At 44.4% G+C, this 57,671-nt stretch carries 55 protein-coding genes, 1 tRNA gene, 1 pseudogene and 1 riboswitch (1 of these 58 running past the window's edge); of the genes and pseudogenes, 45 read left to right on the forward strand and 12 right to left on the reverse strand.

From position 1 onward, the window contains the following. Positions 1-100 precede the first annotated feature (100 nt). On the reverse strand, positions 101-697 hold the full coding sequence (locus LIZ66_RS09450) for a cytidylate kinase-like family protein (RefSeq protein ID WP_148462290.1): 597 nt from the start codon (positions 695-697) through the stop codon (positions 101-103). Positions 698-1,015: 318 nt separating this feature from the next. Here LIZ66_RS09450 and LIZ66_RS09455 point away from each other — a divergent pair, with 318 nt between their 5' ends. The 9 genes and pseudogenes from LIZ66_RS09455 (at position 1,016) to metA (ending at position 12,922) form a co-directional block, all read left to right on the forward strand. Further along, positions 1,016-1,834: an FAD binding domain-containing protein gene (locus LIZ66_RS09455; RefSeq protein WP_148462289.1), complete on the forward strand. Its 819-nt coding sequence runs from the start codon at positions 1,016-1,018 to the stop codon at positions 1,832-1,834. Next, positions 1,824-2,309 carry a (2Fe-2S)-binding protein gene (locus LIZ66_RS09460; protein WP_173735168.1) on the forward strand — a complete coding sequence of 162 codons (486 nt, stop codon included), beginning with the start codon at positions 1,824-1,826 and terminating at the stop codon, positions 2,307-2,309. Before LIZ66_RS09455 ends, LIZ66_RS09460 begins: the two co-directional genes overlap by 11 nt. Further along, positions 2,306-4,594 carry a xanthine dehydrogenase family protein molybdopterin-binding subunit gene (locus LIZ66_RS09465; RefSeq protein ID WP_227200773.1) on the forward strand — a complete coding sequence of 763 codons (2,289 nt, stop codon included), beginning with the start codon at positions 2,306-2,308 and terminating at the stop codon, positions 4,592-4,594. The genes LIZ66_RS09460 and LIZ66_RS09465 overlap by 4 nt, the downstream gene beginning before the upstream one ends. Positions 4,595-4,597: 3 nt before the next feature. After that, positions 4,598-5,653, forward strand: a complete 1,056-nt coding sequence (locus tag LIZ66_RS09470; protein ID WP_118584040.1) for a DUF6077 domain-containing protein — start codon at positions 4,598-4,600, stop codon at positions 5,651-5,653. 11 nt (positions 5,654-5,664) lie between these two features. Next, complete coding sequence (locus LIZ66_RS09475; protein ID WP_226838134.1) at positions 5,665-6,441, forward strand: hypothetical protein; 777 nt, start codon at positions 5,665-5,667, stop codon at positions 6,439-6,441. A gap of 61 nt (positions 6,442-6,502) precedes the next feature. Then, a riboswitch (Lysine riboswitch) is annotated at positions 6,503-6,722 on the forward strand. Between the two features lie 158 nt (positions 6,723-6,880). Further along, a complete protein-coding gene (locus LIZ66_RS09480) occupies positions 6,881-8,503 on the forward strand; it encodes a Na+/H+ antiporter NhaC family protein (RefSeq protein ID WP_226838133.1) in 1,623 nt (540 codons plus the stop codon). Positions 8,504-8,819: 316 nt separating this feature from the next. Continuing rightward, positions 8,820-9,473: pseudogene (locus tag LIZ66_RS09485) on the forward strand (pseudouridine synthase); the annotation flags it as partial. A 259-nt stretch (positions 9,474-9,732) separates the two neighbouring features. Next, positions 9,733-11,688, forward strand: coding sequence for an NAD-dependent DNA ligase LigA (ligA, locus tag LIZ66_RS09490; RefSeq protein WP_227200772.1), 1,956 nt, complete (start codon positions 9,733-9,735; stop codon positions 11,686-11,688). 292 nt (positions 11,689-11,980) lie between these two features. Further along, positions 11,981-12,922, forward strand: coding sequence for a homoserine O-acetyltransferase MetA (gene metA / locus LIZ66_RS09495; protein ID WP_227200771.1), 942 nt, complete (start codon positions 11,981-11,983; stop codon positions 12,920-12,922). 39 nt (positions 12,923-12,961) lie between these two features. On the opposite strand, the gene LIZ66_RS19300 is transcribed toward metA, so the two are convergent. After that, entirely contained in the window at positions 12,962-13,063 is a 102-nt protein-coding gene (locus tag LIZ66_RS19300) for a DUF6783 domain-containing protein (RefSeq protein WP_308768411.1), read from the reverse strand. Between LIZ66_RS19300 and LIZ66_RS19965 the strand changes: the two genes are divergently transcribed. The 3 genes from LIZ66_RS19965 to LIZ66_RS09505 all read left to right on the forward strand — a co-directional run bounded on the left by LIZ66_RS19965 (position 13,028) and on the right by LIZ66_RS09505 (position 14,297). Next, complete coding sequence (locus LIZ66_RS19965) at positions 13,028-13,114, forward strand: DUF6783 domain-containing protein (protein ID WP_408611523.1); 87 nt, start codon at positions 13,028-13,030, stop codon at positions 13,112-13,114. The two genes, LIZ66_RS19300 and LIZ66_RS19965, sit on opposite strands and share 36 nt — an antisense overlap. Positions 13,115-13,246: 132 nt before the next feature. Continuing rightward, positions 13,247-13,318 (forward strand) — tRNA-Arg (locus LIZ66_RS09500). A 52-nt stretch (positions 13,319-13,370) separates the two neighbouring features. Continuing rightward, positions 13,371-14,297, forward strand: a complete 927-nt coding sequence (locus LIZ66_RS09505; protein ID WP_227200770.1) for an SH3 domain-containing protein — start codon at positions 13,371-13,373, stop codon at positions 14,295-14,297. 203 nt (positions 14,298-14,500) lie between these two features. Here LIZ66_RS09505 and LIZ66_RS09510 read toward each other — a convergent pair whose 3' ends face one another. Then, positions 14,501-15,934 carry a polysaccharide deacetylase family protein gene (locus tag LIZ66_RS09510; protein WP_173773667.1) on the reverse strand — a complete coding sequence of 478 codons (1,434 nt, stop codon included), beginning with the start codon at positions 15,932-15,934 and terminating at the stop codon, positions 14,501-14,503. Between the two features lie 411 nt (positions 15,935-16,345). Here LIZ66_RS09510 and LIZ66_RS09515 point away from each other — a divergent pair, with 411 nt between their 5' ends. Both LIZ66_RS09515 and LIZ66_RS09520 read left to right on the forward strand, forming a co-directional pair. Continuing rightward, on the forward strand, positions 16,346-16,942 hold the full coding sequence (locus LIZ66_RS09515; protein ID WP_173769528.1) for a zinc dependent phospholipase C family protein: 597 nt from the start codon (positions 16,346-16,348) through the stop codon (positions 16,940-16,942). A gap of 345 nt (positions 16,943-17,287) precedes the next feature. Beyond that, entirely contained in the window at positions 17,288-19,474 is a 2,187-nt protein-coding gene (locus LIZ66_RS09520) for a C40 family peptidase (RefSeq protein ID WP_227200769.1), read from the forward strand. Positions 19,475-19,692: 218 nt separating this feature from the next. Here the strand turns inward: LIZ66_RS09520 and LIZ66_RS09525 are convergent, their stop codons facing one another. Continuing rightward, on the reverse strand, positions 19,693-20,331 hold the full coding sequence (locus LIZ66_RS09525; protein ID WP_148462271.1) for a PduL/EutD family phosphate acyltransferase: 639 nt from the start codon (positions 20,329-20,331) through the stop codon (positions 19,693-19,695). A 129-nt stretch (positions 20,332-20,460) separates the two neighbouring features. On the opposite strand from LIZ66_RS09525, the gene LIZ66_RS09530 reads away from it, so the two are divergent. Both LIZ66_RS09530 and LIZ66_RS09535 read left to right on the forward strand, forming a co-directional pair. Further along, a complete protein-coding gene (locus LIZ66_RS09530) occupies positions 20,461-21,348 on the forward strand; it encodes a leucine-rich repeat protein (protein WP_227200768.1) in 888 nt (295 codons plus the stop codon). Beyond that, positions 21,345-22,805, forward strand: coding sequence for a vWA domain-containing protein (locus tag LIZ66_RS09535; protein WP_173718602.1), 1,461 nt, complete (start codon positions 21,345-21,347; stop codon positions 22,803-22,805). The genes LIZ66_RS09530 and LIZ66_RS09535 overlap by 4 nt, the downstream gene beginning before the upstream one ends. On the opposite strand, the gene LIZ66_RS19305 is transcribed toward LIZ66_RS09535, so the two are convergent. Next, the gene (locus tag LIZ66_RS19305) at positions 22,765-22,971 is read right to left on the reverse strand and encodes a DUF6783 domain-containing protein (protein WP_308768410.1); all 207 of its coding nucleotides are present in this window, start codon (positions 22,969-22,971) and stop codon (positions 22,765-22,767) included. The two genes, LIZ66_RS09535 and LIZ66_RS19305, sit on opposite strands and share 41 nt — an antisense overlap. On the opposite strand from LIZ66_RS19305, the gene LIZ66_RS19310 reads away from it, so the two are divergent. Genes LIZ66_RS19310 through LIZ66_RS09550 form a run of 4 tightly spaced genes read left to right on the forward strand, consistent with a single transcriptional unit; the run spans position 22,903 to position 26,822 of the window. Continuing rightward, on the forward strand, positions 22,903-23,061 hold the full coding sequence (locus LIZ66_RS19310) for a DUF6783 domain-containing protein (RefSeq protein ID WP_308768409.1): 159 nt from the start codon (positions 22,903-22,905) through the stop codon (positions 23,059-23,061). The two genes, LIZ66_RS19305 and LIZ66_RS19310, sit on opposite strands and share 69 nt — an antisense overlap. Next, complete coding sequence (locus LIZ66_RS09540; RefSeq protein ID WP_173769531.1) at positions 23,058-24,569, forward strand: AAA family ATPase; 1,512 nt, start codon at positions 23,058-23,060, stop codon at positions 24,567-24,569. The genes LIZ66_RS19310 and LIZ66_RS09540 overlap by 4 nt, the downstream gene beginning before the upstream one ends. Before the next feature lie 9 nt (positions 24,570-24,578). Continuing rightward, entirely contained in the window at positions 24,579-25,823 is a 1,245-nt protein-coding gene (locus tag LIZ66_RS09545) for a transglutaminase domain-containing protein (RefSeq protein WP_173769532.1), read from the forward strand. Positions 25,824-25,844: 21 nt separating this feature from the next. Then, positions 25,845-26,822 carry a TMEM198/TM7SF3 family protein gene (locus LIZ66_RS09550; protein ID WP_227200767.1) on the forward strand — a complete coding sequence of 326 codons (978 nt, stop codon included), beginning with the start codon at positions 25,845-25,847 and terminating at the stop codon, positions 26,820-26,822. A 147-nt stretch (positions 26,823-26,969) separates the two neighbouring features. Here LIZ66_RS09550 and rfbD read toward each other — a convergent pair whose 3' ends face one another. The 4 genes from rfbD to LIZ66_RS09570 all read right to left on the reverse strand — a co-directional run bounded on the left by rfbD (position 26,970) and on the right by LIZ66_RS09570 (position 31,261). Next, positions 26,970-27,911, reverse strand: a complete 942-nt coding sequence (rfbD, locus tag LIZ66_RS09555; protein ID WP_227200766.1) for a dTDP-4-dehydrorhamnose reductase — start codon at positions 27,909-27,911, stop codon at positions 26,970-26,972. Between the two features lie 14 nt (positions 27,912-27,925). Beyond that, positions 27,926-28,945, reverse strand: coding sequence for a dTDP-glucose 4,6-dehydratase (rfbB, locus tag LIZ66_RS09560; protein WP_021926781.1), 1,020 nt, complete (start codon positions 28,943-28,945; stop codon positions 27,926-27,928). A gap of 27 nt (positions 28,946-28,972) precedes the next feature. Next, positions 28,973-29,869 (reverse strand): glucose-1-phosphate thymidylyltransferase RfbA, encoded by an 897-nt coding sequence (rfbA, locus tag LIZ66_RS09565; RefSeq protein WP_118581363.1) that lies wholly within the window; start codon positions 29,867-29,869, stop codon positions 28,973-28,975. 195 nt (positions 29,870-30,064) lie between these two features. Beyond that, positions 30,065-31,261 carry a MerR family transcriptional regulator gene (locus tag LIZ66_RS09570; protein ID WP_173773661.1) on the reverse strand — a complete coding sequence of 399 codons (1,197 nt, stop codon included), beginning with the start codon at positions 31,259-31,261 and terminating at the stop codon, positions 30,065-30,067. A 300-nt stretch (positions 31,262-31,561) separates the two neighbouring features. Between LIZ66_RS09570 and LIZ66_RS09575 the strand changes: the two genes are divergently transcribed. The 16 genes from LIZ66_RS09575 (at position 31,562) to LIZ66_RS09640 (ending at position 48,887) form a co-directional block, all read left to right on the forward strand. Then, positions 31,562-32,302: a DUF3825 domain-containing protein gene (locus LIZ66_RS09575; RefSeq protein ID WP_148462258.1), complete on the forward strand. Its 741-nt coding sequence runs from the start codon at positions 31,562-31,564 to the stop codon at positions 32,300-32,302. Between the two features lie 295 nt (positions 32,303-32,597). Continuing rightward, on the forward strand, positions 32,598-33,323 hold the full coding sequence (locus LIZ66_RS09580) for a hypothetical protein (protein ID WP_226837897.1): 726 nt from the start codon (positions 32,598-32,600) through the stop codon (positions 33,321-33,323). Positions 33,324-33,653: 330 nt separating this feature from the next. After that, positions 33,654-35,768, forward strand: coding sequence for an NAD-dependent epimerase/dehydratase family protein (locus LIZ66_RS09585; RefSeq protein ID WP_226837898.1), 2,115 nt, complete (start codon positions 33,654-33,656; stop codon positions 35,766-35,768). Then, positions 35,765-36,670 (forward strand): hypothetical protein, encoded by a 906-nt coding sequence (locus LIZ66_RS09590; RefSeq protein ID WP_226837899.1) that lies wholly within the window; start codon positions 35,765-35,767, stop codon positions 36,668-36,670. Before LIZ66_RS09585 ends, LIZ66_RS09590 begins: the two co-directional genes overlap by 4 nt. Further along, positions 36,646-38,487, forward strand: a complete 1,842-nt coding sequence (locus tag LIZ66_RS09595; protein ID WP_226837900.1) for a DUF2194 domain-containing protein — start codon at positions 36,646-36,648, stop codon at positions 38,485-38,487. Before LIZ66_RS09590 ends, LIZ66_RS09595 begins: the two co-directional genes overlap by 25 nt. A gap of 84 nt (positions 38,488-38,571) precedes the next feature. Further along, positions 38,572-39,996, forward strand: coding sequence for a GT4 family glycosyltransferase PelF (gene pelF / locus LIZ66_RS09600; RefSeq protein ID WP_330634163.1), 1,425 nt, complete (start codon positions 38,572-38,574; stop codon positions 39,994-39,996). Next, positions 39,977-41,446 carry an exopolysaccharide Pel transporter PelG gene (gene pelG, locus LIZ66_RS09605; RefSeq protein WP_226837901.1) on the forward strand — a complete coding sequence of 490 codons (1,470 nt, stop codon included), beginning with the start codon at positions 39,977-39,979 and terminating at the stop codon, positions 41,444-41,446. Before pelF ends, pelG begins: the two co-directional genes overlap by 20 nt. Then, on the forward strand, positions 41,433-43,238 hold the full coding sequence (locus LIZ66_RS09610; protein WP_226837902.1) for a CotH kinase family protein: 1,806 nt from the start codon (positions 41,433-41,435) through the stop codon (positions 43,236-43,238). The genes pelG and LIZ66_RS09610 overlap by 14 nt, the downstream gene beginning before the upstream one ends. Then, positions 43,228-43,956 (forward strand): polyphosphate polymerase domain-containing protein, encoded by a 729-nt coding sequence (locus tag LIZ66_RS09615; RefSeq protein ID WP_226837903.1) that lies wholly within the window; start codon positions 43,228-43,230, stop codon positions 43,954-43,956. The genes LIZ66_RS09610 and LIZ66_RS09615 overlap by 11 nt, the downstream gene beginning before the upstream one ends. 107 nt (positions 43,957-44,063) lie before the next feature. After that, positions 44,064-44,735: a DUF4956 domain-containing protein gene (locus LIZ66_RS09620; RefSeq protein WP_226837904.1), complete on the forward strand. Its 672-nt coding sequence runs from the start codon at positions 44,064-44,066 to the stop codon at positions 44,733-44,735. Then, positions 44,732-46,102, forward strand: a complete 1,371-nt coding sequence (locus LIZ66_RS09625) for a DUF4832 domain-containing protein (RefSeq protein ID WP_226837905.1) — start codon at positions 44,732-44,734, stop codon at positions 46,100-46,102. The genes LIZ66_RS09620 and LIZ66_RS09625 overlap by 4 nt, the downstream gene beginning before the upstream one ends. A gap of 63 nt (positions 46,103-46,165) precedes the next feature. Then, positions 46,166-46,402, forward strand: a complete 237-nt coding sequence (locus LIZ66_RS09630; RefSeq protein ID WP_173735146.1) for a hypothetical protein — start codon at positions 46,166-46,168, stop codon at positions 46,400-46,402. Between the two features lie 168 nt (positions 46,403-46,570). Beyond that, entirely contained in the window at positions 46,571-46,693 is a 123-nt protein-coding gene (locus tag LIZ66_RS18565; RefSeq protein WP_255610631.1) for a hypothetical protein, read from the forward strand. Continuing rightward, positions 46,690-48,258 carry a recombinase family protein gene (locus tag LIZ66_RS09635; protein WP_177969028.1) on the forward strand — a complete coding sequence of 523 codons (1,569 nt, stop codon included), beginning with the start codon at positions 46,690-46,692 and terminating at the stop codon, positions 48,256-48,258. The genes LIZ66_RS18565 and LIZ66_RS09635 overlap by 4 nt, the downstream gene beginning before the upstream one ends. A gap of 54 nt (positions 48,259-48,312) precedes the next feature. Then, positions 48,313-48,375 (forward strand): DUF6783 domain-containing protein, encoded by a 63-nt coding sequence (locus LIZ66_RS19970; protein WP_368072623.1) that lies wholly within the window; start codon positions 48,313-48,315, stop codon positions 48,373-48,375. Between the two features lie 14 nt (positions 48,376-48,389). Then, positions 48,390-48,887 (forward strand): GNAT family N-acetyltransferase, encoded by a 498-nt coding sequence (locus LIZ66_RS09640; protein ID WP_227200765.1) that lies wholly within the window; start codon positions 48,390-48,392, stop codon positions 48,885-48,887. Positions 48,888-48,994: 107 nt separating this feature from the next. Here LIZ66_RS09640 and LIZ66_RS09645 read toward each other — a convergent pair whose 3' ends face one another. Then, a complete protein-coding gene (locus LIZ66_RS09645) occupies positions 48,995-49,693 on the reverse strand; it encodes an ABC transporter permease (RefSeq protein ID WP_195478125.1) in 699 nt (232 codons plus the stop codon). Next, positions 49,686-50,453 (reverse strand): ABC transporter ATP-binding protein, encoded by a 768-nt coding sequence (locus tag LIZ66_RS09650; protein ID WP_118581408.1) that lies wholly within the window; start codon positions 50,451-50,453, stop codon positions 49,686-49,688. The genes LIZ66_RS09645 and LIZ66_RS09650 overlap by 8 nt, the downstream gene beginning before the upstream one ends. Positions 50,454-50,597: 144 nt before the next feature. On the opposite strand from LIZ66_RS09650, the gene LIZ66_RS09655 reads away from it, so the two are divergent. The 7 genes from LIZ66_RS09655 (at position 50,598) to LIZ66_RS19975 (ending at position 57,182) form a co-directional block, all read left to right on the forward strand. After that, positions 50,598-51,632 carry a lysylphosphatidylglycerol synthase transmembrane domain-containing protein gene (locus LIZ66_RS09655; protein WP_179988298.1) on the forward strand — a complete coding sequence of 345 codons (1,035 nt, stop codon included), beginning with the start codon at positions 50,598-50,600 and terminating at the stop codon, positions 51,630-51,632. A gap of 45 nt (positions 51,633-51,677) precedes the next feature. Next, on the forward strand, positions 51,678-52,295 hold the full coding sequence (locus tag LIZ66_RS09660) for a CDP-alcohol phosphatidyltransferase family protein (RefSeq protein WP_118581519.1): 618 nt from the start codon (positions 51,678-51,680) through the stop codon (positions 52,293-52,295). A 177-nt stretch (positions 52,296-52,472) separates the two neighbouring features. Next, the gene (locus tag LIZ66_RS09665) at positions 52,473-53,354 is read left to right on the forward strand and encodes a phosphatidylserine decarboxylase (protein WP_177969025.1); all 882 of its coding nucleotides are present in this window, start codon (positions 52,473-52,475) and stop codon (positions 53,352-53,354) included. Then, positions 53,323-53,982: an epoxyqueuosine reductase QueH gene (locus tag LIZ66_RS09670; protein WP_226837908.1), complete on the forward strand. Its 660-nt coding sequence runs from the start codon at positions 53,323-53,325 to the stop codon at positions 53,980-53,982. Before LIZ66_RS09665 ends, LIZ66_RS09670 begins: the two co-directional genes overlap by 32 nt. Positions 53,983-54,271: 289 nt before the next feature. Next, entirely contained in the window at positions 54,272-55,651 is a 1,380-nt protein-coding gene (gene argH / locus LIZ66_RS09675) for an argininosuccinate lyase (protein WP_226837909.1), read from the forward strand. A gap of 223 nt (positions 55,652-55,874) precedes the next feature. Continuing rightward, positions 55,875-56,960 carry an aspartate-semialdehyde dehydrogenase gene (asd, locus tag LIZ66_RS09680; protein WP_148462244.1) on the forward strand — a complete coding sequence of 362 codons (1,086 nt, stop codon included), beginning with the start codon at positions 55,875-55,877 and terminating at the stop codon, positions 56,958-56,960. Between the two features lie 27 nt (positions 56,961-56,987). After that, entirely contained in the window at positions 56,988-57,182 is a 195-nt protein-coding gene (locus LIZ66_RS19975; RefSeq protein WP_368072622.1) for a DUF6783 domain-containing protein, read from the forward strand. A gap of 28 nt (positions 57,183-57,210) precedes the next feature. On the opposite strand, the gene LIZ66_RS19320 is transcribed toward LIZ66_RS19975, so the two are convergent. Next, positions 57,211-57,354, reverse strand: a complete 144-nt coding sequence (locus tag LIZ66_RS19320) for a DUF6783 domain-containing protein (RefSeq protein WP_308768408.1) — start codon at positions 57,352-57,354, stop codon at positions 57,211-57,213. On the opposite strand from LIZ66_RS19320, the gene LIZ66_RS19325 reads away from it, so the two are divergent. Both LIZ66_RS19325 and selD read left to right on the forward strand, forming a co-directional pair. Beyond that, positions 57,304-57,414, forward strand: coding sequence for a DUF6783 domain-containing protein (locus tag LIZ66_RS19325; protein WP_308768407.1), 111 nt, complete (start codon positions 57,304-57,306; stop codon positions 57,412-57,414). The two genes, LIZ66_RS19320 and LIZ66_RS19325, sit on opposite strands and share 51 nt — an antisense overlap. A gap of 4 nt (positions 57,415-57,418) precedes the next feature. Beyond that, positions 57,419-57,671, forward strand: partial view of a selenide, water dikinase SelD gene (gene selD, locus LIZ66_RS09685; protein WP_226837910.1) — the start only. The gene runs 896 nt beyond the window's last position; only the first 253 of its 1,149 coding nucleotides appear in the window; its start codon is at positions 57,419-57,421; its stop codon lies beyond the right edge, outside the window.

The following is a 57,671-nucleotide window of genomic DNA, read 5'->3' on the forward strand; positions in this document are numbered from 1 at the left end:
TGAATATACATTGTGAAATCGCGTCCGGGATAACGACCAACCAATTAAATAGCAAAAAATCACAGCCCCGCCAAAAACGGGGCTGTCTTTAATATACACTTTAGATCAACTTCTTCACCATCTCCACAATCTCTTCCTTCGTCACCCTGCTACTGTTAATACACAGATCATACTGCAGCATATCCAGCCAGTTAGTATCCGTAAAATACTCATAATAAGCCCGGCGTTCCTTATCCGTACGTTTCACCAGCTTCCTTACACTTTTTTCCTCCCGGCCGGTACGTGCAATCACCGTCTTCACACGGTCTTCAAACGGAGCATAGATAAACAGACTCAGATGCTTATCCTTATTATCCTGTAAGATATAATTGCCGCAGCGTCCAACAATCACGCAATTCTCTTTTTCGGCTGCCTCCAAAATGATCTTCTTCTGCAGATCGTAAAGCACATCATTCATGGGAACGAAATGGTACTCCGGATTCATCTGCAGCTCGTAATCCACCGGATACAGCCACTGGCTGGCTTTTCTCTCATCTACTCTGGCAAACTCATCGAAAGGAATATTCTTCTCCTTGCTGGCCATTTCGATCAGCTCCTTATCATAGAACTTAAATCCCAGTTCCTCCGCAAGAGCCTTTCCAATAATACGTCCGTTACTTCCAAACATACGATTGATTGTTATAACACGGTTACTCATAAACGGCGCCTCCTTTTGTGGTGGATTTGTAAAAAATTTTGTTATAAAATAGTTTATGAGAACTATTTTCTGTTCTTTTTCGCATTATAACACAATTGTACGAAAATATCTATATAATTTGCATAAAATCAAAATAAAAAAATATTCTGAATACGTCATTTCGCTGGAAATTTGAACCCTTTCTTGTTATACTAAAAATAGCAATACGATTGCTGTTCACTGAAGGTACAGATTGCAGAAAGCCTTTTTCAAACACGCTCTGGAAAAGCGTATTTGGAAAACGATGAACAGTGATACAATATGAGAAAGGAATTTAACATGCTCAAAATAAAAAATTATGTGAAAGCAGAATCTCTGGAACAGGCTTATGAGCTGAACCAGAAGCGGACTGCCTGTGTGCTTGGCGGCATGGTGTGGCTGAAAATGGGTAACCGTGTTGTAACCACAGCCATTGATCTTTCCGGGCTTGGTCTGGATACCATCACAGAAACAGAAAGTGAATTTGTGATCGGCTGTATGACCCCATTGCGGGACCTGGAACTCCATCAGGGACTTCATACATATACGAAAGGTGCCATAAGAGAAAGCCTGCGCCATATTGTAGGCGTACAGTTCCGCAACTGCGCTACTGTAGGCGGAAGTATCTGGGGACGCTTCGGCTTTTCCGATGTACTCACCATGCTTCTGGCACTTGATACAGAGGTAGAACTTTTTAAAGGCGGCAGAGTCTGTCTTTCTGATTTTGTGAAAATGCCAAAAGACAGAGATATTCTGGTACGCATTATCATAAAGAAAACTCCGTTGAAGGTTGCCTATTTAAGCCAGCGTAATACCAAGACCGATTTCCCGGTACTGGCATGCTGTATCAGGCTGTCTGAGAATGGTGTGAGAGCAGTTTACGGCGCCCGTCCGGCGAAGGCATTTCTTCTGGAAGACGAAGAAGGTCTCCTTGCAGGCATGGAAACCATGTCTTCGGAAGAGAAGAAGATAGCGGTTCAGAAATTTGCAGACTATGCAGCCCGGAAGGTTCCTACCTTTGGAAACATGCGAGGCAGCGCAGAGTACAGAACTCTTCTTGTGAAGGTTCTCACAAGAAGAGCATTAGAAGCAGTGGGAGGTATGACAGATGAAAATTAATTTCTGGCTGAACGGAGCAAAAAAGGAAGCGGAAATCAGTCCTGACACCATGCTTCTGGAGTTTCTTCGAAGCCTTGGCTGCTACAGTGTAAAAAGAGGCTGTGAAACTGCCAACTGCGGTCTTTGCACTGTTTTGGTAAATGACAAACCAATGCTGTCCTGCAGTGTCCTTGCAGCACGTATTGACGGCAAAAAGGTCATCACTATGGAGGGACTTCAGGCAGAAGCAGAAGAATTTGGAACTTTTCTTGCCAATGAAGGTGCAGAGCAGTGCGGATTCTGTAATCCGGGATTTATCATGAATGTACTTGCGATGACAAAAGAACTGGAAGATCCGACTGAAGAAGAGATTAAGGAATATCTGGCCGGCAATCTTTGCCGCTGTTCCGGTTTTGTTGGACAGACCAGAAGTATCCTGAAATATCTGAAATATAAGAAGAACGAAAACAGCCAGGAGAAGGAGGTGCAGGCATGAGCTATGTAAATAAATCTTTGCAGAAAAAGGATGCCATGGCTCTGGTGACCGGAAAGCCAGTTTACACAGACGATTTGGCACCAAAGGACTGCCTGATCATCAAGATCTTAAGGAGTCCCTATGCCAATGCCTGGGTGGAAGAGATCAAGACGGACACAGCCATGAAAGTAGAAGGAATGGCACTGATCCTTACCTGGAAAGACGTTCCAAAGAGACGTTTCGCCTCTGCCGGACAGACCTATCCGGAGTTCAGTCCTTATGACAGAATGATCCTGGATCAGCATCTTCGTTTCGTAGGTGATGCAGTGGCAATTGTGGCAGGAGAAACAGAAGCTGCCGTAGATCTTGCCATGAAGCGCATTAAAGTGAAATACCGCGTGGAAACACCGGTTCTGGATATGCATACAGCCAAGGATAATCCGGTTCTGGTCCACCCGGAAGAAGACTGGGAATCCAAGTTCCCGGTTGGTGCAGATAACAAGCGGAATCTTGCAGCAAAAGGCCATGAGGAAATGGGAGATATCGACAAGGTTTTATCAGAATGCAAATACACAGTAGATGAAGTTTATCACACAAAGGCTGATCAGCAGTGTATGATGGAGACCTTCCGCACATATTGTACCAAGGACTATTTCGGCAGACTGAATGTGATTTCCTCCACACAGGTACCATTCCACCTTCGCCGAATCCTTGGAAATGCCCTTGGAATCCCATCCTCCAGGATCCGCGTGATCAAGCCTCGTATTGGCGGCGGCTTTGGAGCCAAGCAGACAGAGGTCTGTGAAATTTATCCGGCAATTGTTACCTGGATGACAGGACGTCCATCCAAAATCGTTTACAGCCGTTATGAATCTTTAATCTGCGCTTCTCCCCGTCATGAGATGGAAGTACACGTAAAAGTTGGTGCAGATGAGAACGGAATCGTAAAAGGAATTAAAGTAGAGGCGCTTTCCAATGCTGGTGCATACGGAGATCACAGTCCTACAACCATCGGACTTACAGGTCATAAGGCAATTGCCCTGTACCGGAATTTGGAAGCCTATGCTTTTGACTATGAGGTTGTTTACACCAACGTGCAGGCATCCGGTGCATATCGTGGATATGGTGCCACACAGGGAATTTATGCAGTGGAATCCGCTGTCAATGAGCTGGCCCATAAGATGAATATGGATCCTGCAAGGATCCGTGAGTTGAATATGCCAATTGAAGGCGAGCCAATGTATGACTATGATGGAAACCTGACTCATACAGCAAGCTGTACGATGGATCGCTGCCTTGCCCGGGCCAAGGAGATGATCGGCTGGGATGAGAAATATCCATGCCGTGATATGGGAAATGGAAAAGTCCGCGGCGTAGGTCTTGCCATGGCGATGCAGGGCTCCTCTATTGCCAATGTAGACGTGGGAGGCGCAACCCTGAAGCTGAATGAGGACGCATCCTATACACTTTCCCTTGGATGTGCAGATATGGGTACGGGCTGTGATACCATTCTTTCCCAGATGGCAGCCGACTGTCTGGAAACAGAATTTGAGAATATTGTTGCATTTGGTGTGGATACGGATGTTTCTCCATATGACTCCGGTTCTTATGCATCTGCCACTACTTACGCTACAGGCAATGCAGTTATTAACGCCTGCAATGAGCTGAAAAAGAGGATTATTCGGCTGGGTGCTGAAATGCTGGGTGTAAGTCCTGAGGAAGCAGACTTTGATGGAAAGAAAGTCTACGCAAGGGAAAAAGAGGTCAGTCTTCAGGAGATTGCTTATAAGGGAACCTGCGGAAATACCCTGGAAATGCAGGTGACTGCCTCCTATTCTTCCCAGATTTCTCCGCCGCCTTATATGGTTGGGGCAGCAGAGGTGGAAGTAGACAAAGAGACAGGAAATATTGACCTGATCGATTATGTGGCAGTTGTAGACTGCGGAACTCCTATTAATCCCAATCTTGCCCGTGTGCAGACTGAGGGAGGAGTTGCCCAGGGAATCGGTATGGCACTTATGGAGAATGTGCAGTATTCCAAAGAAGGTAAGATTCGTGAGAATTCTTTCATGCAGTACAAGATCCCAAGCCGTGAGGATATTGGAAATATCCGGGTTGAGTTTGAGAGCAGCTATGAAAAGAGCGGTCCTTTTGGTGCCAAGTCCATCGGTGAGCTGGTAATCGATACCCCTTGTCCTGCAATTGCAGATGCGGTTTACAATGCTTCCGGTGTCCGGGTAAGAGAGCTGCCGATCACATCGGAGAAGATTGCCATGGGAATTCTGAAAAAAGAACTGGAGAAATAATATATGGGATTTATTTTTAAGGGGATACTGGCAGTGATCTGGCTGCTGGTAGTTCCCTGCCTGGCAGGGGGATTCTATTTCCGCAGAGAAAAAAGAACCTGCGGTGAATATCTTCTGGCCGGTTATACACTGCTGTTTGCCATTACAGAGCTGCTTTCTCTTACCATGATTTTTACCAAACAGCCGCTTCATGTGCTGACCATTACATATGGCGTGGTGGCTGGTGTACTGGCATTTCTGGGTGCCCGGAGTCTTTATAAGAAGAGGCAGAAGGAAACCGGTGAAGGCGCTGGCACATATTGCGGCAGAAGGACAGAAGCGACTGGAATTTCCCCGGAGCTTGTGGTGGCAGGAATTCTGATTCTGTTCCAGCTTGTCGTTGTGGTGCTTTATGCCCATATGGATGAAGATGATGCTTTTTATGTAGGAACAGCCACTACCGCGGTGGAAACCGATTCTCTTTATGCATATAACCCCTACACCGGAGCCGCTTACAATGTATTGCCAAGCCGTTACATTCTTTCTCCGTTTCCTGCATTTCTTGCCGTGACCAGCCGGTTATGCGGAGGACTTCATCCAGCCATTGTGGCACATACTGTTTTTCCGGCGGTATTTGTTTTTCTGGCATATGTGGTGCTTTTTCAGTACAGCCGCATATTCTTCAAGGGAAAGGCTGGAGAACAGGGGATTTTTATGATCCTTTGTGCCGTGATCCTGTGGTTTTGCGGATATTCGGTATACAATTCAGAAATTTTTACAATGGGCAGGATCTGGCAGGGAAAAGCTGTGCTGGCAGGGGTATTTTTACCATTTTTATTTCTGCTCTGTATGGAGATTTTTATGCAGGAAAAACCGGAATATCCATGGAGCCTGGCTTTTCTGGCAAATGGAGCCTGCTGTCTGTTTTCCTCAATGGGAATCATGCTTGCCCCTCTTCTGATGGGAGTATTTGCTCTGCTTAGTCTGGTGAAATTCAGAGACGGAAGAAGATTCTTAAAGAGTGTAGTCTGCTGTCTGCCATCCTTGATACTTGGCGTGGTATACATTCTGGTATTTTAGGAGGTGGAGAGATGAAACGAGCACTTTTGGCTTCACTGGATGCCTGGCAGAAATACTGGGGGAACGGATTTTATGTCTATTTACTGCTGGCTGCATGTTTGTATTTCCTGGTATTCGGAAGAAAAAAAGAACGATCCAGAATTTTATCCGGCTATATTGTAGTTTTTCTTGCTGTGTTTTTCTGTCCGGTGACTGCTTATATTATACAGAAATGTATAGGACGGTCGGTTTACTGGAGAGTATTATGGATTCTTCCGGCAATGCCGCTTATAGCTTATGCAGGAACCTGCCTGATAAAAAAGGCGGGAGCTTCCAGACCACGGCAGTACATACTTCTGATTTTTATTGCGGCAGTGCTGGCTTTTTGCGGAACTGGCCTGAATAGAGATGGTTTTTACAAAAAGGTTCAGAATGTACAGAAGATTCCTGATGAGGTAGTAAGCATCTGCAATCTGATCAATGAGCAGAAGGAAGAAAATGAAGAAATCTACCTGGCAACAGATGACAAAATAGCTTCCTACGTGAGAGTTTATGATCCATCTATCAAAATGCCTTACGGAAGAGGCGGTAAAGGAGCCTCTGGAAAAAAAGCTGCAAGATGGCTCCATAAACAGCTTGTGGCAGAAGTACCGGTGATCAAAAAGGTAGTAAAAAATGCAAAAAGACTGAAATGCAATTACCTGGTTTTCCCTGTTCCAAGCAAAAAGAAGCAGCTGTATATGGAAACAAAAGGGTTCTTACTGATCGGTCAGGTAAATGAGTACGGTATTTTCAAATATTGTGAATAAAAGGGTTGCATTTACAGGAAAAAGCTGATACATTTAGTTTGTGAATAAACTGAATACGGGAAGTTATGATAGAGGCGCAGGCTTCATCAGTAATTTCAGCTGCAGAGACTGGTTGTGTGCAGAGTATGGGCATACGCAGATACAGGCTCTGGGTCGTATGGCAGACTGGCTGGAATGAAAGGGGAGACTGCCGAAGGATTTTTTTCTCAGCCAGGAGAGAAGTTCTGGGCTGACGCAGAATATGCGGCAGACTGTCACTGTTGTGGAGCGCTATCTAAGGTATAGATCCTGTGAAGAATAAATGCCATGAATGTGTCCCCATAATGGGAGTGCATTCATGGCTTTTTGCGTTAAAGAAGAGGAGGCTTTTAAGAAAACGCTCTGACCGGTTTGTGACTGGTCATCTGGTATTCAGGAAAAAAGAGGGAGGAAATCGATAATGAAGTACAATTGTAAAAAGTTGTCTGTTCTTTTTGCAACTGTTATGATGTTTGTCCTGGCATGTCCGGTGACTGTTCTGGCAGCGGCAGAAGAGGAGGCTGGCACACCTGCTGTGTACGCTACTTTCTGGTCATTGATACCGCCAGTTGTGGCAATCGTTCTGGCATTGATCACAAAAGAGGTTTACAGTTCCTTGTTTCTTGGAATTTTAGTTGGAGCACTTCTGTACTCTGGCGGTAATTTTGAGGGAACGGTTAACCATATTTTTTCAGGCGGAATGATCAGTGTGTTATCATCCGGCAGTAACGTAGGTATTCTGGTGTTCCTGGTAATTCTTGGAACTATGGTCTGCCTGATGAACCGGGCTGGAGGCTCAGCCGCTTTTGGACGCTGGGCGGGCAAACACATCAAGACAAGAGTTGGGGCAGAGCTGGCAACCATTTTGCTTGGAGTGTTGATTTTTATTGATGATTATTTCAACTGTCTGACAGTAGGCAGTGTTATGAGACCAATCACAGATCAGCACAATGTATCACGCGCGAAGCTGGCATACCTGATCGATGCCACAGCTGCGCCGGTATGTATCATTGCACCAATCTCATCCTGGGCAGCTGCTGTCAGCGGTTTTGTTCCGGGTGAGGATGGAATGTCCGTGTTTGTAAGAGCTATTCCCTATAACTATTATGCACTTCTTACGATTGTAATGATGGTATCCATGGTTCTGATGAAAGAAGAGTTTGGTGCTATGGGTGTGCATGAGTCCAATGCGTTAAAAGGAGATCTGTTTACCACAGCAGCCCGTCCTTATGCTTCAGGCGAAGGTGATGGACCGGTGAACCCAAGAGGAAAGGTTATGGATCTTCTGATCCCTATCATCTCTCTGGTTATCTGCTGTGTAATCGGTATGATCTATACTGGTGGATTTTTCAGCGGTACAGATTTTGTAACTGCTTTTTCCCAGAGTGATGCTTCTGTCGGACTGGTGCTTGGAAGCTTCTTCGGTCTGGTGATCACCATTCTTCTTTATATGGTGCGCAGAGTGCTGTCCTTCCGCGATTGTATGGCATGTATTCCAGAAGGATTTAAGTCCATGGTACCGGCAATCCTGATCCTTACTTTTGCATGGACCTTAAAGAGTATGACGGACAGTCTGGGTGCTGCTGAGTTTGTTGCGGAAATGGTGAAGTCTTCAGCAGAGGGGCTGGTAAATATGCTTCCGGCTATTATATTCCTGGTAGCCTGCTTCCTGGCATTTGCTACTGGTACTTCATGGGGAACCTTCGGTATTCTGATCCCGATTGTGGTTCATGTATTTGAAAACACACCGGGAGACCTGATGATCATTTCCATCTCTGCCTGTATGGCTGGTGCTGTTTGCGGTGACCATTGTTCTCCGATTTCGGATACGACGATTATGGCCTCCGCGGGAGCTCAGTGTGATCATGTAAATCATGTGTCAACCCAGCTGCCTTATGCCATTGTGGCAGCAGTGGTATCCTTTGTAACTTACATTTTCGCCGGCTTTATCCAGAGCCCGCTGTGCTTGATCATCGGTGTAGCACTGATGATGGGAGCTATGTGTGTTGTGAAAATGAAGTTCTCAGATCTGAAAACGGAATAAAGAGGTTTTTCTTATTGGAAAAATAAGAAAAGAATGTGGAAGCCGGGATGGATTTTCCTGTGTAATGCCTGCGGCAGTGTGGAAGAATTTACAGTGTCTGCAGAGTGTTGACGGGGAAATTGTCCTGGCTTTTTTGCATGCTTCTATCTTCTTTATTGGCTGCTTAATATTCGCTTTGGAGCGTGTGTGGAGAAGGTTTTTTGCAAGATGTGCATTACACTTTGCGGGAAAGCTTTTTTAAATGTGTTCTGGAGCTTCCGGAGCTTGGGGCAAGGTTTGCCTTGCATATGCCCGGGAAAAACTATATAATGGAAAAATGGACGAAAAAATCAGAATCAACAAATACTTAAGCGAAGCGGGATTCTGTTCAAGACGTGAGGCTGACAGCCTGATCCAGAACGGACGGGTGACTGTGGAAGGTCATAAGGCAGAACCGGGAGAAAGGATTACAGCAGATACAGTTGTATTTGTGGATGGTAAGCCTGTGAAAAAAGTAGAAGAAAAAGTTCTACTTTTATTTCACAAGCCCCGAGGTGTGGTGTGCAGCACAAAAAAACAGCGCCAGGAGACTACAGTTACGGAGTATCTGAATTATCCGGTTCGAATTTATCCCATAGGACGTCTTGATAAGGAATCCGAAGGGCTTTTGCTTTTAACAAACCAGGGAGACCTGGTAAATAAGATCATGCGTGCGGGAAACTACCATGAGAAAGAATATCTGGTGACTGTGAATAAGCCAGTTGATGGTGATTTTGTGAAAAAAATGTCATCTGGAATTCCTATTCTGGATACCATTACCCGTCCGTGTTTTGTGGAAAAAACAGGGAGAAATTCTTTTCGGATCATTCTCACCCAGGGCTTGAACCGGCAGATCCGCCGAATGTGTGAATATCTGGGATATCAGGTGCTTAGTTTGAAGCGCGTACGAATCATGGAACTGACAATAGATGACCTGAAAGAGGGCGGGTACAGAGAAGCCACCCAGGAGGAGTGGAAGAAGCTGGAACGTGGAATTACAGATTCCTCCCAGCTTCCCGCAACCAGAAGGCAGGACAGTGCGCCTGTATTTTCCCAAAAACAGGGAAGAGACAGCATTCCCTTTTCTTCAATTCCAGAAGTAAAAAGGCAAAATAAGCCAGCTGCTTCCCGCACTATTTCAGAAAAACGGCAGTCTGTCTCACAGAGGAAGTCTGCTTGCAGTAATTATAACAGTAAAACAGGAGGACATCATGGAAAATTCTCTACAGCGAATGAAAGAACTGGTAGAAAAGCTGGATCAGGCCGCGAAGACATATTACCAGGAAGACAGGGAAATCATGAGCAATCAGGAGTACGACAGCCTGTACGACCAGCTGGAGCAGCTGGAAAAAGAAACCGGCACTGTACTCACAAATAGTCCTACTGTCCGTGTAGGATACGAGGCAGTCAATGAACTTCCGAAGGAAGAACATCCAAGCCCCATGCTATCCCTTGATAAGACAAAAGACAGGGAAGTGCTCCGTGGATTTATAGGAAATCACAAATGCCTTTTATCCTGGAAGCTGGACGGTCTGACCATTGTTCTTACTTATGAGAACGGTGAGCTTGTGAAAGCAGTAACAAGGGGGAATGGAATTGTAGGTGAGGTTATTACCAACAATGCCAGGGTGTTTAAGAATATCCCTCTTCGCATCCCTTATAAAGGTCAGCTGGTGCTTCGGGGTGAGGCGATTATCACTTATTCTGAGTTCGAGCGGATCAACGAGACTATAGGCGATGCAGATGCCAAATATAAGAACCCGCGGAATCTTTGCAGTGGTTCCGTGCGTCAGCTGAATAACGAGATTACGGCGAAACGAAATGTGCGTTTTTATGCCTTTGCCCTGGTAAGTGCCCAGGATGTGGATTTTTCTAATTCCAGGGAGCAGCAGTTTATCTGGCTGAAGAAACAGGGCTTTGAGGTGGTGGAGTATAAGGTGGTTACCTCTGAAAGTCTGGATGAAGCCATGGATTATTTTTCCAAGGCAATTGTAAACAACGATTTTCCATCAGACGGACTGGTTGTGACCTACGATGACATCGCCTATGGGGAGTCTCTGGGAAGTACTGCGAAATTTCCGCGAAACTCCTTTGCTTTTAAATGGGCGGATGAAATGCGGGAAACCAGGCTGGTGGATATGGAATGGAGTCCGTCAAGAACCGGACTGATTAATCCGGTTGCAATTTTTGAACCAGTGGAGCTGGAAGGTACTACAGTAAGCCGTGCCAGCGTGCACAATATCAGTATTGTGAAGGAATTGCAGCTTGGAATTGGAGATACCATTAAGGTGTATAAAGCCAATATGATCATTCCCCAGATTGCGGAGAATCTTACAAGAAGCGGCAATCTGGTAATTCCGGATAAATGTCCGGTGTGCGGCCGGGAGGCGCGTATCCGCAAGGAAAACGATGTGGAGACATTATACTGCATGAATCCGGACTGTGTTGCCAAGAAGATTAAGTCCTTCAGCCTTTTTACCAGCCGTGATGCCATGAATATTGACGGACTTTCAGAGGCAACTCTGGAGAAGTTTATTGCAATGGGATTTATTCATAATTTTGGTGATATTTTTGAAATTGGAAGATATAAAGATCAGATCGTAGAAATGGAAGGATTTGGTCAGAAGTCCTTTGATAATCTGATGGTGAGTCTGGAGAAGGCGAAAGAGACCACTCTTGCCAAGGTGATCTACAGTCTTGGGATTACAGGTATCGGTCTTGCAAATGCCAAGGTGATCTGTAAATATTTTGACGACGATATAGAGAAAATCCGCCATGCAGATGAAGAAGAGATCAGCTCGATTGAAGGAATCGGTCCGGTAATCGCCGGAAGTCTGGCTGATTATTTTAAGAGCGCAGAGAACAATCGGAAGCTGGATCATCTGCTCAGTCATCTTCATCTGGTTCATGAGGAGACTTCAGCAGAACAGGTTTTTGCAGGGAAAACCTTTGTTATTACAGGCAGTGTGGAGCATTTTTCCAACCGTTCTGAGGCAAAGGAATTTATCGAAGCCCGCGGCGGTAAGGTGACCGGCTCTGTAACAAAGAAAACAGACTATCTGATTAATAACGATAAAACATCTGCTTCTTCCAAGAACAAGAAGGCTCAGGAACTGGGAATCCCGATTTTGTCGGAGGAGGATTTCCTGGAGCTGGCGGGGATTTAAAAGAAAATTTGGGTAATCTGTACGTTGTACTTTGCGGTATATTTTGCAGAATGCCTTTTGGTAATCTGTGTTTTTTGCTTACTTCGTTTACAGCAATCCCCTTTGCGATGCATAAAAATCATGCAATCCCATGATCTCGCGACGAGGTTTTCGGGTTTTCTGTGAACTTTGTTTATAAAAAACACCTCGCGGAACGTTACCAGTGAACAGTAACTTTTTCATAACTTGCTTGTGCCTTGAGCGAAGCGAAAGGAATGACAAAAAGTATGTATAATAGTAGGAGGAAATTGCAATGCCAATTAAAATACAAAGTGATCTCCCGGTAAAGGAGATTCTGGAAAAAGAAAACCTGTTTGTTATGGACGAGAACCGTGCTATGCACCAGGATATCCGTCCGATTTATATTCTGATCTTAAATTTAATGCCACTGAAAGAGGAAACCGAGCTTCAGCTTCTTCGCTCTCTTTCCAATACTCCTCTGCAGGTTGACGTAAGCTTTATGGCAGTGGAGTCCCATCAGGCGAAAAATACTTCCAGGAGTCATCTGAACAAATTTTATCAGACTTTTTCTGAACTGAAAGATAAGAAGTTTGATGGAATGATCATTACAGGCGCACCGGTGGAACAGATGGAGTTTGAAGAGGTTGATTACTGGGAGGAAGTTACCCAGATCATGGACTGGTCAGAGACCCATGTGACATCTACCATTTTCCTGTGCTGGGCTGCTCAGGCTGCGCTTTACCATTTCTATGGACTGAAGAAACGTAAGTTGGATAAGAAAATGTTTGGCCTTTTCTGGCACAAGGTAATGAACCGCAAAATTCCGCTGGTCAGAGGGTTCGATGATGTATTTCTGGCACCTCATTCCCGACATACAGAAGTTCCTATTGAAGATGTACATGCCTGCAAAGACCTTACTGTCCTTGCAGAATCCGACGAAGCAGGCCTTTTCCTTGCCATGGCAGAAGACGGCCGCAAGATTTTTGTAATGGGTCACCCGGAATACGACCGTGTCACCCTGGACGGCGAGTACAAACGCGATCTTGGCAAAGGTCTCCCCATCGAAATGCCTGAAAACTACTACCGCGACAACAACCCCGAAAACGGTCCGCTTCTGCTGTGGAGAGCCCATGCCAACAACCTGTATACCAATTGGCTAAATTATTACGTATATCAGAGCACCCCATACGACCTCTACGGAACACCTGATTTTTCCAGTATTTCCAAGGGTTGAGAGAGTGGTGTATTTCACGTAAATTATTATAATTTCAAGCTATTTATTACGAAAATGGAGTAAAAATGGAGTACTAGAGCGTGTTTGAAAAAGGCTTTCTGCAAGATGTGCGTCACAATTTGTGGGAGATTTTGCCCGGATGAGGGCGGGGCTGTCTATTTCCCGACAGCCCCTTTTTCAAAACTGACATAACTATTCCGTCAAAAGAAAAAACTTTACATCCAGTCGATATTGTGCTATAATTTTTTAGTCGAAGTGGTTGTATATGAGGTTGCTGTTTAAATGTTAGACAGTAACTAATGATAATGCAGCTTTCGAATTTATGCACCTGTAGCTCAGTGGATAGAGCAGTGGTTTCCGGTACCATGTGCGGGGGTTCGATTCCCTTCAGGTGTGTTGCCTGGAACGATCGGGCGTTCCGGTGCGTTGTATTAAGGAGGACAAGAACTTGGATAATTTCAGAGAATGGTTATCAGATAACCTTCGCTATTTTATGCTTGGCGGAGCGATTCTGTTAATCGTGGTTGTCCTGTTTTTCGGTATCCGTGCATTTATGGGAAGCGGGAAGGGCGATTCCAGCAAGGATACAGCCGATGAGCAGGTAACAGCAGACAACGACCAGGGAAATGTTCCTTCTTCTCCGGCAAATGATGGGGAGACTGACGGGAAGAAAGACGCCAATCCCATGGAAAAAGCTAATGAAGAGATTACTTCATTGATCAAGAGCTATTACACAGCTCTGGGGGATAAAGATATTACCACATTGCGTACTTTGGTAGATAATCTTGCACCGGCAGACGAGTCTAAGATTACCAATGCCAAGTACATTGAAGGGTATGAAGCTGGTGATATCTACACGAAAAAGGGGCTTGATGACGATTCCTATGTAGTATATTCCTGTTTTTACTACATCTGTCAGGGGATTGATACAAAGGTACCTGCGCTTGCTGAGTTCTATGTGGTAAAGGACACAGACGAGAACTGGAAGATTGACGGCGCTGCTCACGATGACAGCGACGAGATAACGAAATATGAAGTTTCTTTGCGTCAGGATGACGACGTGAAGGAGCTGAAGGCCAAGGTACAGAAGCAGTATGAGGATGCACAGACTGCAGATCCTGCACTTGCTGCTTTCCTTGATGGTCTTGGTGAGGATGTCACAGGATCTGCAGAGACAGCCGATGGAACTACGCTGGTAGTGACAGAGGATTGTAATGTCCGTGCAGCAGCCAGCAGTGATGCAGAAGTGATTGGTGGATTGTCCGCTGGGACAGAAGTAGTCAAGAAAGGTGAGAGCGGAGACTGGATCCAGATTGACTATGAAGGCTCTGAGGCGTATGTTCACAGCAGCCTTCTGGAAGAGAAAACTGAATAAGTATAAAAGAGGAATTGTCATGATGGCAGTTCCTTTTTTTGCGTGTTTGAAAAAATATATAGAATAAACCAGAGTATAGTTGCTGATTTCCTGAAAACGATACTCTGGTTTTTATGTAGTGCTATATTATGATACCAGTGTCAAAAGGTCAAAAAGCCGTTCGTGCTTGCACGATAAGGCGTTTGAACTTGGGACACGCCAAATCAAAACGATCCATAAGCGGTTCCGTTTTCCAATGTAATTCCCTTTGCAGCAGCCAGCTCGCTTACTGTTACCAGCTGATAGCCCTCCTGCAGCAGCTGCGGAATAAAAATTTCAGCAGCATCCACAGATTCTTTGAAAATATCATGCATTAAAATAATCTGTCCATCACTGGCGTTGTCCATTACATTCTGTACTGTGGAATCTGCATTCTGTGTTTCCCAGTCCAGAGTATCCACAGACCACAAAATCAGAGGCCTTGCTGCAGTCTCTGCTACGGTGTCATTGTAAGAACCATAAGGGGGGCGCACAACAGTGGCAATGTGCCCTGTGAGATCCTGGATCAGCTGATCTGTGCGGGAAAGCTGATTTGCAGCATCATCGGCGGAAAGCGTGGTGAGATCCGGGTGATCATAAGAGTGGTTTCCAATCTCGCATCCAAGCTCCTCCATACGCTTTACAGGTTCCTGAAAATATTCCACTTCCTGACCTGCCAGGAAAAAAGTAGCTTTTACATTGTTTGCTTCCAGACAATCCAAAAGACGGTCTGTAAAATCACTGGGTCCATCATCAAAGGTGAGGGCAATCATCCCCTTTGGCTCCGGAGAGACAGTCGGTTCCGAAGTAACGGAGGCTTCCGGTACAGGGGAGACTTCTGATGCTGCAGAAGAGGCTTCAGAAGGATCATCGACTTCGGAAGAAGCTTTTCTGGAATCTTCATTTCGATCAGAAGAAATATCAGCTTCTGCAGCCGGTGTGGAAGCACCTGTCGCAGAAGCTGTGAGATTGTCAGCATTCGAAGAATCTGATGTAGTATTCATGTAGAATACAAGATCCTGATTGGAACTATCATCTGCCGTCGTCGGTTCACCTTGTTGTGCACCGTCAGCGCCAAAGTGATAAATTTCGCCGTCTATTGTCACGTCACCAGTCTGAAGAACTCCATCTGCATTGAGGTAGTAGCGCTTGCCATCAAGCTCAAGCCATCCGGTCTGCATAACGCCTTTGTCATTGAAGTAATAGCGGTGTCCGTCTGTATCTGTGAGCCAGCCTTTATAACCTTCTCCGTTTACCAGAAAATACCAGTTGCTGTCAACTGGTGTCCACGCCCCTTGGGAAGCTTCCGGAGAGACCTCAAAAGAAGTGTCTGAACCTGAAAGGGTATCAGGTGCCGGGGTATCTGCAGCAGGCGCTTCGGTGGGAATGACATCCTCCGGTGTGTTCTCCTCTCCTGCATCGGTATTTTCAGCTGCCGCACCATCAGATTGAATCTGGGAATCATCTGTATTTCCAGCTACGAACATGTCTGGGGTCTGGGTATCTGTAATGGGTGAGTGCGAAGCGGAAGACTGGGTAAAAGAAACTCCGCATGCAAGACACATAAGAACAGCAGCTATAGCCAGCCCTTTATTCGTCCGTGGTTTATGGCCAGGCATATAATTCCTCCTTTATGTAACGATTTCATGATGCCAGTGTATTTCATTACTGTTCGCTGGCAGCATTTCATTTTTTGGATCATGTTACGGTTCACTTTGTGACCAGCAACACACTTTGCAATGTACAGAAATCATGGGTCTGCATGATTTTCAGCTGTACAGTAACCTAATAATACAATATATGACGAAAAAAAACAAGACCGGCTTACACGCAGGATATAATTGTGCAATTTAACGATATATTGGAAAATATTTTACAGAAAATCAGAAAATGTTTATTTGAAATTTGACAGAGATTCTGCTATATTAAGTTGTGATAACGATGATTTGAAAAGCAGATACAAAAGCTTTTTACAGTTTATTGTTTTTTATCTGTTACAATGGATAAGAACAGGAAAGAAGAGGAAGCGGTTGCGTAAAAAATCCCATATACTGGTAGCCAGATATCTGGCAGACCAGATGCCTGCCACTAAGAGTCTGCAGTCCCACAGAAAGGCGTTCTGCCTTGGAAGCATTCTTCCGGATATTAAGCCATCTTTTCTTACAAAGAAGCATGAATATTTCGGCACCTTCGAAGAAATCCAGGGTAAGATGAAAGCTCTTATTGACAATGATCCCAAAGAAAGCAAGGAGCGCGTTTACTGGCGCAGGTTTGGCGAAGTGATGCATTATATGGCAGATTATTTTACTTTTCCCCATAATACGAACTTTACCGGGAATCTGTACGAGCATAATAAATACGAGAAGCATCTTAAGAACCATCTGAAGCGCTACATAGAGAGTGGGGCAGCAGATCGTATGGTCATTCTTCCAGTGAATTTCGGAAGCTTCAGGGAACTGGTGGAGTATATTGGAAATGCCCATGAAAGATATCTTCTTAAGGAGCGTAATATTGCAGAGGATGTTCAGTATATTCTCAGAATCTGTTCACAGGTTATTCATGGAATCCTGCAGCTGGCTGCGAAGCAGTTTGGCAGAGAGGATATTCTGATTCCGGCTGCATGCTGATAATGGGAAGAGCCAGTGCCGGGAGATCACAGCAGCTTGTCTGTGAGTACCGGGACTGGTATTTTTTTGTACAGCAGGAAAAATGAATTCTTCGCTGCTGCGAAAAAAAGCGGTATTTAGCAAGTGGGAAACGCTTTCACTTAAATCTGTACAGAAATTGTGAAGAAAAAATAAAAAATCACGAAAATACGTCTGTATATTTTGAGGATAGTTGATTTAGAAGGGTTAGTATGCTACAATAATGCATGTTAATACTTAATGCGAACTGTCTTTAAGGTAAGAATGCATACCTTTATATAGGGGAGTAAAGGGATGTTCATGAATAGAAGGGAGCATCTTTTGAATATGAAAAATAAATATCTGACAAAATGTTTATGTATTACTATGGCAGCTGCGATATCCTTTACAGGAACGGCCAGTGTTTTTGCCTCAGAAGAGACAGCCTTGTCAGAAACAGAAACAGCTGCCCGGGAAGCGGCAGCAGAGCCGATTTCATCAGAGCAGGCATCGGCAGAGACGCCTTCCGCACCTCCGGAGACAACGTCAGAGCCGGCACAGGTACCAGCAGAGTCTGTACAGACGCCATCAGAGCCCACAGAAACACCAGCTGAGCCTACACAGATCCCATCAGAGCCTACTACACCAGATCATATACCTACAGAGACACCGGCTCCAAGTGAAACACCAGATCATACACCTACAGTGACACCGGCTCCAAGTGTGACGCCAGATCATACACCTGAGTTGACACCAGAACCAAGCGTGACACCAGAACCTAGTGCAACGCCGGACGATACCCCCACAGTGACACCAGAGCCTAGTGCTGCACTTGAGGTGACACCCACTGTGACCCCTGGACTTTCAGCAGAGAGCCAGCAGAAGGTAAGTGCCCTGATCAAAGACATTGATAAAACCTTCAAGCAGGAATTAGATAAGAAAAAGAAGAAAAAAGTCAAAGCCCTGAGAAAGACCTATAACAGCTTTTCAGACCAGGAGAAGGCTGCTGTTACTAATTACAAGCTTCTTATCGATATGGAGAAGACGATCAGCCAGCTGTCCGGGGCAGCAGACGATAAAGATGCAGATAAGATTGACAGCACCACAACGCAGGCACTTAATGGAACCCCAGTCTACTATGCATCTAATCTTCATGCAGGCAAGGAATTTTATCTGAACAGCCTGCAGGAGAACTATCAGCTGTCATTTTCTGATGATTTTGCAGATGTTATGGAGCAGATTGAGACAGAGTATAAAGCTGCCAATCAACTGACAGATGTATCTGATTCCGAAGGTGGTGTTACCACATCCGCAGATACCCTTCTTGTACGCAACTGGCAGGATATACTTGCCATATATGTCTATGAGAAGAGCCTTGATGGTGCCACTTCTTTTACGCTGGATTCTTCCTGTAAGGATGATCTGGCAGCTATTTTTGCCAGGATGAATCCTGTTGTGAAGGACGAAAGTAATTCTAACAGAGTTACATATGGAAATTACCATATTAACCATTACATTAAAGAGAATAAGATCCCCAAGGATGAGAGGGGGATTTTGAAGAAATATCTTGAAACAGACTGCAAGCTTCTTTGTGCAACCGTTACAGCAGCCAAGGGCTTTGTAAGACAGAGTGTTGGCGATGACGTTTCAGAAGAGCGTGTAAACGTAATTGCAGCTGCTTATTCACTGGTTGGTAAGGTAGGCTATTTCTGGGGCGGCAAGTCTACTGTGATCGGAATGGACCCAAGCTGGGGCGCGGTACAGCAGGTAAGCGCAGAGGGCAGTCAGAGTACCGGTACTTTACGTGCTTATGGCCTTGACTGCAGTGGTTTTGTTACCTGGGCAGTGATCAATGGATATGAGAATCAGGCTATGATCGCAGCTGTAGGAAGCGGTACCTCAGACCAGTGGGGCAGAGCAAACGTGGTAAGTGAGGCGGATGCCCAGCCAGGTGACCTGGTTTTCCAGAGAGGACCAGAAGCAGGAAGTGCCAACCATGTTGGTATTATCTGTGGAAAAACTGATGCAGGAGACTGGATCGTCGTACATTGTTCTTCCAGCAAGAATGGTGTTACAGTAGGAGAGGCTTATAGTGCAAGCTTTCGTTACATCCGTCAGCCATCTTTCTATCCGAACGCACAGCAGGTAGAAGAAATGAGACAGAGTGGTAAAACTATAGCCAATACCCAGTATATCACAGGAATTGATGTATCCAATAACCTTCAGGATCTGATCAAGGCGAACCTTGTTACAACAGGAGATATGGATACGGTTACCATAGATGCTTCCGGAGACGGAACTGTTTCACCGGGAAGTCTCTATGTCGCAAACAGCCTTCAGGAGTTGTTTGATGCAGGACAGCATGTAAGTGTATTTAGTCAGGTGACATACGGAGATGCCGCAGAGATGGAAGCTGGCAGTAATGAGGCAGCAGGTACTGCGGGAGTTAATAAAGACCAGACAGTAGATTTTTCCAGAATTATGGTTACCAATTCTCTTCAGGAGCTGTTGGCGGCGACAATTGGAATTCAGTGACGCAAAAGTGCTTCCACACCCGGATTCGGGCAGGAAGCACTTTTCATTTTCATAGACTGAGCGGACAGATTGCAGGATTGATTTTCAGAAAGGCTCCGGGAGGCTGTGACTGGCATATGCTGCTACAAGAAAATGGAGTTACTGTTTCACAAAAAACACCTTGTGGAATGTCACCAGTGAACAGTAACAAAATGGAGTCACAGAGTATGCCCTGACGTTTAGCGGTTAATACCGGATAATACGTCTTCAATCCATTTATCTGTATTATAGTTATCATCAAAGAATTTTACGATTACTCCATAAGGCTCTTTTTCATTGGAAAAAGCATTGGCTTCGTCGGTATCTACGTGCATGGCAAGGCGGTAACTCCAGTCTACACGTACTACCACATCTGCATAAATAAGAGCGCGGCCGAAACTTTTGGTCAGGACAAAAACTTCGTCATTATCTTTGACCTTCAAAGTAACGGCATCTGCCGGAGTCATGTGAATGTGACGTTTGGCAACAATGACACCGTGATCAAGGATAAGTTCGCCCTTGGGTCCGATGAGCGTGCAGCCAGGGGAACCGACAGTATCACCAGACTGGCGGATAAGACCGGGAAGACCGATCTTGCGGGTATCTGTAAGAGAAAGCTCAATCTGGGTTTCTTTACGAAAAGGACCTAGAATGGCCATATTCTGATACTCACCTTTAGGGCCCTTTACTGTAAGGCGTTCCTGGCAGAGATACTGTCCAGGCTGGCTTAATTCCTTTATGTAATGAAGCTGGGCATCCTCTCCGAACAGGATGTGGAAATCCTTCTGGGAAACATGAATATGCCGCGCCGAGGTTTCAATCGGTATTTTAATGCTCATGGAAATTCCTCCGATATTATATAGAGTGTGAACATCAGTACTGTTTTAACACTGCAATAGATTAAGTTTAATATTAATGAGAAAAAATAGCAAGCCTTTTTTACAGGCACATATACAGGAGTGTATGAAATGAAAATGCATACAGACAACGGTTTTACTTTTGATATTAAGGAAGACCATGCTACAGTAATGGAAATTGATGGGGATCCCCAGATTGTGGAAATTCCGGAACAGATCGACGGAGTGCCAGTCACAGAACTAGCTGAATATCTTTTTTCCGGGAAAAGCTGTCAGGTCATACGGATTCCCTTGGGAGTTCAGAAAATAGGCCGTTACGGTTTTTATAACTGTCGGAATCTGGAAGAGCTATGGTTTTCCAGTGATTTTACTGATCTTGGAAGTGGAGCTTTTACAGGGTGCCACAGGATCCGAAGAATGGAAGTTTTGATGAATGATGAACAATCCGGGCTGAAAGAGATCCTTTCAGAAGTTGGGGAGGAGCTGCGGGTACATTTATATGGAAAAGTGGAAGCCATGCTTTGGTTTCCGGAATATTATGAGGAAGGTGTGGAAAATACTCCTGCCAGGATATTGATGACTGAGGTGCATGGAAGCGGTCTGTATTACAGAAACTGCTTTCAGGGAAAAGTATTTCATTTTCTGGAGTATGACAAGCGTTTTGAGATGGCGAGAGCCCAGGAATCATCAGATTTCCTGAGAGAAATGGTATATGGCAGACTGAACTGGCCGACAGGGCTGACAGAACAGGCGAAAATACAGTACGAGCAGTACCTGAAGGAGCATATAGAACAGATTGCTTCTGATTTTATCCGTCAGAAAAGAGGAGAAGAGCTGGAATGGCTTCTTCACACGTATCCCCTGGAACCTGGGCAGAAAGAACTGTTTACAGGTCTGGTAAATCTGGCAGACACAGTGAAATCTCCGGAGATTTTAAGTATGCTTATGGAGTACCAGAGGCTGCATTTTCCATCGAAAAGGAGAAGTTTTGAACTATGAGTGGTTCAGAAGAGAAAAAATTGAATTCATTACATGAGGAAGATTCGTTATATAAAGCGCAGGGGGGAAAAGCTGCTTACCAGATAAGTCCGACATATGGGCAAAATACTTTGTACAAGGTAAATCCGGTACATGACGCCTGGGATCGTGCGTTGGCGGCAGAAAGCATCTGCCAGGATATTTTGTCCAGTGCCAGAAACCAGTTGTACCTGAATATGCGCTTTATGGACTGCGCATTGTCAGCACTTTTCTTTCAGGGAGATATGGGCGTTCATCCTGTTGGAACGGATGGAACTGTCCTGTACTATCAGCCGGAAGAACTGATGGAACAGTTCAGGAGAAGCCAGGAAAAGGTGAATCGAATCTATCTTCACAGCCTTTTACACTGCATTTTTCTCCACTGTTTTCCAGAGAAGGATGAAGAAGGAAATCCTGCTGTGGATGTCCAGTACTGGAATCTTGCATGTGACATTACAGTGGAAAATATCATTGACGGGCTTTATCTGAAATGTGTGCATCAGCCGGCATCTATGGTGAAGAGGCAGGCGTTGAAGCTGATACTGGAAGAGGGAAAGGTAATGACGGCTCAGAGAATTTACCGAAGGCTTCAGACTCTTCATTTGCCGGAAAATAAAATGCAGGAGCTGCGCCGTGAGTTTACTCAGGATGACCATGGTAAGTGGTATGAAAACCATCCAAACAGTCCTCAGATGTCCCAGCGGAAAAAGAACTGGGACGACATCCGCAACCGCATGCAGACAGAGATGGAAACTTTTTCAAAAGAAGCGGGAGAAGGCGGAGAAACTCTGGTAGACCAGCTGCGTGCCCAGAATCAAAATCGCTATGATTATAAAGAATTTCTGCGGAAATTTTCTGTTTTGAAAGAAGAAATGAAAGTTGATATGGACACTTTCGATTATATATTTTACAATTATGGAATGAATCTGTATGGCAATATGCCGCTGATCGAGCCCTTAGAAACGAAAGAAGAGCGGAAGGTGGAAGATTTTGTGATCGTTATTGACACTTCCATGTCCTGTAAAGGAGAGCTTGTCCGGAAGTTTCTGGAGGAAACCTACAGTGTGCTCAGTGAATCTGAGAGCTTTTTCAGGCGGATTCACGTACACATTCTTCAGTGTGACGAGAAAATCCAGTCTGATGTGGTGATTGAAAATGCCATGCAGTTGAAGGAATATATGTCCCATTTCACAGTGAAAGGAGGGGGCGGCACAGATTTTCGCCCTGCTTTTGCCTATGTGGAACAGCTTATGAGAGCGAAGAAGTTTACAAAACTTCGGGGACTGATTTATTTTACAGATGGTTATGGAATTTATCCGGCAAAAATGCCTCCGTATGAGACAGCTTTTGTATTTATGAAGGAGGATTATCAGGACATTGATGTGCCGCCATGGGCGATCAGGCTGATCCTTGATGAAGAGGATCTGGAGTCTGTTTAAAAAGTCTTTCTGTGTCAGATCTTTTGTAAAGCAGGATATGTAGATTAGAGCCTGTTTGAAAAATCATTCCCGCAATCTGCACGCCCCACTTTGCGGTATATTTTGCCCGAATTCGGTTGCCGTAGCCCGCTACGGCGCCCTCATCCGGACAAAATCTCCCACAAATTGTGACGCACATCTTGCAGAAAGCCTTTTTCAAACATGCTCTAGAATAGTACAGCCAATCTGTAAAGACGAGGAGAATATAATATTATGAACATCAAGCGAGCGAAGGAAGAAATACGCAATACAATAGAAGCTTACCTTTTGAAAAATGAATACGGGGAGTATGAGATCCCGGTTATGGCCCAGCGCCCTGTTTTTCTTATTGGCGCCCCTGGAATCGGCAAGACACAGATCATGGAGCAGATTTCCCGGGAATGTAAGGTGGGACTGGTTTCTTACACCATTACCCACCATACCAGACAGAGTGCAATTGGACTTCCTTTTATTTCCAGAAAGAATTTTGACGGAAAAGAGATGGCAGTTACAGAATATACCATGAGCGAGATCGTGGCATCCATCTATGAGAAAATCCAGGATTCCGGCCTTCGGGAGGGGATTTTGTTTATTGATGAGATCAACTGTGTTTCCGAGACACTGGCACCTGCCATGCTGCAGTTTCTTCAGTGTAAAACCTTTGGAAGCCACAAGATTCCGGAAGGCTGGCTGATCGTAGCTGCCGGTAATCCACCGGAGTACAATAAATCGGTCCGTGAATTTGATGTGGTGACCATGGACCGTGTGAAGAAAATCCAGGTGGAGCCGGATTTTGACGCATGGAGAGAGTATGCTTACGCAAAAGGCGTTCACCCTGCAGTGATTTCCTATCTGAATACAAGACCGGCTAATTTTTATAAGATGGAGAGCACAGTAGATGGCAAAAATTTTGCTACTCCAAGAGGATGGGAGGATCTGTCCAGACTGATACAGGTATATGAAAAACTGGAGAAAACCGTGGATAAGGACGTGGTAGTCCAGTATATCCAGCATCCGCAGATTGCAAGAGATTTCGCCAGCTATCTGGAGCTTTTCTACAAGTACCGTACGGATTATCAGATCGATGAGGTTTTAAGCGGCCATATTGATGATATTCTGGTAAAAAAAGCCGCACATGCTTCCTTTGATGAAAAGCTGAGTGTCACCGGACTTCTTCTTTCCAGACTGAACAAAGTCTTTGGAAATGTACAGGAAGAGGAAGAGAAGCTTGCCAGCATTTTTGATGTTCTAAAAGAGGCGAAAGAACCTCTTATGGGAGCGCAGAAGGAGCAGCCGTTGGTTTATCTGGAGGATGTAAAGAACCGCTTCCAGTCAGACTCATTGGCAAAGAAGAAAGCAGGGCTTTTGTCCAGGGAGGACATCCATCATGACCAGCAGGTTCTGGATACCCTGGAAAAATATGTGATGGATCTGAAGAAAGAGAATGTACAGGATGGCGAGTCTGCTTTTTCCCTTCTCAGAGTCTGGTTTAATGCGGAAAAAGAAGCATATGACAATGGTTTTGACAAGGCGGCAAGGCAGCTTGAATATGCTTTTGATTTTATGGAGAGTGCTTTTGCGGGTGGACAGGAACTGGTGGTGTTTATTACAGAACTGAATACCAGCAGTCCTGCGGTGGCTTTTCTTCAGGAATATTCCTGTGAAAGATATTACCGCTACAATAAGGAACTTTTATTCCGGGAAAACACCAGAGATATTCTGGAACGGATCCGGCAGCTTGGATAAGGAGGCTGAATGAGAAAAAGAAAACCATGGAAATTTATTTTTATTCTTCTGTTTGCAGTGGCAATTTCCCTGGGAGTCTATGTTTATCAGCAGCAGTATGAGCCGGACGATTTGTTTGTGAAGGTAGGAGAGGGAATTCTGGATAACGCTCCGGAGATTTTTTCAGGAGAGCCGAAAGAAGTCCGGGAACTGCGGAAGCAGGAGGTGGCAGATACCGACACACAGGGACTGCGCCAGGAATACTATTTTGGTCAGTTGAATGAAGAAGAACAGCGGGGCTATCGGGAAATAATAGAAGGAATCCGGGCAAAAGAGAAAGAATTTTACCTTACGATCTATGAGGATGACACCGTAAATAAGGTTTACCATGCGGTGCTTATGGATCATCCGGAGCTGTTCTGGGTGCATAACCGGAAGCAGGTATATAAAACAACCTTCTCAAACGCCAATTATTGTATGTTTTCTCCCGGCTACAGTTATACGGATGAGGAAATCCAGGAGATACAGGCAGCAGCTGACAATGCCTGTCAGGAGGTAAGTGCATTGGTTTCAGAGGGGGCGGATGATTATGAAAAGGCGAAAGCAGTTTATACTTATCTGATCGATACTGCCGAATATCAGGAGTCTGAGGACGATCAGAGCATGGCAGGAATCTTTTGGAGGAAGCAGGCAGTGTGTGCCGGATATGCAGGGGCTGCCCAGTATCTTCTGGAATATCTTGGAGTGCCCTGTATTTACGTGGAAGGCAGTACTGCCGGAAGTACAGAGGGACATGCCTGGAACATTATCACTTTGAACGGAAATGATTACTATTTTGATGCGACCAACGGTGACCAGCCGGAATTTCTGGAGGGCGATGCAGTCCAGCTTGCAGAACATAAGACAATCCTGTATGATTATCTGTGTCCGTTCCCGGAGGAGTATGAGACGACATATACACCCTCTGCTGAATTTACGGTTCCGGCGTGTTCTGCAACAGATATGAATTTTTATGTGCTGAACCAGGGATGCTTTGACAGTTATGACTATCAGGAGATCCTGGCATACTGTCAGATGAGGCTGAATAATGGGGCTGCAGTAGTAAGGTTTAAATTCTCATCGCAGGAAGCTTTTGAACAGGCCAGAGCAGACTGGATCAACGGAGATGCCATTCAGGAGGCTGCAAGATATTATATGACTATATATGGAATGAGTCAGGTGGAGTATCATTATGGAATTCTGGAAAATATGAAAACGATCTATTATATGTTTTAAAAGGAAGAGGTATAAACAGATATGGTTGATATTTTAAAAAATATTATGAATATTGCATACAGAGTTCGGGATATGCAGATCGCAGGTACTTTGTCCATGGTTTTATTTGGAGCAGTGCTTGTGTTTGGAATTATGAACTGTGTACTCGGATACCGTCTTTTAAGATTCTGGATGATGATCTTTGGATTTCTCATTGGAGCAGGAATCGGATTATTTGCCATTCATCAGATCGGATTCGGGGAAAAGGTGTATTATGCAGTGGGAATGATCGGGGTAGGACTGGTACTTGCCATTCTTTCCTTTGCAGTGTTTAAGGCCGGTATTTTTATTATGGGAGCAGGAATCGGGCTGACGCTTACTGTGTATATAATCCATCCGACTACTTCTTTCAGCTTTTTCATCTGTCTTCTGGTGGGAGTAGGTCTTGGAATGCTGGCGCTTCGCTATGAGAGAGAAGTGATCATCGTGGGAACCAGTATACTGGGTGGTATTTTAAGTGGCTTTTCTGCTGCCAAGCTGGCAAAAATGGAGGAAATTCCTTTTGGAATCATTTTTTCCATTGGGTTCGCCCTTGTGGGAATGCTGATTCAGTTTGCCATTAATAAGCCGAAATATGACGATGATTACGATGACGAGGAAGATGAGAATCAGGGGAAAGTATCAGAAAGACGACAGAAACGGGAAGAAGCTGATCAGGAGGAAGATGAAAACGAGACAAAGCGCAGAGGGAAAAAAGAGCGTGATGATAAAAAGAATCCTTCCAGGGAGCAGTACAGAAAGTATCCGGAAGAGTATGAAGAGGATTTAGATGATGACCTGTCTGATGCGGATGATGAGGAGATTGATGAGATTCTGGATGAGTATGGTGTGGACGAGGACGATGTGATTGAGGAATATCTGGAAGATTATTATGGCGAGAACAAGAGAAAGCCGCAGAAAAGACAGAAAAGTAAAAACAAGCGGAAAAACAGTGCCAGCCCTTATCAGAAGAACAGATAGATGAAATCTATTTTGGGGACATCAGAGAGGAAAGAAGAAAGTAAATAAAAACTATGAAATCCTGGAGTCAATAATGCTTCAGGATTTTGACTTATAAAGAAAACGCAGTCAATTGATTTTGAAATTGACTGCGCTTTGTTTTGTGAATTAGAATTCAATTTCCTTTAAATATCTTGCCAGAGCATCCTGCCAGGTTGGAAGAGGGGTGAATCCGTTTTCTACCAGCTTCTTTTTGTCCAGGCGGCTGTTAAATGGGCGTGCAGCCTTGGAAACTCCGTATTCAGCGGTGGTAACAGGAAGAACAGTTACTTTATCCTCAGCATACTCGGTATGTCCAAGCTCAACAGCCTGACGGAAGATTTCCTTAGTGAAATCATACCAGCTGATATAACCACCCTCATTGGTTGCGTGATAGTAACCGTATTTGTCAGTGAGAATCATGTCGATCATCAGGCGGGCAAGGTCATAGGTGTAGGTTGGAGTACCGATCTGGTCGTTGACAACCTTTAAGGTATCATGTGTTTTGGCAACATTTAACATGGTCTTGATAAAGTTCTTGCCATTTTTACCAAATACCCATGCAATACGGATGATAAAAAATTTGTCAACATTGTTATAAACTGCAAGCTCTCCGTCAAGCTTTGTCTGACCGTAAACATTCAGAGGTTTGTAGGCTTTACAGTCTGGCTCCCATGGAGTGGTGCCCTGACCGTCGAATACATAGTCTGTGGAAAGATACATCATTTTGATGCCCAGCTTTTTGCAGACTTTTGCAATATTTTCAGTACCAAGAACATTTACTTTGCGGACGATTTCCTGTTTGTCCTCATCTTCAGCTGCATCTACAGCTGTCCAGGCTGCACAGTGTACCACGCCGTCTACGCCTGCTTCTGTAATGGCTTTTTCCACAGCGGAAGCATCTGTAATGTCTACAGAAACATAAGGCATTGTGGTGACAGCAGTACCATCCTGAATTCCGCTGTACTCCGGGGCAAGGTCAGAGCCTACCCCTTCGTATCCGCGTTTGTTAAGTTCGTTCATTACATCATGACCAAGCTGACCGGCCACACCTGTTACAAACAGCTTCATAAAAACAGCCCTCCTTAGCGGTTGCCGTACATTTTTTCGTAGTAATTCTGATACTCTCCGGAAATAATGGTCTCCCACCATTCCTTGTTGTCAAGATACCACTGGATGGTCTTCTTGATACCGTCTGCAAATTTGGTTTCTGGCAGCCAGCCCAGTTCGTTGTGGATCTTGGTTGGGTCGATCGCATAACGCATGTCATGACCCTTACGGTCTGTTACGTATGTGATCAGGCTCTCTGGTTTTCCAAGTTCTTTACAGATGATCTTAACGATGTCGATGTTTTTCATTTCGTTGTGTCCGCCTACATTATAAACCTCACCAACACGTCCTTTGTGAATGATCAGGTCGATGGCACGGCAGTGATCCTCAACATACAGCCAGTCACGAACATTCTCACCTTTTCCATAAACAGGAAGTGGTTTGTCATTTAATGCGTTGGCGATCATAAGCGGAATCAGTTTTTCCGGGAAATGATATGGGCCGTAGTTGTTAGAGCAGCGGCTGATGGATACAGGAAGTCCATAGGTTCTGTGGTAAGCAAGTACCAGAAGGTCAGCAGAAGCCTTGGAAGAGCTGTATGGGCTGCTTGTGTGGATCGGAGTTTCCTCTGTGAAGAACAGGTCCGGTCTGTCAAGTGGCAGATCCCCGTAAACCTCGTCAGTGGAAACCTGATGGTAACGTTTGATTCCGTATTTGCGGCAGGCATCCATAAGAACAGCAGTACCGATAATGTTTGTGTTCAGGAAAACCTCAGGGTTCTCGATGGAACGGTCAACGTGGCTCTCAGCCGCGAAGTTTACAACCATGTCCGGATGTTCTTCCTCAAAAAGCTTGTAAACTGCTTCACGGTCTGTGATGCTCTCTTTTACAAAACGGAAATTCGGGTTATCCATAACCGGTGCCAGAGTAGAAAGATTACCTGCATAGGTAAGGCAGTCCAGACAGATGATGCGGTAGTCCGGGTATTTTTTTAACATGTGGAAAATAAAGTTGCTTCCGATAAATCCGGCACCGCCGGTAACGATAATATTCATGATATAATTCTCCTTTGATTTTTATTATTAGTGAAGTACGTCCATATATTTACCATCCAGTACGTCCTTCAGATACTGACCATACTGATTCTTCTTCAGCACGTTGTAAACTTCCATAACTTCTTCCCTGGAAATCCAGCCGTTTAAGTAAGCAATTTCCTCAAGGCATGCAATCTTACGGTGCTGATGGGTTTCTACTGTTTTTACAAAATTAGTTGCGTCTACAAGACTCTCATGTGTACCTGTGTCAAGCCATGTGAAGCCCTGGCCAAGAAGCTCTACATTTAACTGACCCTTTTCCAGGTAAATACGGTTCAGGTCTGTGATCTCCAGCTCACCGCGGGCGCTTGGTTTCAGGTTCTTTGCATATTCAACAACTTTGTTATCATAGAAGTAAAGACCTGTTACACAATAGTTGCTCTTCGGATGCTCTGGCTTTTCTTCGATGGAAATGGCTTTGCCTTCCTGATCGAATTCAACGATACCGAATCGTTCCGGGTCGTCTACATAGTAGCCGAATACAGTAGCACCTTTTCCTGAGCTTGCATTCTCAACAGCGGCTTTCAGACGCTTCTTAAGACCGTGTCCTGCGAAAATGTTGTCTCCAAGAACCATGGCAACCGTGTCATTTCCAATGAACTCTTCGCCAATGATAAATGCCTGTGCAAGTCCATCCGGGCTTGGCTGTACAGCGTAAGTAAGAGATACGCCGAACTGATGACCGTCACCAAGAAGCTCCTTGAAACGTGGGGTATCCTGTGGAGTGGAAATGATCAGGATATCACGGATCCCTGCGTTCATAAGAACGGACATTGGATAGTAGATCATTGGTTTATCATAAATTGGAAGCAGCTGCTTGGATGTGACCATAGTCAATGGGTAAAGTCTGGTACCGGATCCACCGGCTAAAATAATTCCCTTCATAATTTCGTTCTCCTTTGTTGGATTTGCTATATTGTTCCTATTGCGAACAATATCTGATTTATGCTGTCAGGTGCATAATTTCGTAGTCGTTCATGAATGCTGCCGGATTTTGGGCAGCATTTGTTTGCCCTGACCTGAGTCTGTAACTACATTATAAAAGGTGACCTTACGTTACCTTCAAGACCTTTTTTACAATTATTTCAAGTTTGTTACTTTTTCACAAAGAAATACCCCTGCATCCTTGGTGATATGGAATCCATTTTCTGTTTTTTTCTTAACAAGGGCGCGAAAATCCTTGTAACGGTCTGGCAGATACTGGTTCTGATTGCCGTGGCAGGAGAGAATATAGGAGATTAAAGGCTCCGCATCGGTAACGATCAGTTCGTCTTCATAGGATTTCCAGGTGATCTTCTGAAAATAAGGGGAAAGGATATCCGTCCCGTTTTCCCGGCCAAAGCGTTCGTACAGTTTATCCGCGGAGAGGGCAATCCTTTCATCGAAGGACTGGACCAGAAGGCTGACCTCCCGCATATGTCTGGAACCGTAGGTACTGCAAAGAAAACGCCCGCCCGGCTTTAGGATTTTTGTTACATTTTTGCACACCTTTCCAATGTCGTCACAGTAAAAAAGTACATGATTGGCAATGACCAGATCAAAGGTGCCAATCCTTGGAGGAATGCTGTGACAGTCAAAAGCTTTGAAAGAAAAACGGGGATCTTCTCCGCCAATGGCACGCCTGGCGTCACGGAGCATACCCTCGGAAATATCAGAAAGGGTAATGTGTATGTTCCCTGGCAGTTTTGATAAGTTCTGGGTCCAGAGAGCTCCGTCACCGCATCCAAGCTCCAGAATATTCATTCCCTCATGAATCTGGCACTGCTGGCAGATCCAGGGAAACCAGCCTTCCTGGTTTACAGAATAAAGACTGTGCAGGTTGATCCTGGAAGAAATGTTGGAAGCATTCTGGTACTGGTTTTTCAGACTTTTTTCCATAACAGTCAGATGGATCAGGTCCAGCATACGGCTCCAGTCCACGGTATGCTCCTCAGAAATGGCCTGGGCAGTATCTTTCAGTGTTTTTTCCACAAGCTGCATCTGTTCAATCCGGTCCTGTACAAGCTTCAGCTGTACATTCAGGGCATTGAGCATAAAATGGCTGTCCGGGTCTTCGATAGTCATCTCCCGGATATCCTCCAGGGAAAATCCAAGATATTTTAGCAGCAGGATCTGCTGCAGCCTTGCAAAGTCCGTGTCAGTATAAAATCTTGCACCGGATTCGGATACAAGAGAAGGTTTCAGAATATCGTGCTGGTCGTAATAACGGATGGTCCGCAGTGTTACTCCAGCCATCCGGGCAAACTGACCGGAAGAATAGTAGCCATCTTTTTTCAAAAAAACACCTCCTGGACTGCCAAATATTATATTTTATTATAGGAAAAATTTATCCGGGGTGCAATGGGAAATTTGAGGCAGGTTACGGTTTGTTATACTTACAAAAGAACAGCTCGCGGAATATTACTGGCAGATCCTGTCGCAAAGAGACGAACGCTTTTCCTTGTGCTTTTTTTATCTGTGTGCTACCCTTTAATCAAGGTCAGCGGGGCCGAAGATGAATCTTAAAACTGGCAGTTCTGTCAGTCTTTTTCCACAATAAAATGTAAGGAAGAGAAGAAAAAAGGACAGGAGGTTAACATGAACCTATTCGATTTTACCTACTGCGGTAATTATAACCGGCAGATCCAGAACCTGGCCAGAATATCCCCTGAGAAGTGGAGCTTTGGGCAGTCCGGGGATAACGGGATCCTGAAAGGCTATCTGGAAAATACATTCCGCAGACTGTATGAGGAAGGAAAAGTACGGGAAGAGAAAGAATATGCCCTTTTTCATACAGGACTCTTTAATCAGTATTATCAGCCGATTTATGCTTATTTTGTTCCAAATGTAGTACCGGACAGACAGAAATGGTATCTGGAAGGATTTTATACAGACTACTCACTTTTAAAAATAAAAATTACGGATCTTCCACCCAGGGCTTCCTATGTGGAAAATCCTTCCGATCTGGTGTTTGATACCAAGCTGCCGGTGGTGCCTCAGTATGAGCATATTTTTGATGATGAGGAAAATGTGCAGCGGCTTCCTTCCGCAGTGAGGGAGAGCGGCATGCGGGTACAGCTTTTTGATGGAGCCTTACAGCAGACCAGACGAATACTGGAGTCAGACTACAAGGCTGCCATTCCTCAGTATTATAACCATTCCATTCAGCTTTTAATCCCAATCTGCCTTCAGAACCCGGGAATTCCCGATCTGGCACTGGCCTGTATGAAAACTCCGGATGGGGCCAAATATCTGGGACGAACCTGTCTGACTCTCCGGATGGCCTATCACAATGCCAGACTGCTTGCAAGACTGGACGGGAGCTGGCTGAGGGCGTGAAGAAGTTAGAGAAAATGAAATACCTTCAAAGATGATATTGGAACAGCAATCGGAAAGCTGCAATTTCCTGGCAACGTCTTGCTGCTGTGGGGCAGATCGTGAGCAGGAATAAAGAGTGTGAAAGAACTGTGACTTTCTTTCGGAAAACCTGTTCAAAATATATAAAACGTGTTACAATATAAAACTATCACAGAGAGAAAATCAGAGGTAAGGACTACATAAGACAGCAAGTCCTGGATCGATCAGAGAGGTAGGAATCAGACCTTGGATTTTCTTACAGAACACAGGAGAATGTATGAGAATCGAATTAAAAGACGAAAATCAGGAAGAACCGCAGAAAATTGACGAGAACGACATCCGTTACAAACACGAGACCGATCTGACGAAGAAAGAGAAGCGTGAACTTGAGAAAATGAAGCTTGCCAGTATGGGCTGGAAGGGAAAGCTTCAGTATATCTGGGCCTATTATAAGCCTCAGATGGCAGCCATTGTGGCGGTGATCGCCATAGCCTTTTTTGTAAAAGATCTTTACGAAAATTCCAGGATCCATACAGCACTTACGGTTATGGTAATTGACTCCTACGGAACGAAGCAGGAGGAAGCCGAAGAAAAGGTGCAGGAAGCGCTGGGAATCCAGGATGATCCATATGAAATCGTCACAGTAGACGAAAGCCTGCGCACCGGTGAAGACGGAGTTGCATTGGAATCCTACAGCCAGATGGCCTTTACCACTAAAGTATCTGCCAGGGCGGTGGATGTGCTTATTGGTTCTGAAGATTATATGGACGGTTTTGAGTTCAAAGATGAGTATTTTATGGATCTGACAAAGCTTTTGCCAGAGGAGGTTTACCAGGCCTTTGGGGAGCAGGATGACAAATACAGCATTACCATTGATTCTGATGAACTGGAAGAGGAACTTGAGGTGACCTATGAGCCTGTTAAGATCGGAGTTCTCGCTAATTCAGAGAATGTGGAGAATGCAGTGAAATGGCTGACGAAACTGGCAGAAGATTTATCGTAAATAATGAAGGGAGACGTGTGAAAGGTGCCGCGTCCCCCTTCCTTTTTCTGTAAAAATATGCCGGATTTTCTGGGTGCATTTCACATCAAAGCTTTTTCAGATAGTGTTTTTCAATAAAAGAGAGAACTCCATATAGCCCCATGGCAATCAGACACAAAACCACAATGGACATCAGCACCCAGGTAAGCTTGAAGAAGTGTGTCTGCAATCTGAAAGAAAACTATATAAAATTCAGAAAAAATTTTGTAAAAATGTCAATAGGATATTTGACCGAAATAAGGTATCCTAAACAGACAGAAGAGATTCTAAAGGATAACAGGAGAGAAGAATATGAAGGTTTTGCTGGCCGGGAATACCGGCTATGTGACAGAAGAATTTGTAGAAGAAGCATTTCCAGAATGTCAGGTAATGGTACTTGGAAATAAAATGATAAAGACAGTCCGGAGAAGGGAACTTATTTCCAGACCATTTCCCAGGACGGAACTGGAACTTGGAGATATTTTCAGAACATACGAATTTGAAGCTGTGGTATATTTTTCCAATTATCTGACCTTACATGGAGAACTGGAAGGGGAAGCAGAGAATTTGCGCAAGATCCTGCAATACTGCAGGAAAGGGGTTCAAAGCCATTTCCTTTACGTGACAGGACCGGAGGGAATGTTTGATGTACCAACAGGCAAGACTCTGCTGGTACAAAATGCAGAGGATGTGTGCAGACGCTATGCGGGACTGTACGGTCTGAGGGTGAAAATACTGCGAGTACCCTATTTATATTCCGGAACCTATAAAAAAGATTTCTTTTACAAAATTTTCCAGGCTTCGAAAGAGAGCCAGAAGCTGTTTTTTCGGGAAGCTCCGGAGCAGAAAGCCTGTTTTTTATATTCTATGGATCTGGCAGAACTGATGTACAAGCTTTTTGATAACTGGAATGATGAGGAAGAGGTGTTGAATGTGCCAGATGTATTTGACATCTGTTTTCAGGATGTGACCGAAGAACTGAAAAAGGTTTTATCCCCGGTTTCCATTATCTATAAAAGCAGTGCCGTTGTAGAAAAAATAAAAGAAGACGACAGACAGATCCGAATAAACTATAACTGGTTTCCAAAGATTTCAGTATTAGATCATATTTCGGAAATGTATGAAGAATATAAAGAATACACACAAAACAATGGGGGAAAAGCAAGCTGGCTTACCAGGCTTTTCAATCAGGACAAAAGATGGCTGCGGGTATGTGAGTTTGTGGTCTGCTTTCTGGCGTTTGAATTTTTGCAGCGTCTTCTGGGAAATCAGGCTCAGTTTAAGATGATTGATCTGCGTCTTGTGTTTATTGTCTTGTTTGGAAGTCTTTACGGTCTGGGATATGGGATTGCCGGAGCAGCAGCCCAGGCAGTATCCTTGCTTCTGGCATATGAAAGCCAGGGAACAAAGTGGTATACTCTTTTTTACGAACCGGCTAACTGGATACCATTTATCTTTTATTTTGCTGCAGGTGCCGTGTGTGGCTATGTGCGAATGAAAAACAGGGAAAATCTGGAATTTATATCAGAGAAGAATCAGCTGATCCGGGAAAAATTTCTCTTTATGCGTGATCTGTACCAGGAGACCCTTCAGGACAAAAAAAGATACAAAAAACAAATCCTGGGCAGTAAGGACAGCTTCGGAAAGATTTTTGACATTACCAGAAAGCTGGATATTGTACAGCCAGAGGAACTGTTTATTGAAACTATGCACATTATGGAAGAGGTTCTGGAGAATGAAACCTTTGCGTTTTATTCTCTCAGTCAGAAAAACGGATATGGCAGGCTGGAAGCTGCATCTCCCAAGTCTCAGGGAATGTACTCTGCTTCTGTTAGATTAAGCGAGTATACGCTTGCCATGGATACCCTGGAAAAAGGGCAGGTATGGGCAAATCGGGATTTCGTAAAAGGTTATCCCATGTATATGGCTGGTATCAGGAAAGAAGGCAGTCTGGTGATGCTGATCTGTATTCAGGAGGTAAGAAACGGGCAGCTGACTTTATATTATATGAATCTGTTTCAGATTTTATGTGGTCTTGTAGAAACATCTCTTTTACGTGCTCTTGAATATCAGGAAGCCACGGAATACAAGAAATATGTAGAGAATACGAGGATCCTGAAGCCGGAATACTTTGAAAAAAGTCTGGAGCTTCAGCATTCTATGCGTGAGCAGAAGATGGCATCCTATATCCTTCTGAAACTGAAGTATGGGAATATGACCATTGAGGATGCGGATGAGGCATTGGACAGCTGTATCAGAGAAAACGATATCCGTGGTATTTCTCCGGAAGGGGAGTTATATCTGATCCTGACCCAGGCAGATGACAAGGCATTGCCAGTCATCCTTGAACGTCTGAAAAGAAATGGCTTTGAGGGAAAGGTACTTGATGTTCCGGCAGGAAAAGAGACAGCAGGAGTGGAATCATGACAAAAACAGCAATTGGAATCACGGCACTGGCGATTCATCTGATCATTTGTATACTGATCTGGTCAGGAATACGCACAGGTTTTCTGAAAGTAAAGATGTACATGCTGTCTCTTGCCGTATTTGTACCAGTCTGGGGACCGGTGTGTGTCCTGCTCATACATTTTCAGCTTTTTTTCGGTACGGATCAGGTGAAAACAGTGGGAGTTGAAAAGCTCAGGGTTAACGAGGAAATTTATAAGAACATGTTTCCGGCCATGGAGGAAAATGACAGGGATGTGGTTCCTCTGGAGGAGGCCCTTCTTCTGAATGATCCTTCCAGGCGCCGGGAACTGATCATGAACGTTCTGAATGATAACCCGGGGGAATATGTGGAATTATTAAAGCAGGCACGAATGAATGAGGATGTGGAGGTAGTCCATTATGCGATTACAGCCATGGTGGAACTGTCCAAAGAATATGATTACAGATTACAAAAAATTGAGAAAAAATATACGAATGATCCAGATGATCCTGTTATTCTGGAGGAGTACTGTGATTTCCTGAAAGAATATCTGAGTCAGGGCTTTATGGAGAAGCAGATGGAACAGATTTACAGAAACCAGTATACCCAGCTTTTGTTAAAACAGCTGGAACAAAAGGTGAATCTCCATACCTGTGTCTGCCTGATGGAAAATCTTATGGTGCAAAGGGATTTTTTTCTGGCAGAAAAAATATTGAAAATCATGGATCAGAACTGGCACAGAGGTGAAGAATACTGGATCTGGAAAATTCGGTATCTGGCAGAACGGAAAATGGGGAAAGAACTGAAACAGAGCTTACAGGCATTGAAGGAAGAGCATATCTATCTTTCTTCCAGAGGAAAGGAGGCACTGGGATTTTGGCTGGATGGATCAAAAAAGTGAAAGCTTTTCAATTTAAGGGAATTCTGGTGATCCTGGGCTGTTTTCTGCTTATAGGAGCCATTCTGTTTGCAGAACGATCCGGTCTGTCCTACCGGGAAAAGGCAAAGAAACTGACTTATCTGGATGCAGATAAAGTGGTTATGGAAGAAACTGCGATAAAGACACTAAAGCCAACCTGCCTTGTTCTTACAGACAGCAGTCAGGCGAACAGCACCATGGCGTGGATCCAGTTCGAGCAGATCTTTAAGGACATGAAGGTGGGTACTGATCTGGTTGATGTAAATCATGAAAGTATACCGGATGATCTGTCTGATTATGAGACTGTGGTCGTTCTTTTAAGCGATTTAAGTCCGCTGAAAGAAAATGTGCTGAAGATCAGCGACTGGGTAAAAGAAGGCGGAAGTGCCATGTTCGCCCTTACTCTTCAAAAAGATACTTATGTATCCCTTATTGAGCAGAAGCTTGGAATTGTATCCTCAGGTTACACAGATGCCATGGTAAACAGCATTTATTTCGACAGTGAGTTTCTCGTCGGAGGCGGAAAAGCATACAAAGTCACAGACGGCTACGAATCGGCCTGGGCAGTGGAGCTGAGTCAGCGTGCAAGGGTATACGCCTGGGCAGATGATACGTCAGGCGTTCCTTTGATTTGGGAAGCTGATTATGGAAACGGAAAGTTTGTAGTAGATAATTTTGGGTTTTATGAAAAAGCTTTCAGAGGCTTTTTTGCTGCATCCTATAGTCTTCTTACAGATGTGGGGGTATATCCGGTGATTAACGGATCCGTCTTTTATCTGGATGATTTTCCCTCCCCAGTTCCAAATGGAGATGGAACTTATATAAAAAGGGATTATGGCACCAGTATTGCGGATTTCTATACCAATATCTGGTGGCCGGATATGATCGCCCTTGCTACGACTCACAATGTGCAATATACAGGAGTTATAATAGAAAATTATGAGGATGAAACAGACGGAGAGACGGAACGCCAGGATGATGTACAGCGGTTCCAGTATTTTGGAAATATGATCCTTCATCAGGGCGGGGAACTGGGTTATCACGGTTATAATCATCAGCCGCTCAGCCTGTCAGACACGGATTATGGAGATGCACTTCCCTATAAGACCTGGACAAGCTTTTCTGCCATGGAAAAAGCAATGAAAGAGCTGATGGATTTTGGAAAGGAAATGTTTCCGGAGACTACCATGTCTGTTTATGTTCCTCCTTCTAATGTTTTGTCAGAAGCGGGAAGGAAACTGCTGGGTTCCCTGTATCCCAAGATTCGTACTATTGCCAGCAATTATTTTTCCGGCGACTATGCTTATGTGCAGGAGTTTGAAGTGGCTGAAGATGGAATCGTAGAACAGCCGCGTATTATTTCCGGTGCGATCATTGACGATTATATGCAGATGGCTGCTTTGTCTGAGTTGAATATGCATTTTGTAAATACACATTTTATGCATCCGGATGACCTTCTGGATGAGGACAGAGGCGCTGCCCTTGGCTGGGAAAAGCTGAAAAACCGTCTGGATGAGTACATGACCTGGCTGAATGAAGCAGCACCGGCACTTCGAAATCTTACAGGCTCCCAGCTATCCGGTGCCATTGAAAGATATGGTGCCCTGACCGTGGAGAAATACATTACAGACAAGAAAGTGCATCTTCATCTGGGAAATTTTTACGATCAGGCGTATCTGATGGTGAGAATGAATAAAGGAACTCCGGTGCGTGTGACTGGTGGAGACTTGACTCAGGCTGCTGGGAATCTGTATCTGCTGAGCGCAGAACAGGAAGATGTGTACATTGAGTTCGAATAAATATAATGACAGCAGTGTCAAAAGGTCTTTTACTATTGATAACATAAACATATGTATTGAAAATGCAGATAAAAGGAGAAAACAGTGAGAATCTGTCTGGTTTTGGAAGGGTGTTATCCTTATGTGTTCGGCGGTGTTTCCACATGGATGCACCAGTATATCAATCAGATGCAGGAGCATGAATTTGTGCTCTGGGTTATTGGGGCAAATGCAGAAAAAAGAGGAAAATTTGTCTATGAACTTCCAGAGAATGTTGTGGAGGTTCATGAGGTTTTTCTGGATGATGCGCTCCAGGTGAAAGAAAAGGGGAAAATGTCCCATATTTTTTCCGAAAAAGAACTAGAAAGTCTGAGCGAGCTGATGCAGATGAGGAGACCGGACTGGGAGACGTTGTTTTCCCTGTATCATGATAAACATTTAAACCCTATGGCTTTTTTGAAAAGTGAGACTTTCCTGGAGCTTCTTATAAAAATCTGTAAGGAACAGTATCCGTATATTGCTTTTGCAGATGCCTTTCACACCATGCGTTCCATGCTCCTTCCTGTTCTGTATCTTATGGGAAGTGAAGTGCCAGAGGCGGATGTGTATCATGCCATATGTACCGGGTACGGCGGACTTCTGGCCTGTCTGGGCGGCTATGTGTACAAAAAGGATGTTCTTCTTACAGAACATGGAATTTATACAAGGGAAAGAGAGGAGGAGATCATCCGTGCCAAGTGGGTGGTTCCATCCTTTAAGAAACAGTGGATCGCTTTCTTTTATATGCTGTCAGATATGATCTATCAGAGGGCATTTCGTGTGACCTGTCTTTTTACAAATGCAATGCGCACTCAGATTCAGATGGGTTGTGCACCTGGGAAGTGCCGGGTTATCGAAAATGGGATCGACTATGACAGGTTGTCTGGAATCCCCCTGAAAGAAGAGGATGGCTGGGTGGATATTGGAGCAGTAGTAAGGCTTGCTCCTATCAAAGATATCAAGACCATGATCTACGCTTTTTTTGAACTGTCTGCACATGTAAAAAATGTACGCCTTCACATTATGGGAGGAGTCGATGATGAAGAATATGCACAGGAATGTTACGAGCTGGTGAAACAGCTGAAGCTGGAAAACATTATATTTACAGGGCGTGTGGACATTGTAAAATATATGGAGAAACTGGATTTTACCATCCTTACCAGCATTTCAGAAGGACAACCCCTGTCTGTGCTGGAATCCTTTGCTGCAAGACGTCCCTGTGTTACCACAGATGTCGGCTGCTGTCGGGAACTTCTGGAAGGAAAGGAAGAGGATGTATATGGAAAGGCAGGCTATTATGTGGCACCTATGTATCGTGACGGACTGGCTCTTGCCATGGAGAAAATGTGTGAATCCAGAAGAAGGCGGCTTCGTATGGGAAAAAATGGACAGGAACGGGTAAAGGCTTATTACAGACAGGAACGCATGATCCGTCTGTACAGGGAGCTTTATGAGGAGGTGATACAAAAAAATGGCCGGAATCGGATTTGAACTAAAAAAACTGTTTAACAGCCGGGGACTGTTTGCTTCCTTCAGAGCTTACGGATATGCGGGAGTCGTATGTACCGGTCCAATGCTTCTTGGAATTGTATTGCTTCTTGGTGTTATGTATCTTTGTGATAAAACAGGAGGCAGCAGACACAGCCGGGAACTTCTGGTGTGTATGATCACGTATACCCTTTTGTTTTCCCTGACAGTTACCAGTTTTTTGTCTATGGTAGTTACCAGGTTTATTGCGGATATGCTGTACGAAGAAAAATATGATATGGTATTGCCTTCTTTCTGGGGCTCTACAGGGATCATGCTGGTGGCCGGCGGGATTCTGTATGGAATTTTTCTTATCTTTTCCGGAGCAGGACTTATGGACAGCTTGCTGTGTCTGTGGCTTTTTGGAGAGCTGACCGTCACCTGGAATGCAATGAGTTATCTCACTGCAATCAAAGATTACAGAGCAATCATGCTGTCATTTACAGCTGCTATTGTGATCACATTTATATCCGGCTGGGTATTGCTGATGCTGGGGATTCCCCATGTGGAAGCTCTTCTGATTGCAGTGGCTGTGGGATACGGAGTGATGCTTTTGTGGGATGTGATCCTTTTGTATCAGTATTTTCCCCAAGGGGAAAAGGGTGCCTTCCTTTTCCTAAGATGGGTGGATCAGTTTCTGCCTCTGGCATTTACCGGGCTTTTTATCAATATTGGACTGTTTGCCCATTTGGTGATCATGTGGGTCGGACCGCTTCAGGTACAGGTGCAGGGACTGTTTGTTGGTGCACCCTACCATGATGTGCCAGCTCTTGTGGCATTTCTTACAATTTTGGTAACAACAGTAAACTTTGTGGTTTCTGTGGAGGTGAATTTTTATCCGAAATATAAAAACTACTACAGTTTATTTAATGATAAAGGTGCTGTAGGAGATATTACCCAGGCTGGTGAGGAAATGTTAAAGGTATTGAATGTGGAATTAAAATACACGGCCTTGAAGCAGCTCCTTGCTACAGCACTTGCTGTTTCTCTTGGCGGACTGCTCCTGGAGTATGTGCCGCTTGGATTTAACGATCTTATGGAAGGGTATTTCAGAACCCTCTGCGTGGGATATGGCATTTATGCAGTGGCAAATACCATACTTCTGCTGCTTTTATATTTTACAGATTACAAAGGAGCGCTGGCGGCCTCCGGATGTTTTGCAGGAGGAACTGTGCTGTTTACAGTAATATCCCTGTTTTTCCCAAGAGTATATTATGGTTTCGGATTTCTCACAGGCAGCGCAGTGTTTTTTCTGATTGCAGCCTTTCGTCTGGACTATTATACAAAGAGGCTGCCCTATTATATTTTGAGTGTACAGCCTGTGGTGGCCAGGGAAAAAAGAGGAAAGTTTTCCAGACTTGGTTTTTTCCTCAGTAAAAAACTGGAAAGGAGTCAGAACAGTGAAAAAATATAAAAAAATTGCATGTATTCTTGCCGGAAGTATGACCATGTCTTTATTCGCAGGCTGTATAGGAAATGGAGATGTAGTGCCGGAAGAAAAAAATGAGAGCACAGATACAGAAGAACCGACAGCATCCGAAACGTCACAGGAGATAAAAAAAGCAGAATCCCGGGATATTGACCAGGTTCATTTAAGAGATAAGGACAGTCTTTATGAAAACGATGACGATACCAGCGTGGTTACCATGTACCTCACTGTTTCAAAGGGGAATTCTTCAGAAAATACAGATCATACATGGGAAGAAATCAATAGTTATTCTGTCTATGATTATGAAGAGATGGGAGTAGACAGATATCAGGCGGCTGCACTTTTACAGATAGGGAATGAGAATGGTCCGACAGAGGGAATGGTAGGATATGGGGAGAATATTCCCAATGCCACGGTACAGATCCGTGGGCAGACTTCAAGCCGGAATGCCCAGAAAAACTATAAGATTGAGCTGAAGAAAAATAAAGGAACCTGGCGCGGGCAGAGAACCATTAATCTGAACAAGCATATGACAGAAGGAATGCGGTTTCGGAACAAGCTCGCCTATGACCTGCTGAAGGGCATTCCCCAGCTGATCAGTCTGAGAACACAGTTCGTCCATCTGTATGTAAAAGATACCACAGATGGTTCTGCTGACGCTGAATTTGAGGACTATGGCTTGTATACCCAGGTAGAGCAGCTGAATAAGACTGGATTGAAGAATCATGGACTGGATTCCAATGGACAGCTTTATAAAATTAATTCTTTTGAATTTTACAGATATGAAGATGTGATAAAACTCCAGGATGATCCATCCTACGACAGTGCTGCTTTTGAAAAATTGCTGGAGATAAAGGGAAGTACCGATCATAGGAAACTGATTCAGATGCTTGAAGCAGTAAATGACTACAGTATACCAATTGACACGGTTCTGGAAGAATACTTTGATGAGGAAAATATTACATATTGGATGGGATTTCAGATTTTGATGGGAAATGTGGATACCCAGAGCCGAAACGTGTATTTATATAGTCCATTAAATTCAGATACCTGGTATTTTATTCCCTGGGATAATGATGGCAGTCTGATGAGACCTGAATATAAGATAACCGGTTTTAGTGATCAGAAAAGCTGGGAATCCGGCGTTAGTAACTATTGGGGAAATGTACTGTTCCAGAGATGTCTGAAATCAGAGCGTTTCCGGGAAAAGCTGGATGAGGCCATTCTGGATCTGAAAGAATATCTCAGTGAAGAGAGACTGGGCACTATGATTGAAAAATACAAGACTGTGGTGAAGCCGTATCTTTATGAGATGCCGGATGTGTTTTATGCACCTCTTACCAGTGAACAATATGATGAGCTTGCTGCATCACTTCCGGAAGAAATAGAAAAAAATTATCAGCTCTATGTAGAAAGTCTTAGTAAGCCTATGCCGTTTTATATTGGTGTTCCTGTTGCAGAGGGAAATAAAATGAAAATAAACTGGGATAATTCCTATTCCTTTGACGCGGAGGATATTACTTATTCTGTAGAGATAGCAAAGGATTATCTTTTTCAGGATGTGATCTATACACAGGATGGTCTTCTGATCCCGGAAACGGAGCTGGAGCTTCCGGAAGCAGGACAGTATTTTATCCGTGTGCGTGCAACCAATGAAAAGGGAAAAACACAGGATGCTTTTGACTATTATGTTACAGATGAAGGAAAGCAGTATGGCATGAGGTGCATCTATGTAACGGAAGATGGTCAGATCGAGGAAGATATTTATGAGGAATAAAAGCAGGGAAGCATTTCGAAATGAATGGAAGTATCTGATCAGTACCAGTGAAAAAGAAATGCTTATGCTCAGGCTGAAGCCATTTCTACAGCCGGATCCCCATGCCGGGGAAGGGGGATATTATATCCGCAGTCTGTATTTTGAGGATTACTGGAACAGTGCATACGCAGAAAAGGAAGCCGGGGTACTGATGCGAAAAAAATACAGGATCCGGATTTATAACAATAATGACAAATTTATCAAACTGGAGCGGAAAAAGAAGTTTGGAAGTTATATTTACAAAGAGAGTGCACCGCTTACAAGAGAAGAGGTGGAGAAAATCCTGAAGGGGGACTATGCGTTCCTTTTGTACAGTCCCCACTCTCTATGCCGGGAATTTTACATAGAATGTACCTGCAATATGATGCGGCCAAGGACCATTGTGGATTACGAACGGATTCCCTGGATCCTGGATGCCGGAACGGTAAGGATCACCTTTGATTCAGATGTGAGAGCGGCTATTGGCAGTTATGATATTTTTGATCCTGGATTGCCTGCTTTGTCTGTGCTGGAACCTGGAAAACTGATTCTGGAAGTGAAGTTTACAGAAATGATTCCCCAGCTTTTACGCGATGTTCTGCCACCGCCAGCAGCGGAATTTACAGCAGTTTCCAAATATGTACTCTGTTATGAGAAAACCAGGTATATGAATGGATTCGAGTACTGGTATGAGACATAAAAAGAAAACGTATAACTGTGAACTATGTTCACAAAAAAATATCTCGCAAAATACTGCCTTCTGAATAATTACAAAAAAGCACAAAGAGATAAGTGGAGGAATTTTTTATGAGTGTAAAGGACATGATCAAAAAATCAGTTCTGGAATCCGGAGCGTTTACCAATTATGATGTTCCGGGGATTCTCACAGCTCTTGCGGCGGCTCTGCTGTTAGGGGCGCTGATCTATCTGGTATACCGGAAGTTTTACGCAGGAGTTGTTTTTTCAAGAACATTTGCTGTTACTCTGGTTGGAATGACAGTGCTTACCTGTATGGTAACCTTGGCTATCAGTACCAATGTGGTAATTTCACTTGGTATGGTAGGAGCGTTGTCCATTGTCCGTTTTCGTACAGCAATTAAGGATCCTATGGATCTTTTGTATCTGTTCTGGGCAATCACCACAGGAATTACGGCTGGAGCGGGAATGTATGTCCTGGCGCTTCTGGCGGCTGCGATTATGATCCTGATGATTGTATTGTTTTATCACAAACAGCAGAGAGGAAAAATCTATATTGCAGTGATCCACTATGCAGGAGACCAGGCAGGGGATGAGGTAATCCGCTGCTTTGGAAAAAGAAAGTATTTTGTCAAATCCAAGACCATGCGCAAAGAAAAAACAGAGATGGCAGTGGAATTGTACTGCCGACAAAATGACATGGATTTTATGGAAAAAATCCGCAGCATTGAAGAGGTAGAAGATGTCACTCTGATTCAGTATAATGGGGAATATCACGGATGAAAAAGATTCTGGCAGCAATGTTGCTGATTCTGATAGTCATTCTGGCAGCTGGCGCAGGTTATCAATGGTGGTCTTCCGGAAATGGAAACAAAAAGCAGTTTCAGAAATCCCAGGAGATTTTTGGAAATCCGCTTATGGGATATGCACCAAGTGCCTGGTATGAGAATGTGTCAGAGGATATTTCGCTTTTGTATATGGACATTACCTGGGCAGAATTAGAGCCGGAAGAAGGGGTGTATGCCTGGGATTCCATAGAAGAGGAAAACCAGATAAACAGGTGGAAAAAAGAAGGAAAGCATCTGATCCTTCGTTTTGTCTGTGACATTCCAGGTGATGAGAAACATATGGATATCCCCCGGTGGCTGTATGAGAAGACGGGGGAAGACGGAACCTGGTATGACGGTGAATATGGAAAAGGATATTCACCGGATTACAACAATAAGGTTTTTATAGAAGAGCATGAGAAGGCAATCAAAGCCCTTGGAGAGCATTTTGGAAAAGACGGGCTGATCAGTTATATTGAGCTTGGAAGTCTTGGACATTGGGGAGAGTGGCATGTAAATTACAGCGATGGGATTACGAGAATCCCTGAGGAAGCTGTAAGAAACCAGTATATTATGCCCTGGCTGGAAGCTTTTCCCGGCGTAAACAGGCTTATGAGAAGACCTTTTCATATTGCAGAAGCTTATGGAATGGGGCTTTATAATGATATGACCGGGCATAAAGAGTCCACAGAGGAATGGCTGACCTGGATTCAGGAAGGTGGAGATTATGGACAGGCAGAGGAGAAAGATGCGCTTGGCAGTATGCCAGACTTCTGGAAGACAGCTCCATCGGGCGGTGAATTTACCAGCTCTGTTTCCATGGAGCAGATGCTGGTGACAGATCTGGATCAGACTGTAGAACTGGTCCGGAGGTCTCACACTACATTTTTAGGTCCGAAATATGCAGACAGTCAGTATAAAGATGGCTATGACAAAGTGCTTTTGAATATGGGGTACCGCCTGTGGATCTCAGAAGCTGCCTGGAAAAGGGAGGGGCAGGAAGATTGCCTGTGCCTGACCTGGAATAATGACGGCGTTGCTCCGTTTTACAAAAACTGGCCGGTATATCTGTATCTGGAGGATCCTTCCGGAAATACAGTGGATAAGACGGAAATCAATATGCTTCTTTCTTCTGTTTTACCGGATACACAGCTTATTACCCGGACTGTATTTGAAACCCGGGATATTCCGGCACTTTTGAAGGAGGGATATGCGCTGTCTGTGGGAATTGAAGATCCCATGACAGAAAAGCCTGGCGTAAGGCTGGCAATGGACTGCGCTTACCAGAATGGCAGAAATATACTATGGCAGAAGGAAAAATAGAGTGGCTTTCGGTCCCTTTACTTTCGGAAGAAACGGTAATGAAAAGTTGGAAGAGGTAGAGAAATGTCAGAAAAAATAGTGAAATACGAGTATGAATATGGCCTATGTAAACGGATGCACTATCGTGGATTATGGTGCGTGCGTTATGAAGGTGTGCCAGGGCATTTTGAGAAAGCGGGTATGGCCTGCGCCTGTGCAGTGGATGGCTGTGATAAGGACTGTGCAGTTATGGAAAGTGCGGATGCCGTTATTGATCCGGAGTGGGAGTGGCATATGCTGGACAATCCGCCTGGAAGATAGAAAAAAATATGGCAGAGACAGGAAGAACTGCATATTATACCATAAGGCATGAAAACCGGAGTTGATAGTATGAGTCTGGCGGAATCCTTAAATTGGGAGCAAGAAGAGCAGTACACATCCGTTTTTCCACGGTCTGTTACCAGCCGGAAAAATCAGGAAAATTTAAAATTGTCAGAGAAAAAGGAACTATTAAAGAAAATCGCAGATATTCTTGCAGAGGAAAAATGGATTACCTCAGCTGAATTGTTGGTTTTGAAGGAAAAAATAGAAAAATACGGTGGCACTTTATGACCAGGGCAGTGATCTACTGCCGGTGCAGTACAGAAGAGGAGTGCCAGAAGGATGCGCTTATAAGACAGGCGGCGGAGGCAAGAGAATGCGTCCGCCGCCTGAACTGGTCCTTAGAGGATGAATATATAGAAAGCAGGTCCGGCACCAGCACCCGGGGACGGGAACAGTACCAGCGGCTTTTTTCTGACCTTCTTAGAGATAAATTTGAGATTGTGGTGATAAAATCCCAGGACAGACTGATGCGAAACACAAAGGACTGGTATGTTTTTGTGGACCGTCTCGTGACTTGTGGCAAACGGCTGTATCTCTATCTGGAAAACCGTTTTTACAGTGCAGATGACAGTCTGATCACTGGAATCAAGGCAATTCTGGCAGAGGAATACAGCCGGGAATTAAGCCGTAAGATCAATAACGCCCACCGGAACCGGCAAAAGACTGGAAGTGCCCTGATGCTTACTTCCAATACTTATGGTTACCGGAAGCTGCCAGATAAAAGCCTGGCAATCATAGAGGAAGAGGCACAGGTGAAAAGAAAAATGTATGAGCTTTGTGCAGGAGGTCTTGGCAGCAGATGTATCGCCCGGATCCTGCGGGAGGATGGTGTGCAGAAACGAAATGGAAGCTTTTTTACCGATTCTGATATCCGCCGCATGATCCGAAATCCTGTCAATAAAGGTACTGTGGTCATGAACCGGAAACATTATGATTTTGATACCAGGCAGGTGGTAAAAAATCCACAGGAACAGTTTTATATTTATGAAAACCGGATTCCGGCAATTGTGTCAGAAGAACTGTGGAAGGCTGCCAATGAAGAAATCGACAAAAGAAAGAAACCTGTCGGAAATCAGGAGAAAACGGCCAGGTGCTTTGGAGTAAATCCGGGAAAGCATGTGTTTAGCGGAAAATTGGTCTGTGGTTTGTGCGGGGCTCCTTTTTACCGGACAACAAGAAAGAGAAAAAACTATAAAATCCATGAATGGAAATGCAAAATTTATCTGGAACAGGGGAGAAAAAAGGAGGAAAAGCCAGGCGGCTGTGCCAATATCCATCTGGAAGAGGAAAAGTTGTTTCTTCTTCTGGAAAGGTCCGGAGGAAAAGAAATCCTGCCAGATCAGGAATGGGAGATTACGGATTTTTTTGTGCAGCTTTTGAAGGAAAGTCTGGAAGAAAACCAAAAGAAGAATTTGGAAAAGCACGAACAGCTGGAAAAAAAGATTAAATACCAGCAACAGCTTTTGCTGGACAAATATCTGGAAGGCCTGGTGGAAGAATCTCTTTACCAGATCAAGGAAAGGGAACTGCAAAATAAATTAAAGAACAACACCGGCAGCAGAACGTGCAGGCAGAAGAACAGGGATTTTCTGGCAGAGGAACAGGAAGAAGTGGAAAAAAGGCTTCGGGAGACAGAGCAGTTTTTAAAAGAACATCGTGTGGTTCTAAAGGCCTGCGTATTATGTGAGTTAAAAATGGTGGATAAAATTCTGATTTATCCGGATCATCTGAAAGTGGTAAAGAAACAGGGAAAATGCATTATTGCGGCAGAGACCTTTGATATGCTATACTGAAAAAATCGTAACTGCCCGTCATGTCTGCAGTTACAGACATTACTTAGAGCCTGTTTGAAAAATCATTCCCGCAATCTGCACGCCTTGCTGTGCGGTATATTTTGTCCGAACAGGTAGAAAGGAACAGTATTATGAATATCAGAAAATCTACACTTCAGGATCTGCCACAGATACTGAACTTATATAAAATTGCCCGGGAATTTATGAAAAACAACGGCAATCCAAACCAGTGGGAGGATCGCTACCCGGAAGTTTCCACGGTAGAAAATGATATAAAAACAGGAATTTCCCATGTATGCGTGGAAAATGGGGAAATTGTGGGAACATTTGTATTTTTTACAGGAGAAGATCCTACTTACCGTGTGATCGAAAATGGTAAATGGCACAGTGACAGGGAGCCCTACGGTGTGATTCACAGAGTTGCTTCCAATGGAGTGGCGAAGGGTGTGACCAAGGCTGCTTTTTCTTATGGGTTGGAGAGAAGTGGATATGTGCGCATTGATACCCATGAGGACAACAAGCCCATGCAGGGCGCTTTGAAGAAATTTGGTTTCAGGGAATGCGGTGTGATCCATCTGGAAAGAGGAGCGGAGAGGATTGCCTTTGACTGTCGAAAAGAGTGGCTTTGAAAAATAAAATTAAATTTTTTTTTTGAAGAAATACGGGACTGCACTTCGTTATAGAAAATTGGAAAGAGAAGAGGACAGCATTTTGTGGAAACTGTCAGAATGCGTACTCACTGGAATGTCTGACTGCCATATATGATCAGGTAGCCAAGCCCCTGTCTTGCACCGATGAATTCGCCTATGATCACCCCTACCAGGCAAAGACCGATATTTACTTTCATATTTGCAAGAATAAGGGGCACGGAGGAGGGCAAAACAATTTTTAAAAGTTCGTCTTTTTTACCGCCTCCAAGTGTGCGGATCAGCTTCAGCTTTTCCTGGCTGATCTCCCCGAAGCCTGTATACAGGTTCAGAATCGATCCAAAAATTGCCACAGACATACCTGCAACAATGATGGTCCGCTGACGGGCACCCAGCCATACAATGAGAAGGGGTGCCAGGGCAGACTTAGGAAGGCTGTTCAGCACTACCAGATAAGGCTCCAGTACTTTTGCAAGTCTGGGGCATCCCCACAGCAGAATGGAAATGCCAAGACCCAGGACTACTACGAAGAGGAAACTAAGAAGAGTTTCCTTCAGGGTGGCGCCAATGTGGATGAACAGCGAGTGGTTTTTGGCCATCTCCACAAAGGTTTTGAAGATCATGGAGGGGCTGCTGAAGATAAAAGAGTCGATCCAGCCAGCCCTTGCCAGGATTTCCCATTGTGCCAGAAAAATAAGAAAGACCAGAAGCCTTGCGCTTACAACAAGGCGACGGTCCCTTTTCTGACGGGCAAGATATGCTTTTTGAGTGGGGGAAGGTTCATGCATTCTGATTCAACTCCTTCCAGATCAGATTAAAGTAGGATTTGAAAGCCGGGGCATTTCTCGAAGAAAGGGGCGTGCGGTCTTTCATATCCAGATCAATGGGAACAATCTTTATTACAGTGGCAGGACGCTTTGAAAGAATCAGTACCCGGTCTGCCATGCTGATGGCTTCGGAAATATCGTGAGTGACAAGAATAGCCGGCTTTCGTTGTTTTTTTAGGATTTTTCCAATGTCATCACTTACATTCAGCCGTGTCTGGTAATCAAGTGCGGAGAATGGTTCGTCGAGAAGCAGAAGATCCGGTTTTAATACAAGAGTGCGGATCAGTGCCGCTCGCTGCCGCATGCCGCCGGAGAGCTGGCTTGGACGACTGTTACGGAATTTGTCCAGCTCATAAAGCTTTAACAGTTCATCTACATAGGAAAGATTGTCTTTTGTGAGTTCGCCTTGTATTTCCAGTCCAAGGAGAACATTGCGGTAGATGCTGCGCCATTCCAGAAGGTGGTCTTTTTGAAGCATATAGCCAATACGGGCGCTGTCCTTGTTCAGTGGCTTTCCATTCATAAGAATGGTTCCGCTTTCCGCATGTAAAAGCCCGCAGATCAGATTCAGCAAAGTGGACTTTCCACAACCGGAAGGCCCTACGACAGCCAGAAACTCTTCTGGCATAAGATGAAAAGATATATGAGAAAGGGCAGCCGTTTCCCCGGATAAGCTATGGTAAGAAAGGCACACATCCTTTACTTCCAGAAGCGGATTCATAATCAAACCTCCATTTTCGTATAATTTATGATATGCTTTTGGGGTGGGGTGTGTTATAATGAAGTGATTTATCTATGTGCAGAGTGTAGCGAAGCGGAGTTCGCGGTTCCTGTACCGACAATTTTTTAGAAAGAAAATAATATTATGAGTAAAAAGCAAACGGTTTTCAACCTGTTATTTCTGGTGATCGTTTTCGGTCTTACCGTGTACCTGGTTTTTCGCGGCAAGGACATCGGGGATATTATCCGTACTGCCAGGGAAGCTGATGGAAGATATCTGCTTCTGAGTCTTGTGTGCGTGGTATTTTTTATTCTTGGCGAATCGGTTATCATTTTTTATATGATGAAAACACTTGGAGCCAGTGTGAAAATGACTCATTGTGCACTGTATTCCTTTGTTGGATTTTTTTTCAGCTGTATTACTCCGTCTGCATCAGGCGGACAGCCCATGCAGATCTTTTACATGAAAAAAGATAAACTGCCTATTCCGGTAACCACTCTGGTTTTGATGATCGTTACCATCACCTACAAGGCAGTTCTTGTAGTGATCGGTGTTCTGATCTGTTTTCTGGGCGGTGATTTCCTGAGAGGCTATCTTGGGGACTATATGTGGGTGTTTTATCTAGGCGTGGGTCTGAACGTGTTCTGTGTTACCTTTATGATGATATTGGTGTTTGCCCCAGGCCTTGCGAAATGGATCATGGTAAAAGGTCTGAAGATCATTGAGCATGTCCGGATTCTGAAGCCAAAAAAAGCAAGGCTTGAGAAGCTGGAGGCTTCCATGGACCAGTATCACGCAACGGCAGCCTTCTGGGCCAGCCATAAGCGGATCATACTGAATGTATTTATCATTACATTTGTGCAGAGGTGTATTCTGTTTACGGTCACTTACTGGGTGTACCGCGCTTTGGGACTCCATGAGTATGGAATCCTGACCGTTACTATTTTACAGGCGGTGATTTCCGTATCTGTGGATATGCTTCCTCTTCCGGGAGGCATGGGAATCAGCGAGACTTTATATATGGTGATGTTTGTGCCCGTATTTGGACCGCTTTTGCTGCCATCTATGCTGCTCAGCCGTGGGATTTCCTATTACGGACAGATGCTGATCAGTGCACTTATGACCTGTGTGGCACATCTTACCATTGGAAGAAAAAACGAAGAGATACAAAGGATGTAATTAACTGCAATGAAGGAAGAACGTTTGAAAAAGGAGAAACAGGATATGCTTGGATTTTATGATTATACGGTGGTGCTTACATACATCAGTCTCGCTGTTTCCGTATTTGGAATGACAAGAGCACTGGAGGGAGACTTCAAAGTTGCAATTTTGTGTCTGGCACTGTCCGGACTTTGTGATATGTTTGACGGGAAAATCGCCCGTACAAAGAAGAACCGTACAGAGGATGAGAAGAAATTTGGAATTCAGATCGATTCCCTGTGTGATGTGGTATGTTTTGGTGTGTTTCCGGCAATGATCTGTTATTGTCTGGGAATGAACCATATCCCAGGAGTGATCATTCTCTGCCTGTATTGTGTAGCTTCTGTAATCCGTCTGGGTTACTTTAACGTAATGGAAGAGAAGAGACAGAACGAGACCTCCGAGCTTCGTCACTATTACCAAGGTCTGCCAATCACTTCGATGGCGATCATCCTTCCGTTCCTTTATCTGCTGAGAAGAGGATGCGGGAAAAATTTCCTTCTGGTGATCCATGTGGCAGTGGTAGTAGTCGGAGTGCTGTTTATCAGTGATTTTAAGGTGAAAAAACCTCAGAATCCAATGGTGATCCTTCTGGTTGCCCTTGTGGCACTGGCGCTTTCCATGATGTTTCATCTGTTATAAAACGGATATTCACCATATCTGAAACTCAGCTGTCTGGCGCCTGTTGCGCTCCTGCAGCTGCCGGCTGCATTCGTAATCCGGGCTGTCGCCAGACGATATCCATGAATTCGCTCATGCAAGCATGGCTCATTTGTAGATGCCATCGGGAACTTTTATAGCAAATGCAGGGGAGGTATTATGAAATATATAGACAGAAAAGGCAACATCACAATAGAGGAGAACGGACAGGACAAATTTTTGCGCCATCTGTATAATGACTGGGGCGGACGCCTTTGCCTGAAGATCATAATACAGCCTTTTGTTACCAGACTGGGCGGCTGGTTTTTAAACACCAGGCTTTCTGCGAGGATGATTTCTGGATTTGTGGAGCGCAATCACATTGATCTTTCCAGCTGCACCAGACAGGAGTTTGCTTCCTATAACGACTTTTTTACCCGCAGGCTTAAAGAGGGGCAGCGACCTGTGGCGGAGGATGACAGCGTACTGGTCAGCCCTTGTGACGGAAAGGTTACCGTGAGCCGTATTGGAAGTGATTCCAGATTTTATATAAAAGATACTCTGTATACCCTGGAACGTCTGCTGAAGAATAAAAAGCTGGCAGAGCGGTATCTTGGCGGTTATGCAGTGATCCTCAGGCTGACAGTCGATGATTATCACCATTACTGCTATGTGGCAGACGGAGAGAAATCTCCGGATGTAAAGATCCCCGGTGTTTTTCATACGGTAAATCCTGCTGCTAATGACGTATGCCAGATTTATCATGAGAATACCAGAGAGTATTGCCTGTTAAAAACAGAGCAGTTTGGAACCATTGCTATGATGGAAGTCGGAGCTATGATGGTGGGGAAAATTACCAATCTGAAACCTGGCCCCTGTGAAGTGAAAAAGGGTGAGGAGAAGGGCTATTTTGAATTCGGAGGTTCTACTATTGTCCTGCTTCTTCAGCATGGAAAGGTAAGGCTGGATTCTGATTTGATAGAGAATTCTGAAAATGGATACGAAACGATTGTAAGAATGGGTGAGAGAATTGGCAAATGTAAATTACCAAAAAGAGCTTGAAAAATTAATCAAACAGCATGAGAAAGAAGGAAAGGTTCCCAGACTTTTTCTTCATGCATGCTGTGCGCCATGCAGCAGTTATGTCCTGGAATATCTTTCCAGGTTTTTTTCTGTTACAGTATTTTTTTATAACCCCAATATTTCTCCCAAGGAGGAATATGAGAAGCGGGTGGCAGAAATCCGCAGGCTGATCAGCGAGATGAAGTTTCTTCATCCAGTCGCTCTGGTGGAAGGAGAGTATAGACCAGAGGATTTTTATGTCATGGCAAAAGGAATGGAGGATGTACCGGAGGGAGGAGAACGATGTTTCAAATGTTATCGGCTTCGAATGGAGGCAGCAGCAAAGCTGGCTCAGGAGGGCGGATATGATTATTTTACCACCACACTTTCCATCAGTCCTTTAAAAAATGCGGGAAAGATCAATGAGATAGGCCAGGAACTTGCACAAATCTATAAAGTGGAGCATCTTCCGTCTGATTTCAAGAAAAAGAACGGATATAAGCGGTCTATAGAACTTTCCCATGAATATGGGCTGTATCGGCAGAATTATTGCGGGTGTGTGTTTTCTAAGCGGGAGAGCATGGAGCGGGAAAAGCAGAAACAACAGAGCTGCATGGACTGTCAGTGAAACCATCTGATATTTTGCAAACAATAGTGCAGAGTCATGCACTTGCATGAATTTTGTGCATTGCAAAACGGTTTGATGCAGTAATGTATAGCGAAAATCATAATGAAAGACTCTTTGCAATTAGCAGAAAGTGTGATAAACTAGCACTTGATTGTAGTAAAGTTAGAAAGAATTTGTAAGGTTCCTATGATACTTCAAAGTGTATTTCTGTAAAATTCTTAAGCATCTTGCTTTTGGAATAAAAATATTGAAAAATTCGTGGAACTTTGCAGGAAATGAGGAGAAATATATGGCACAGCTTTGGGGCGGACGCTTCACTAAGGAAACCGATAAACTGGTTTATAATTTTAATGCATCCATTTCATTTGACCAGAAATTTTATGAACAGGATATCCGTGGCAGCAAGGCACATGTAAAGATGCTTGCAAAACAGGGGATTCTGACAGAGAAAGAGAGAGATCAGATATTAGAAGGACTGGAGGGAATCCTGGCAGATGTGAAAGCAGGCAGACTTGCAATCACATCAGAATATGAGGATATCCACAGCTTTGTAGAGGCAAACCTGATCGACCGTATTGGTGATCCGGGTAAGAAGCTTCACACGGGAAGAAGCCGTAATGACCAGGTTGCACTGGACATGAAGCTTTATGTGCGTGATGAAATCGATGAGATTGACCAGGAAATAAAATCACTGCTTGAGGCTCTTCAGAAGATCATGGAAGAGAATGTGCATACTTATATGCCTGGCTTTACCCATCTCCAGAAAGCCCAGCCAGTTACGCTGGCGCATCATGTGGGAGCATATTTTGAAATGTTCCGCCGTGACAGAGGCCGTCTGTTTGATATCCGCAAGAGAATGAACACCTGTCCTCTTGGCGCGGGAGCTCTTGCAGGAACTACCTATCCGCTGGACAGAGAATACACTGCACAGCTTCTGGACTTTGATGAGCCAACCAGAAACAGTATGGACTCTGTATCTGACAGAGATTATGTGATTGAACTGTTGTCCGCACTTTCTACGGTTATGATGCATCTCAGCCGTTTTTCCGAGGAGATTATTCTCTGGAATTCCAATGAGTACCGTTTTGTGGAAATCGATGATGCATACAGTACCGGAAGCAGTATTATGCCTCAGAAGAAGAACCCGGATATTGCTGAGCTGGTAAGAGGAAAAACAGGACGTGTTTATGGAGCACTAACATCAATTCTTACTACCATGAAGGGAATTCCGCTGGCATACAATAAGGATATGCAGGAGGATAAGGAACTTACGTTTGATGCTATTGATACTGTGAAAGGTTGTCTTGCTCTTTTTACCGGCATGGTATCCACCATGCAGTTTAACAAGGCGAACATGGAAGCAAGCGCAAAGAATGGCTTTACCAATGCTACTGATGCGGCAGATTACCTGGTAAATCATGGCGTGCCTTTCCGTGATGCACATGGAATCGTTGGGCAGCTGGTCCTGAAATGTATTGAAAAGGGAATTTCCCTGGATGAACTGTCCCTTGAAGAGTATAAAGAAATCAGTCCTGTGTTTGAGCAGGATATTTATGAGGCTATCAGCATGAAGACCTGTGTGGAGAAACGTATGACTCTTGGAGCTCCCGGTCCGGATGTGATGGAGCAGGTAATTGCCGGAAATAAAAAGTATCTGGAAGCGAACTGAAAAGAGGACACATCTTGCAGAAAGCCTTTTTCAAATATGCTCTGGGCAGTTCGGTGGAAAGTAACGAAAGAATCTTGTTTTATAGGATTTTTTTGGTAAATCAGATAAATTTATTGCTTTAATATGATAAAATTTAAGAAAGTACTTGCATTTTCTCAGAACATGGTATAGTATGTCATAGAAATACACATGTACGCAGAGGAAAGAATGAGGAGAGAATATTATGAGTGAAAAGCTTAGAGTTGGTATTTTAGGTGCTACCGGAATGGTGGGTCAGAGATTTATTTCCCTGTTAGAGAATCATCCATGGTTTGAAGTTGTAACTGTTGCAGCAAGTCCGAGAAGTGCTGGAAAGACTTACGAGGACGCTGTAGGAGGCAGATGGAAAATGGATACTCCAATGCCGGAAACAGTGAAAAAGCTTGTTGTTATGAATGTAAATGAGGTAGAGAAAGTTGCGTCAACTGTCGACTTTGTATTCTCTGCTGTAGATATGTCCAAGGACGAGATTAAAGCCATCGAGGAAGCATATGCCAAGACTGAGACACCAGTTGTTTCCAACAACAGTGCCCATAGATGGACACCTGATGTGCCGATGGTAATTCCGGAAATCAATCCAGAGCATTTCGAAGTTATCAAACATCAGAAAGAGCGTCTGGGAACAAAGAGAGGTTTCATCGCTGTTAAGCCAAACTGTTCTATTCAGAGCTATGCACCTGCACTTACTGCATGGAAAGAATTTGAGCCATATGAAGTAGTTGCTACTACATATCAGGCAATTTCCGGAGCTGGAAAAACATTTAAGGACTGGCCGGAAATGGAGCATAACATCATTCCATATATTGGTGGCGAGGAAGAAAAGAGCGAGAAAGAGCCACTTCGTATCTGGGGTAAAGTTGAGGACGGCGTGATTGTTCCGGCGAAAGAGCCTGTTATCACATGTCAGTGCGTTCGTGTGCCGATCCTGAATGGACACACTGCAGCTGCATTTGTAAAATTCAGAAAGAAACCTACGAAAGAGCAGCTTGTAAAAGCACTTGTAGAGTTCAAGGGAGTTCCTCAGGAACTGAATCTTCCAAGCGCACCGAAGCAGTTCATTCAGTATCTTGAGGAGGATAATCGTCCACAGGTTACAGAGGATGTGAACTTCGAGAACGGAATGGGCGTATCAATCGGAAGACTTCGCGAGGATACTGTTTACGATTGGAAGTTCATTGGACTTTCCCACAACACTGTAAGAGGTGCTGCAGGTGGTGCTGTTCTTTGCGCAGAGACATTGAAGGCGCAGGGATATATCCAGGCGAAATAAATTGAAGAGTGAATAAATGCAGGGAGAATGCTGCCGGATGTGGTGGCATTCTCCCTTTTTGGGATTGCCGGCAATCAGCACGCCCCACTTTGTGGTAGATTTCACTCGAATTCGTCTGCCGTAGCCCGTTACGGCAGACGAATTCGAGTGAAATCTACCGCAAATTGTGACGTACATCTTGCACCTTTTTCAAGAATAGTAGCAGATAAACAACTAAAATAAAAAACTGACCGTTTACGATAGGGGAGATTCATGTTAAAATAGATAGCACGTTAGAGCCTGTTTGAAAAATCATTCCCGCAATATGCACGCCCCACTTTGCGGGAGATTTCACCCGAATTCGATTGCCGTAGCCCGCTACGGCGCCCTCATCCGGGCAAAATTTCCCACAAATTGTGACGCACATCTTGCAGAAAGCCTTTTTCAAACACGCTCTAGAACTGACAGGAGGTGAGTCCATGAGCGACAGAGAGCGAATCCGCCTTACCCAGTATTCTCATACATCTGGCTGAGCGGCGAAAGTAGGTCCGGGGACCCTTGCCCAGGTTCTGGGTAAGCTGCCGAAGTTTTATGATTCGAATTTACTGGTCGGAACGGAATCTTCCGACGATGCTGCTGTATATCGTATATCTGATGATCTGGCCATGATCCAGACCGTGGATTTTTTTACACCGATCGTGGACGATCCTTATACTTTCGGACAGATCGCAG

This window comes from Blautia faecis, assembly GCF_020554845.1.
Lineage (GTDB): Bacteria > Bacillota > Clostridia > Lachnospirales > Lachnospiraceae > Blautia_A > Blautia_A faecis.

What these genes read in the sequence shown, in the direction of transcription:
- LIZ66_RS09450 (WP_148462290.1), bottom strand. Translation starts at nt 697, where the DNA reads ATGAGTAACCGTGTTATAACAATCAATCGTATGTTTGGAAGTAACGGA.
- LIZ66_RS09455 (WP_148462289.1), top strand. Translation starts at nt 1,016, where the DNA reads ATGCTCAAAATAAAAAATTATGTGAAAGCAGAATCTCTGGAACAGGCT.
- LIZ66_RS09460 (WP_173735168.1), top strand. Translation starts at nt 1,824, where the DNA reads ATGAAAATTAATTTCTGGCTGAACGGAGCAAAAAAGGAAGCGGAAATC.
- LIZ66_RS09465 (WP_227200773.1), top strand. Translation starts at nt 2,306, where the DNA reads ATGAGCTATGTAAATAAATCTTTGCAGAAAAAGGATGCCATGGCTCTG.
- LIZ66_RS09470 (WP_118584040.1), top strand. Translation starts at nt 4,598, where the DNA reads ATGGGATTTATTTTTAAGGGGATACTGGCAGTGATCTGGCTGCTGGTA.
- LIZ66_RS09475 (WP_226838134.1), top strand. Translation starts at nt 5,665, where the DNA reads ATGAAACGAGCACTTTTGGCTTCACTGGATGCCTGGCAGAAATACTGG.
- LIZ66_RS09480 (WP_226838133.1), top strand. Translation starts at nt 6,881, where the DNA reads ATGAAGTACAATTGTAAAAAGTTGTCTGTTCTTTTTGCAACTGTTATG.
- ligA (WP_227200772.1), top strand. Translation starts at nt 9,733, where the DNA reads ATGGAAAATTCTCTACAGCGAATGAAAGAACTGGTAGAAAAGCTGGAT.
- metA (WP_227200771.1), top strand. Translation starts at nt 11,981, where the DNA reads ATGCCAATTAAAATACAAAGTGATCTCCCGGTAAAGGAGATTCTGGAA.
- LIZ66_RS19965 (WP_408611523.1), top strand. Translation starts at nt 13,028, where the DNA reads ATGTGCGTCACAATTTGTGGGAGATTTTGCCCGGATGAGGGCGGGGCT.
- LIZ66_RS09510 (WP_173773667.1), bottom strand. Translation starts at nt 15,934, where the DNA reads ATGCCTGGCCATAAACCACGGACGAATAAAGGGCTGGCTATAGCTGCT.
- LIZ66_RS09520 (WP_227200769.1), top strand. Translation starts at nt 17,288, where the DNA reads ATGAAAAATAAATATCTGACAAAATGTTTATGTATTACTATGGCAGCT.
- LIZ66_RS09525 (WP_148462271.1), bottom strand. Translation starts at nt 20,331, where the DNA reads ATGAGCATTAAAATACCGATTGAAACCTCGGCGCGGCATATTCATGTT.
- LIZ66_RS09530 (WP_227200768.1), top strand. Translation starts at nt 20,461, where the DNA reads ATGAAAATGCATACAGACAACGGTTTTACTTTTGATATTAAGGAAGAC.
- LIZ66_RS09535 (WP_173718602.1), top strand. Translation starts at nt 21,345, where the DNA reads ATGAGTGGTTCAGAAGAGAAAAAATTGAATTCATTACATGAGGAAGAT.
- LIZ66_RS09540 (WP_173769531.1), top strand. Translation starts at nt 23,058, where the DNA reads ATGAACATCAAGCGAGCGAAGGAAGAAATACGCAATACAATAGAAGCT.
- LIZ66_RS09545 (WP_173769532.1), top strand. Translation starts at nt 24,579, where the DNA reads ATGAGAAAAAGAAAACCATGGAAATTTATTTTTATTCTTCTGTTTGCA.
- LIZ66_RS09550 (WP_227200767.1), top strand. Translation starts at nt 25,845, where the DNA reads ATGGTTGATATTTTAAAAAATATTATGAATATTGCATACAGAGTTCGG.
- rfbD (WP_227200766.1), bottom strand. Translation starts at nt 27,911, where the DNA reads ATGAAGCTGTTTGTAACAGGTGTGGCCGGTCAGCTTGGTCATGATGTA.
- rfbB (WP_021926781.1), bottom strand. Translation starts at nt 28,945, where the DNA reads ATGAATATTATCGTTACCGGCGGTGCCGGATTTATCGGAAGCAACTTT.
- rfbA (WP_118581363.1), bottom strand. Translation starts at nt 29,869, where the DNA reads ATGAAGGGAATTATTTTAGCCGGTGGATCCGGTACCAGACTTTACCCA.
- LIZ66_RS09575 (WP_148462258.1), top strand. Translation starts at nt 31,562, where the DNA reads ATGAACCTATTCGATTTTACCTACTGCGGTAATTATAACCGGCAGATC.
- LIZ66_RS09580 (WP_226837897.1), top strand. Translation starts at nt 32,598, where the DNA reads ATGAGAATCGAATTAAAAGACGAAAATCAGGAAGAACCGCAGAAAATT.
- LIZ66_RS09585 (WP_226837898.1), top strand. Translation starts at nt 33,654, where the DNA reads ATGAAGGTTTTGCTGGCCGGGAATACCGGCTATGTGACAGAAGAATTT.
- LIZ66_RS09590 (WP_226837899.1), top strand. Translation starts at nt 35,765, where the DNA reads ATGACAAAAACAGCAATTGGAATCACGGCACTGGCGATTCATCTGATC.
- pelG (WP_226837901.1), top strand. Translation starts at nt 39,977, where the DNA reads ATGGCCGGAATCGGATTTGAACTAAAAAAACTGTTTAACAGCCGGGGA.
- LIZ66_RS09615 (WP_226837903.1), top strand. Translation starts at nt 43,228, where the DNA reads ATGAGGAATAAAAGCAGGGAAGCATTTCGAAATGAATGGAAGTATCTG.
- LIZ66_RS09620 (WP_226837904.1), top strand. Translation starts at nt 44,064, where the DNA reads ATGAGTGTAAAGGACATGATCAAAAAATCAGTTCTGGAATCCGGAGCG.
- LIZ66_RS09625 (WP_226837905.1), top strand. Translation starts at nt 44,732, where the DNA reads ATGAAAAAGATTCTGGCAGCAATGTTGCTGATTCTGATAGTCATTCTG.
- LIZ66_RS09630 (WP_173735146.1), top strand. Translation starts at nt 46,166, where the DNA reads ATGTCAGAAAAAATAGTGAAATACGAGTATGAATATGGCCTATGTAAA.
- LIZ66_RS09635 (WP_177969028.1), top strand. Translation starts at nt 46,690, where the DNA reads ATGACCAGGGCAGTGATCTACTGCCGGTGCAGTACAGAAGAGGAGTGC.
- LIZ66_RS09640 (WP_227200765.1), top strand. Translation starts at nt 48,390, where the DNA reads ATGAATATCAGAAAATCTACACTTCAGGATCTGCCACAGATACTGAAC.
- LIZ66_RS09645 (WP_195478125.1), bottom strand. Translation starts at nt 49,693, where the DNA reads ATGCATGAACCTTCCCCCACTCAAAAAGCATATCTTGCCCGTCAGAAA.
- LIZ66_RS09650 (WP_118581408.1), bottom strand. Translation starts at nt 50,453, where the DNA reads ATGAATCCGCTTCTGGAAGTAAAGGATGTGTGCCTTTCTTACCATAGC.
- LIZ66_RS09655 (WP_179988298.1), top strand. Translation starts at nt 50,598, where the DNA reads ATGAGTAAAAAGCAAACGGTTTTCAACCTGTTATTTCTGGTGATCGTT.
- LIZ66_RS09660 (WP_118581519.1), top strand. Translation starts at nt 51,678, where the DNA reads ATGCTTGGATTTTATGATTATACGGTGGTGCTTACATACATCAGTCTC.
- LIZ66_RS09665 (WP_177969025.1), top strand. Translation starts at nt 52,473, where the DNA reads ATGAAATATATAGACAGAAAAGGCAACATCACAATAGAGGAGAACGGA.
- argH (WP_226837909.1), top strand. Translation starts at nt 54,272, where the DNA reads ATGGCACAGCTTTGGGGCGGACGCTTCACTAAGGAAACCGATAAACTG.
- asd (WP_148462244.1), top strand. Translation starts at nt 55,875, where the DNA reads ATGAGTGAAAAGCTTAGAGTTGGTATTTTAGGTGCTACCGGAATGGTG.
- LIZ66_RS19975 (WP_368072622.1), top strand. Translation starts at nt 56,988, where the DNA reads ATGCTGCCGGATGTGGTGGCATTCTCCCTTTTTGGGATTGCCGGCAAT.